This window comes from Bacillus manliponensis (assembly GCF_000712595.1).
Lineage (GTDB): Bacteria > Bacillota > Bacilli > Bacillales > Bacillaceae_G > Bacillus_A > Bacillus_A manliponensis.
Genome location: NZ_JOTN01000002.1, coordinates 342,036 through 399,706, shown reverse-complemented (window position 1 = coordinate 399,706; position 57,671 = coordinate 342,036). Strand labels below are relative to the sequence as shown.

At 37.1% G+C, this 57,671-nt stretch carries 60 protein-coding genes and 1 other annotated feature (2 of these 61 cut by a window edge); of the genes, 49 read left to right on the top strand and 11 right to left on the bottom strand.

Annotated features, from left to right (window positions below; genetic code table 11):
- The 9 genes from xseA to spo0A all read left to right on the top strand — a co-directional run.
- Window positions 1-1,219: the 3' portion of an exodeoxyribonuclease VII large subunit gene (gene xseA / locus BAMA_RS03955; RefSeq protein ID WP_034636192.1), read on the top strand. Its footprint begins 140 nt before the window's first position; only the last 1,219 of its 1,359 coding nucleotides appear in the window; the start codon falls outside the window, past its left edge; its stop codon occupies window positions 1,217-1,219.
- Window positions 1,209-1,439, top strand: a complete 231-nt coding sequence (locus tag BAMA_RS03950; protein WP_034636189.1) for an exodeoxyribonuclease VII small subunit — start codon at window positions 1,209-1,211, stop codon at window positions 1,437-1,439. Before xseA ends, BAMA_RS03950 begins: the two co-directional genes overlap by 11 nt.
- Window positions 1,439-2,329, top strand: a complete 891-nt coding sequence (locus tag BAMA_RS03945; protein WP_034636258.1) for a polyprenyl synthetase family protein — start codon at window positions 1,439-1,441, stop codon at window positions 2,327-2,329. Before BAMA_RS03950 ends, BAMA_RS03945 begins: the two co-directional genes overlap by 1 nt.
- A gap of 266 nt (window positions 2,330-2,595) precedes the next feature.
- The gene (gene dxs / locus BAMA_RS03940; RefSeq protein ID WP_034636187.1) at window positions 2,596-4,488 is read left to right on the top strand and encodes a 1-deoxy-D-xylulose-5-phosphate synthase; all 1,893 of its coding nucleotides are present in this window, start codon (window positions 2,596-2,598) and stop codon (window positions 4,486-4,488) included.
- A gap of 3 nt (window positions 4,489-4,491) precedes the next feature.
- Window positions 4,492-5,325 carry a TlyA family RNA methyltransferase gene (locus BAMA_RS03935; RefSeq protein WP_034636184.1) on the top strand — a complete coding sequence of 278 codons (834 nt, stop codon included), beginning with the start codon at window positions 4,492-4,494 and terminating at the stop codon, window positions 5,323-5,325.
- Between the two features lie 188 nt (window positions 5,326-5,513).
- Window positions 5,514-5,963: an arginine repressor ArgR gene (gene argR / locus BAMA_RS03930; RefSeq protein WP_034636182.1), complete on the top strand. Its 450-nt coding sequence runs from the start codon at window positions 5,514-5,516 to the stop codon at window positions 5,961-5,963.
- Window positions 5,964-6,236: 273 nt separating this feature from the next.
- Window positions 6,237-7,976, top strand: coding sequence for a DNA repair protein RecN (gene recN, locus BAMA_RS03925; RefSeq protein WP_034636178.1), 1,740 nt, complete (start codon window positions 6,237-6,239; stop codon window positions 7,974-7,976).
- Window positions 7,977-8,159: 183 nt separating this feature from the next.
- Window positions 8,160-9,461 (top strand): SpoIVB peptidase, encoded by a 1,302-nt coding sequence (spoIVB, locus tag BAMA_RS03920; RefSeq protein WP_157405948.1) that lies wholly within the window; start codon window positions 8,160-8,162, stop codon window positions 9,459-9,461.
- Window positions 9,462-9,767: 306 nt separating this feature from the next.
- On the top strand, window positions 9,768-10,562 hold the full coding sequence (gene spo0A, locus BAMA_RS03915) for a sporulation transcription factor Spo0A (RefSeq protein WP_034636175.1): 795 nt from the start codon (window positions 9,768-9,770) through the stop codon (window positions 10,560-10,562).
- 333 nt (window positions 10,563-10,895) lie between these two features.
- Here the strand turns inward: spo0A and BAMA_RS25350 are convergent, their stop codons facing one another.
- Complete coding sequence (locus BAMA_RS25350) at window positions 10,896-11,027, bottom strand: hypothetical protein (protein ID WP_265182701.1); 132 nt, start codon at window positions 11,025-11,027, stop codon at window positions 10,896-10,898.
- On the bottom strand, window positions 11,024-12,136 hold the full coding sequence (locus BAMA_RS03910) for a response regulator aspartate phosphatase (protein ID WP_034636174.1): 1,113 nt from the start codon (window positions 12,134-12,136) through the stop codon (window positions 11,024-11,026). Before BAMA_RS03910 ends, BAMA_RS25350 begins: the two co-directional genes overlap by 4 nt.
- Window positions 12,137-12,457: 321 nt before the next feature.
- On the opposite strand from BAMA_RS03910, the gene BAMA_RS03905 reads away from it, so the two are divergent.
- Both BAMA_RS03905 and BAMA_RS03900 read left to right on the top strand, forming a co-directional pair.
- Window positions 12,458-12,760 (top strand): hypothetical protein, encoded by a 303-nt coding sequence (locus tag BAMA_RS03905; protein ID WP_051758861.1) that lies wholly within the window; start codon window positions 12,458-12,460, stop codon window positions 12,758-12,760.
- Between the two features lie 100 nt (window positions 12,761-12,860).
- On the top strand, window positions 12,861-13,580 hold the full coding sequence (locus BAMA_RS03900; protein ID WP_034636172.1) for a YebC/PmpR family DNA-binding transcriptional regulator: 720 nt from the start codon (window positions 12,861-12,863) through the stop codon (window positions 13,578-13,580).
- 48 nt (window positions 13,581-13,628) lie between these two features.
- Here BAMA_RS03900 and BAMA_RS23745 read toward each other — a convergent pair whose 3' ends face one another.
- Entirely contained in the window at window positions 13,629-13,772 is a 144-nt protein-coding gene (locus tag BAMA_RS23745) for a YycC family protein (RefSeq protein WP_084157868.1), read from the bottom strand.
- A gap of 51 nt (window positions 13,773-13,823) precedes the next feature.
- Between BAMA_RS23745 and BAMA_RS03895 the strand changes: the two genes are divergently transcribed.
- The gene (locus BAMA_RS03895) at window positions 13,824-14,558 is read left to right on the top strand and encodes a glycerophosphodiester phosphodiesterase (RefSeq protein ID WP_034636170.1); all 735 of its coding nucleotides are present in this window, start codon (window positions 13,824-13,826) and stop codon (window positions 14,556-14,558) included.
- Window positions 14,559-14,568: 10 nt separating this feature from the next.
- Here BAMA_RS03895 and BAMA_RS03890 read toward each other — a convergent pair whose 3' ends face one another.
- Window positions 14,569-14,820, bottom strand: coding sequence for a DUF2627 domain-containing protein (locus BAMA_RS03890; protein ID WP_034636168.1), 252 nt, complete (start codon window positions 14,818-14,820; stop codon window positions 14,569-14,571).
- A gap of 137 nt (window positions 14,821-14,957) precedes the next feature.
- Between BAMA_RS03890 and BAMA_RS03885 the strand changes: the two genes are divergently transcribed.
- The 17 genes from BAMA_RS03885 (at window position 14,958) to BAMA_RS03805 (ending at window position 32,044) form a co-directional block, all read left to right on the top strand.
- Window positions 14,958-17,030 carry a sigma-54 interaction domain-containing protein gene (locus tag BAMA_RS03885; protein ID WP_034636166.1) on the top strand — a complete coding sequence of 691 codons (2,073 nt, stop codon included), beginning with the start codon at window positions 14,958-14,960 and terminating at the stop codon, window positions 17,028-17,030.
- A gap of 197 nt (window positions 17,031-17,227) precedes the next feature.
- The gene (gene yqiS, locus BAMA_RS03880; protein WP_034636157.1) at window positions 17,228-18,127 is read left to right on the top strand and encodes a phosphate butyryltransferase; all 900 of its coding nucleotides are present in this window, start codon (window positions 17,228-17,230) and stop codon (window positions 18,125-18,127) included.
- Window positions 18,128-18,196: 69 nt separating this feature from the next.
- Window positions 18,197-19,297: a leucine dehydrogenase gene (locus BAMA_RS03875; protein ID WP_034636152.1), complete on the top strand. Its 1,101-nt coding sequence runs from the start codon at window positions 18,197-18,199 to the stop codon at window positions 19,295-19,297.
- An 87-nt stretch (window positions 19,298-19,384) separates the two neighbouring features.
- Complete coding sequence (gene buk, locus BAMA_RS03870) at window positions 19,385-20,488, top strand: butyrate kinase (RefSeq protein WP_034636151.1); 1,104 nt, start codon at window positions 19,385-19,387, stop codon at window positions 20,486-20,488.
- 5 nt (window positions 20,489-20,493) lie between these two features.
- The gene (lpdA, locus tag BAMA_RS03865; protein ID WP_034636150.1) at window positions 20,494-21,915 is read left to right on the top strand and encodes a dihydrolipoyl dehydrogenase; all 1,422 of its coding nucleotides are present in this window, start codon (window positions 20,494-20,496) and stop codon (window positions 21,913-21,915) included.
- A gap of 28 nt (window positions 21,916-21,943) precedes the next feature.
- Window positions 21,944-22,945, top strand: a complete 1,002-nt coding sequence (locus tag BAMA_RS03860) for a thiamine pyrophosphate-dependent dehydrogenase E1 component subunit alpha (protein WP_034636149.1) — start codon at window positions 21,944-21,946, stop codon at window positions 22,943-22,945.
- Between the two features lie 13 nt (window positions 22,946-22,958).
- Window positions 22,959-23,942, top strand: coding sequence for a 3-methyl-2-oxobutanoate dehydrogenase subunit beta (bfmBAB, locus tag BAMA_RS03855; RefSeq protein ID WP_034636148.1), 984 nt, complete (start codon window positions 22,959-22,961; stop codon window positions 23,940-23,942).
- A gap of 15 nt (window positions 23,943-23,957) precedes the next feature.
- Window positions 23,958-25,265: a dihydrolipoamide acetyltransferase family protein gene (locus BAMA_RS03850; RefSeq protein ID WP_034636147.1), complete on the top strand. Its 1,308-nt coding sequence runs from the start codon at window positions 23,958-23,960 to the stop codon at window positions 25,263-25,265.
- A gap of 253 nt (window positions 25,266-25,518) precedes the next feature.
- On the top strand, window positions 25,519-26,223 hold the full coding sequence (locus BAMA_RS03845; RefSeq protein WP_034636146.1) for a DUF421 domain-containing protein: 705 nt from the start codon (window positions 25,519-25,521) through the stop codon (window positions 26,221-26,223).
- A gap of 75 nt (window positions 26,224-26,298) precedes the next feature.
- Window positions 26,299-26,760 (top strand): NUDIX hydrolase, encoded by a 462-nt coding sequence (locus BAMA_RS03840; RefSeq protein ID WP_034636144.1) that lies wholly within the window; start codon window positions 26,299-26,301, stop codon window positions 26,758-26,760.
- A gap of 89 nt (window positions 26,761-26,849) precedes the next feature.
- Window positions 26,850-27,263: a BrxA/BrxB family bacilliredoxin gene (locus BAMA_RS03835; RefSeq protein ID WP_162176053.1), complete on the top strand. Its 414-nt coding sequence runs from the start codon at window positions 26,850-26,852 to the stop codon at window positions 27,261-27,263.
- Window positions 27,264-27,923: 660 nt separating this feature from the next.
- The gene (locus tag BAMA_RS03830) at window positions 27,924-28,700 is read left to right on the top strand and encodes a transporter substrate-binding domain-containing protein (RefSeq protein WP_034636140.1); all 777 of its coding nucleotides are present in this window, start codon (window positions 27,924-27,926) and stop codon (window positions 28,698-28,700) included.
- A gap of 36 nt (window positions 28,701-28,736) precedes the next feature.
- A complete protein-coding gene (locus BAMA_RS03825) occupies window positions 28,737-29,396 on the top strand; it encodes an amino acid ABC transporter permease (protein ID WP_034636138.1) in 660 nt (219 codons plus the stop codon).
- Window positions 29,389-30,111 carry an amino acid ABC transporter ATP-binding protein gene (locus BAMA_RS03820; RefSeq protein WP_034636136.1) on the top strand — a complete coding sequence of 241 codons (723 nt, stop codon included), beginning with the start codon at window positions 29,389-29,391 and terminating at the stop codon, window positions 30,109-30,111. The genes BAMA_RS03825 and BAMA_RS03820 overlap by 8 nt, the downstream gene beginning before the upstream one ends.
- Before the next feature lie 101 nt (window positions 30,112-30,212).
- The gene (locus BAMA_RS03815; protein ID WP_034636133.1) at window positions 30,213-31,184 is read left to right on the top strand and encodes an aromatic acid exporter family protein; all 972 of its coding nucleotides are present in this window, start codon (window positions 30,213-30,215) and stop codon (window positions 31,182-31,184) included.
- Between the two features lie 13 nt (window positions 31,185-31,197).
- Window positions 31,198-31,779: a L,D-transpeptidase gene (locus tag BAMA_RS03810; protein WP_034636129.1), complete on the top strand. Its 582-nt coding sequence runs from the start codon at window positions 31,198-31,200 to the stop codon at window positions 31,777-31,779.
- 28 nt (window positions 31,780-31,807) lie between these two features.
- Window positions 31,808-32,044, top strand: a complete 237-nt coding sequence (locus BAMA_RS03805; RefSeq protein ID WP_034636122.1) for a DUF3894 domain-containing protein — start codon at window positions 31,808-31,810, stop codon at window positions 32,042-32,044.
- Between the two features lie 21 nt (window positions 32,045-32,065).
- Here BAMA_RS03805 and prli42 read toward each other — a convergent pair whose 3' ends face one another.
- Complete coding sequence (gene prli42, locus BAMA_RS25085; RefSeq protein ID WP_265182702.1) at window positions 32,066-32,146, bottom strand: stressosome-associated protein Prli42; 81 nt, start codon at window positions 32,144-32,146, stop codon at window positions 32,066-32,068.
- A 258-nt stretch (window positions 32,147-32,404) separates the two neighbouring features.
- Here prli42 and BAMA_RS03800 point away from each other — a divergent pair, with 258 nt between their 5' ends.
- From BAMA_RS03800 to BAMA_RS03790, 3 genes are all read left to right on the top strand, one after another.
- Window positions 32,405-32,971, top strand: a complete 567-nt coding sequence (locus tag BAMA_RS03800) for a GNAT family N-acetyltransferase (RefSeq protein WP_034636119.1) — start codon at window positions 32,405-32,407, stop codon at window positions 32,969-32,971.
- A 348-nt stretch (window positions 32,972-33,319) separates the two neighbouring features.
- Window positions 33,320-34,438, top strand: coding sequence for a tripeptidase T (locus tag BAMA_RS03795; RefSeq protein ID WP_034636116.1), 1,119 nt, complete (start codon window positions 33,320-33,322; stop codon window positions 34,436-34,438).
- 153 nt (window positions 34,439-34,591) lie between these two features.
- Entirely contained in the window at window positions 34,592-35,830 is a 1,239-nt protein-coding gene (locus BAMA_RS03790) for a DNA polymerase IV (RefSeq protein ID WP_034636113.1), read from the top strand.
- A gap of 16 nt (window positions 35,831-35,846) precedes the next feature.
- Here BAMA_RS03790 and BAMA_RS03785 read toward each other — a convergent pair whose 3' ends face one another.
- Window positions 35,847-36,098, bottom strand: coding sequence for a DUF3932 family protein (locus BAMA_RS03785; protein WP_034636111.1), 252 nt, complete (start codon window positions 36,096-36,098; stop codon window positions 35,847-35,849).
- 189 nt (window positions 36,099-36,287) lie between these two features.
- Here BAMA_RS03785 and rnz point away from each other — a divergent pair, with 189 nt between their 5' ends.
- The 4 genes from rnz to sdaAA all read left to right on the top strand — a co-directional run bounded on the left by rnz (window position 36,288) and on the right by sdaAA (window position 40,381).
- Window positions 36,288-37,211: a ribonuclease Z gene (gene rnz, locus BAMA_RS03780; RefSeq protein ID WP_034636108.1), complete on the top strand. Its 924-nt coding sequence runs from the start codon at window positions 36,288-36,290 to the stop codon at window positions 37,209-37,211.
- A 431-nt stretch (window positions 37,212-37,642) separates the two neighbouring features.
- A complete protein-coding gene (locus BAMA_RS03775; protein WP_034636105.1) occupies window positions 37,643-38,686 on the top strand; it encodes a PTS sugar transporter subunit IIC in 1,044 nt (347 codons plus the stop codon).
- Window positions 38,687-38,827: 141 nt separating this feature from the next.
- Window positions 38,828-39,487 (top strand): L-serine ammonia-lyase, iron-sulfur-dependent subunit beta, encoded by a 660-nt coding sequence (gene sdaAB / locus BAMA_RS03770; protein ID WP_034636102.1) that lies wholly within the window; start codon window positions 38,828-38,830, stop codon window positions 39,485-39,487.
- Between the two features lie 18 nt (window positions 39,488-39,505).
- Window positions 39,506-40,381, top strand: a complete 876-nt coding sequence (sdaAA, locus tag BAMA_RS03765) for an L-serine ammonia-lyase, iron-sulfur-dependent, subunit alpha (protein WP_034636098.1) — start codon at window positions 39,506-39,508, stop codon at window positions 40,379-40,381.
- 34 nt (window positions 40,382-40,415) lie between these two features.
- On the opposite strand, the gene proI is transcribed toward sdaAA, so the two are convergent.
- Window positions 40,416-41,255 (bottom strand): pyrroline-5-carboxylate reductase ProI, encoded by an 840-nt coding sequence (gene proI, locus BAMA_RS03760; RefSeq protein WP_034636251.1) that lies wholly within the window; start codon window positions 41,253-41,255, stop codon window positions 40,416-40,418.
- A gap of 465 nt (window positions 41,256-41,720) precedes the next feature.
- Here proI and BAMA_RS03755 point away from each other — a divergent pair, with 465 nt between their 5' ends.
- Window positions 41,721-42,671 carry an MBL fold metallo-hydrolase gene (locus BAMA_RS03755; protein ID WP_034636095.1) on the top strand — a complete coding sequence of 317 codons (951 nt, stop codon included), beginning with the start codon at window positions 41,721-41,723 and terminating at the stop codon, window positions 42,669-42,671.
- Window positions 42,672-42,680: 9 nt separating this feature from the next.
- Complete coding sequence (locus BAMA_RS03750) at window positions 42,681-43,475, top strand: SDR family oxidoreductase (RefSeq protein WP_034636093.1); 795 nt, start codon at window positions 42,681-42,683, stop codon at window positions 43,473-43,475.
- A 29-nt stretch (window positions 43,476-43,504) separates the two neighbouring features.
- Here BAMA_RS03750 and BAMA_RS03745 read toward each other — a convergent pair whose 3' ends face one another.
- Window positions 43,505-43,690 carry a YqzH family protein gene (locus BAMA_RS03745; RefSeq protein WP_034636090.1) on the bottom strand — a complete coding sequence of 62 codons (186 nt, stop codon included), beginning with the start codon at window positions 43,688-43,690 and terminating at the stop codon, window positions 43,505-43,507.
- 705 nt (window positions 43,691-44,395) lie between these two features.
- Here BAMA_RS03745 and argC point away from each other — a divergent pair.
- From argC to BAMA_RS24855, 6 genes are all read left to right on the top strand, one after another.
- Entirely contained in the window at window positions 44,396-45,433 is a 1,038-nt protein-coding gene (gene argC / locus BAMA_RS03740; RefSeq protein WP_034636087.1) for an N-acetyl-gamma-glutamyl-phosphate reductase, read from the top strand.
- Between the two features lie 17 nt (window positions 45,434-45,450).
- Window positions 45,451-46,674, top strand: coding sequence for a bifunctional glutamate N-acetyltransferase/amino-acid acetyltransferase ArgJ (argJ, locus tag BAMA_RS03735; protein WP_034636084.1), 1,224 nt, complete (start codon window positions 45,451-45,453; stop codon window positions 46,672-46,674).
- 11 nt (window positions 46,675-46,685) lie between these two features.
- Window positions 46,686-47,450: an acetylglutamate kinase gene (argB, locus tag BAMA_RS03730; protein WP_034636081.1), complete on the top strand. Its 765-nt coding sequence runs from the start codon at window positions 46,686-46,688 to the stop codon at window positions 47,448-47,450.
- Window positions 47,447-48,604: an acetylornithine transaminase gene (locus BAMA_RS03725; protein ID WP_034636076.1), complete on the top strand. Its 1,158-nt coding sequence runs from the start codon at window positions 47,447-47,449 to the stop codon at window positions 48,602-48,604. The genes argB and BAMA_RS03725 overlap by 4 nt, the downstream gene beginning before the upstream one ends.
- A 13-nt stretch (window positions 48,605-48,617) precedes the next feature.
- On the top strand, window positions 48,618-49,553 hold the full coding sequence (gene argF / locus BAMA_RS03720; protein ID WP_034636073.1) for an ornithine carbamoyltransferase: 936 nt from the start codon (window positions 48,618-48,620) through the stop codon (window positions 49,551-49,553).
- Between the two features lie 69 nt (window positions 49,554-49,622).
- Window positions 49,623-49,790, top strand: coding sequence for a hypothetical protein (locus BAMA_RS24855; RefSeq protein ID WP_200874659.1), 168 nt, complete (start codon window positions 49,623-49,625; stop codon window positions 49,788-49,790).
- Window positions 49,791-49,814: 24 nt separating this feature from the next.
- On the opposite strand, the gene BAMA_RS03715 is transcribed toward BAMA_RS24855, so the two are convergent.
- The 3 genes from BAMA_RS03715 to nhaC all read right to left on the bottom strand — a co-directional run bounded on the left by BAMA_RS03715 (window position 49,815) and on the right by nhaC (window position 52,784).
- Window positions 49,815-50,261 carry a MarR family winged helix-turn-helix transcriptional regulator gene (locus BAMA_RS03715; RefSeq protein WP_034636070.1) on the bottom strand — a complete coding sequence of 149 codons (447 nt, stop codon included), beginning with the start codon at window positions 50,259-50,261 and terminating at the stop codon, window positions 49,815-49,817.
- A 68-nt stretch (window positions 50,262-50,329) separates the two neighbouring features.
- A complete protein-coding gene (locus tag BAMA_RS03710) occupies window positions 50,330-51,115 on the bottom strand; it encodes a GDSL-type esterase/lipase family protein (RefSeq protein ID WP_034636067.1) in 786 nt (261 codons plus the stop codon).
- Between the two features lie 298 nt (window positions 51,116-51,413).
- Window positions 51,414-52,784, bottom strand: a complete 1,371-nt coding sequence (gene nhaC, locus BAMA_RS03705) for a Na+/H+ antiporter NhaC (RefSeq protein WP_034636063.1) — start codon at window positions 52,782-52,784, stop codon at window positions 51,414-51,416.
- Window positions 52,785-53,072: 288 nt separating this feature from the next.
- Window positions 53,073-53,292: a binding site (T-box leader), on the bottom strand.
- Between the two features lie 150 nt (window positions 53,293-53,442).
- Here nhaC and bioA point away from each other — a divergent pair.
- The 5 genes in view from bioA to bioC are tightly spaced (each overlapping or abutting the next) and all read left to right on the top strand, a layout consistent with a single transcriptional unit that may run on beyond the window.
- On the top strand, window positions 53,443-54,825 hold the full coding sequence (gene bioA, locus BAMA_RS03700) for an adenosylmethionine--8-amino-7-oxononanoate transaminase (RefSeq protein WP_034636060.1): 1,383 nt from the start codon (window positions 53,443-53,445) through the stop codon (window positions 54,823-54,825).
- Window positions 54,822-55,550, top strand: a complete 729-nt coding sequence (gene bioD / locus BAMA_RS03695; RefSeq protein WP_034636055.1) for a dethiobiotin synthase — start codon at window positions 54,822-54,824, stop codon at window positions 55,548-55,550. Before bioA ends, bioD begins: the two co-directional genes overlap by 4 nt.
- The gene (bioF, locus tag BAMA_RS03690) at window positions 55,516-56,703 is read left to right on the top strand and encodes an 8-amino-7-oxononanoate synthase (RefSeq protein WP_034636052.1); all 1,188 of its coding nucleotides are present in this window, start codon (window positions 55,516-55,518) and stop codon (window positions 56,701-56,703) included. Before bioD ends, bioF begins: the two co-directional genes overlap by 35 nt.
- Window positions 56,700-57,449: an alpha/beta fold hydrolase gene (locus BAMA_RS03685; protein WP_034636050.1), complete on the top strand. Its 750-nt coding sequence runs from the start codon at window positions 56,700-56,702 to the stop codon at window positions 57,447-57,449. Before bioF ends, BAMA_RS03685 begins: the two co-directional genes overlap by 4 nt.
- Window positions 57,415-57,671: the beginning of a malonyl-ACP O-methyltransferase BioC gene (bioC, locus tag BAMA_RS03680; protein ID WP_034636048.1), read on the top strand. It continues 601 nt past the right edge of the window; 257 of the gene's 858 nt are visible here — the first part of the coding sequence; its start codon is at window positions 57,415-57,417; the stop codon falls past the right edge of the window. Before BAMA_RS03685 ends, bioC begins: the two co-directional genes overlap by 35 nt.

Genomic DNA, 57,671 nt, shown 5'->3' with positions numbered 1-57,671 from the left:
TACATTAAAAGATGAAAATGCAAGGATTGCTTCGGTTATGTTTGCAAGTCATAACCGAGGTGTAAAGTTTAGACCAGAAGACGGTATGAAAGTGCTTGTGAAAGGAAAGATCTCCGTTTATGAAGCAAGTGGGTCATACCAAATTTATATTCATGATATGCAGCCTGATGGAGTAGGAAACTTACATTTAGCATATGAGCAGTTAAAGGTTCGTTTAGAAGAAGAGGGGTTATTTTCCCAGTTATATAAACAGCCTATTCCTGCTTATCCAACGAAAATTGGAGTAATTACCTCGCCGACAGGAGCGGCCATTCGTGATATTATTACAACGATTACACGCCGTTACCCAATCGGAAAGGTCATTGTGTTTCCGGTGCTTGTACAGGGGGAGTCAGCAGCTCCCTCTATTGTGCAAGCAATTCAAAAGGCAAATGAAATGAACGACATAGATGTTTTAATTGTTGGCCGTGGTGGTGGTTCTATTGAGGAGTTGTGGGCGTTTAATGAGGAAGTAGTAGCACGGGCAATTTCGGAAAGTGCAATTCCAATTATTTCAGCGGTTGGACATGAAACAGATTTCACAATTGCAGATTTTGTTGCAGACTTACGTGCTCCAACACCTACAGCGGCAGCAGAACTTGCGGCACCAAATATACTTGAACTACAAGAAAAGCTGACGCAGCGGACGCTAAGGTTACAAAGAGCGATGATGGCGCTTGTAAAAGGAAAACAAGATCGTTTACAAGCATTACAAACATCGTATGCGTTTCGCTATCCAAAGCAGCTGTATGAGCAAAAAGAAGAACAGTTAGACCGAGCACTTGATGGGTTAGTGCAAGCAAAAGAACGTTATATAGAAAAGAAAATGAATAAGCTTCAGCAGCTTTCTTTTTATTTAGAAAAGCATCATCCTTCAGAGAAGATTATGCAAACAAAAATGACAGTTGAAAGGCTGCAAAAACAATTGCAGCGTGAAATGGGATCTTTATTGAAGGAAAAGGAGTTTGCGTTTGTTACAGCAGCTCAAAAATTAGAAACGTTAAGTCCGTTAAAAGTGATGATGCGTGGATATGGTCTCGTTTACAATGAAGACAAGAAAGTTTTAAAGAGCGTAAAAGAAGTTGGGCTTGGTGATGCTGTACAAATCAGATTACAAGATGGTGTACTAGATTGTAACGTATGGGGCGTAGAGGAGCGTGAACTGAATCATGACAAATAATTTGAGTTTTGAAGAGGCGATTACAAAGCTTGAGCAACTCGTATCAAAGCTTGAGCAAGGTGATGTTCCGTTAGAAGAAGCGATTTCATATTTTAAAGAAGGTATGGAATTATCGAAGCTTTGTGATGAAAAATTAAAAAATGTACAAGAACAAATGGCAGTTATTCTTGGGGAAGATGGAGAGCTCCGTCCATTTACTGCTTTAGGAGAGGACGCATGATGCAGCGCGAAGCGTTTCACACTTTTATCGATGAAAGTAAAGTGTTAATAGAAAAAGAGCTTGTTCGTTATGCAAATGACTTGCAATGCCCAGCGGTGCTGCGCGAAGCGATGGCATACTCATTAGAAGCGGGTGGAAAGCGTCTCCGCCCGTTACTTTTATTTGCCACGTTACATGCATTTGGAAAACAAAAAGAATTAGGTTTAGAAGCAGCTTGTGCACTTGAAATGATTCATACGTATTCTTTAATTCATGATGATTTGCCTTGCATGGACGATGATAATTTAAGACGTGGTAAACCAACGAATCATAAAGTATTTGGTGAGGCGATGGCTGTATTAGCTGGTGATGGATTATTAACATATGCGTTTGAATTGATTGCCAAAGGCCCTGAAAATGTTTCTGCTGAGACAAAGCTTCGCCTCGTGTTAGAGCTTGCAAAAGCAGCTGGACCTGAAGGAATGGTTGGAGGTCAAGTTGCAGACATGGAAGCAGAAGGAAAGCAGCTTAAACTAGAAGAACTTGAATATATTCATAAGCATAAAACAGGACGCTTGTTAGAATATGCAGTATTAGCAGGGGCGTTGCTTTCTGGAGCGACAGTAGTACAACAAGAAAAGTTACTTGTATTTGCAAAACAAGTTGGCCTTGCTTTTCAAATCCGTGATGATATTTTAGATGTAGAAGGAACGGAAGAAGAGATTGGAAAGCCAATTGGAAGTGATGCAAGTAATGAAAAAAGTACATATACAACATTGTTTACAATAGACGAAGCAAAGCGTGTGTTAGATGAAACGATTACGAGCGCGAAAGAAGCAGTGCGCTCTTTAAAGTTACAAGATGAGTATTTACTAGCCGTTTGTGACTTAATTGCAAAGCGTAACCATTAATGTAAGAGCGTTTTCATTTGTTGAGTCATTTTGTGTTTTATGATATAAATGTAGACAAAGGTTTTTTCTGTTCTATGGGCAAGAATATATGGTAAATTACGTTGCCGTTATCACTTTGTGTTAGCGGCTCTTTTTTCATCATATTTCAAGTAAAGCTGTTACAGATTTTTAGAATAGGATAAAATAGTAGATACAAAAATAAAAAGTACGATTGTGTTGGATAAGAATAAAAGTAAAAGATTATGAAACGAAAGTGAGTGATCCATGTGGATCTAACGCAAATTCAAGACCCTAGTTTTTTGAAAGATATGTCCATTCCTGAGTTAGAATCATTGAGTCAAGATATTCGGAAATTTTTAATTGAAGAGTTGTCTCAAACCGGAGGGCATATTGCTCCAAACTTAGGTGTAGTAGAACTCACAATTGCCTTGCATAAAGTTTTTGATAGTCCAAAGGATAAATTTCTATGGGATGTAGGACATCAATCTTATGTACATAAGATTTTAACGGGGCGTGCAAAAGAGTTCGGTACACTAAGGCAGTATAAAGGATTATGTGGTTTTCCAAAATGCTGTGAAAGTGAGCACGATGTATGGGAGACAGGACATAGTTCTACATCATTATCTGCAGCTATGGGGATGGCGCTTGCGCGTGATTTGAAAGGGACGAAAGATTATATTGTTCCGATTATTGGTGATGGTGCATTAACAGGTGGAATGGCTTTAGAGGCATTGAATCATATTGGCCATGAAAAGACAGATATGACAGTCATTTTAAATGATAATGAAATGTCAATTGCTCCAAATGTTGGTGCGTTGCATAATGTCCTTGGTCGTTTACGAACAGCAGGGAAATATCAATGGGTAAAAGACGAATTAGAATATTTACTGAAAAAAATTCCAGCAGTTGGTGGGAAAGTGGCAGCGACTGCGGAGAAAGTAAAAGATAGCTTAAAATATTTACTTGTTTCAGGTGTTTTCTTTGAAGAATTAGGCTTTACATATTTAGGCCCAGTCGATGGGCATGATTATGAAAGTTTATTTGAAACGCTTCAATATGCAAAGAAAACAAAAGGCCCGGTTATTGTCCATGTCATCACGAAAAAAGGTAAGGGCTATAAGCCAGCTGAAAGTGATGTAGTGGGAACCTGGCATGGAACAGGCCCTTATAAAATTGAATCCGGTGATTTCGTTAAACCGAAAGAAGTGGCACCAGCTTGGAGTGCGGTTGTTAGTGAAACGGTTCGTAAATTAGCAAGAGAGGATTCTCGCATTGTAGCAGTTACACCGGCGATGCCAGTTGGATCTAAGCTGGAGAAGTTTCGTGAAGAATTCCCAAATCGCATGTTTGATGTAGGGATTGCGGAGCAGCATGCAACAACAATGGCTGCAGGGTTAGCGACGCAAGGGATGAAGCCGTTTTTAGCGATTTATTCAACGTTCTTACAAAGAGCATATGATCAGGTTGTCCATGACGTGTGTCGTCAAAATTTAAACGTCTTCTTTGGAATCGATCGTTCCGGTCTAGTTGGAGCAGATGGTGAGACGCATCAAGGTGTATTTGATATTGCATTCTTGCGTCACCTACCAAATATCGTTCTGATGATGCCGAAGGATGAAAATGAAGGACAGCACATGGTTTATACAGCAACGCGTTATGAAGAAGGGCCAATTGCACTTCGTTATGCGCGTGGAAATGGCCTTGGTGTTCCGATGGATGATGAATTAAAAGAAATCCCAATTGGTACGTGGGAGACACTTCGAGAAGGCACACAGGCAGCAATTTTAACGTTTGGTACAACAATTCCAATGGCGATGGAAGCAGCGGAACGTCTTGAACAAGCTGGTATTTCTGTAAAAGTCGTTAACGCTCGCTTTATTAAACCAATGGATGAAGCGTATTTACATGATTTACTTGGGAAGAATATCCCGGTTTTAACAATTGAAGAGGCTTGTTTAATAGGTGGTTTTGGTACGGGTGTATTAGAGTTCGCTAGTGAAAATGGTTACCATAGCGCTTTAATTGAAAGAATGGGAATACCAGATCGCTTTATTGAACACGGCAGTGTATCTAAACTGCTTGAGGAAATTGGTTTAACAACTGATGCAGTTGTTGATCGAATTTGTACTATGATTCCATCAAAACAAAAAAGGGCGTAACAAATGAGTGTAAAAAAAGAACGAGTAGATGTACTATTAGTAGAACGCGGGCTTGTAGAAACAAGAGAGAAGGCAAAACGTGCTGTTATGGCTGGACTTGTATATGCAAATGAGATGCGTTTAGATAAACCGGGTGAGAAAATCCCTCAAGATGTAGCACTTACAGTGAAGGGGCAAGTGATGCCGTATGTAAGTCGTGGAGGATATAAATTAGAAAAAGCGTTACAAACATTTAATCTTGACTTACAAGATAAAATTATGATTGATATTGGTTCATCAACTGGTGGCTTTACAGATTGTGCACTGCAAAATGGTGCGAAATTATCGTATGCGTTAGATGTAGGATACAATCAACTTGCGTGGAAACTTCGTCAAGATGAACGTGTTGTTGTAATGGAGCGTACAAACTTCCGTTACGTAACACCTGCTGATTTAGAACGCGGTTTGCCGCAGTTTGCGAGTATTGATGTTTCATTCATTTCATTAAAGTTAATTCTTCCTGTGTTAAAAACGATGCTTATGCCAAACGGTGATGTTGCTGCGTTAATTAAACCACAATTTGAAGCTGGTAGAGAGCAAGTTGGGAAGAAAGGGATTGTACGTGATCGTAAAGTGCATGAAGCTGTTGTGGAGATGATTACTGACTTCGCTTTAGCAGAAGGCTATGACGTTCAAAATATTACGTTTTCTCCAATTACCGGAGGAGATGGAAATATTGAATTTTTAATTCACTTAAAATGGCTTGGAGAGCGTGAAACAGGTGAAAATCATTCGCCTGTTTCTGCAGCGCAAGCTGTAACAGAAGCTCATGAGGCATTAAAGAAGAAAGAGGAATGACATTTGTTATTCCTTTTTTTCTTTAATTATGCAATGATTATGAAAACAATTATGTACAAGTACTGCATTATACGTTAACATAAATAAGTGAAGTATACATATTAAATAACTTGTAGATGTACATTACAGAGACAGTTTTTAATGGATACGTGAAAATGATGATAAGAGATAGTGTGAGGTGCATATAGGTGAATAAGGGGCAGCGCCATATTAAGATTAGAGAAATTATTGCGAGTAAAGAAATTGAAACACAAGATGAATTAGTTGATATTTTGCGTAATGAAGGCTTTAATGTAACGCAGGCAACAGTATCCCGAGACATTAAAGAGCTTCACTTAGTAAAGGTACCACTACATGATGGAAGATATAAGTATAGTCTGCCGGCAGATCAACGCTTTAATCCGCTTCAAAAATTAAAACGAAATCTTGTTGATTCGTTTGTAAAGTTAGATACAGCAGGTCATATGCTTGTTTTAAAGACATTACCAGGTAACGCACATGCACTTGGAGCATTAATCGACCACTTGGAATGGGATCAAATTATTGGAACGATTTGCGGTGATGATACGTGTCTCATTATTTGTCGTACACCTGAAGATACAACGGTTGTATCGGATCGCTTTTTAAATATGTTGTAAAAAATAATCTTGTTTACGAATCCGCTGAAAGAAGCGAGAGGTAAACAAGATATTTTTTTGTTAAGTTTAAATTGGAAAAGTTAACAATATATTCTTATTTTTTCTTAAGTGAATTTACCCTATTGTTACATTGACCATAAAAACGAATGTTTGGTACAATGAAGCGGGTTACATACGTTGTTTTGTATGAATAAAATAAGCACTGAACAGTATTTGTGTTCAGTTGAAACTCTATATTAAGAGTGCTAAGTAGATAACGAGGTGAATGGAGCATTGTTATCGGAATTATCGATTAGAAACTTTGCTATTATTGAATCATTAAATATTACTTTTCAAAAAGGGTTAACAGTTTTAAGTGGTGAAACAGGGGCTGGTAAATCCATTATTATTGATGCGATTAGTCTCCTTGTTGGTGGCCGTGGTTCTGCTGAATTTGTTCGTTATGGAACAGATAAAGCAGAGATAGAAGGATTGTTCTATGTAGAAGATGAGCATCATCCTTGTATCGCAAAAGCTGAAGAACTAGATATTGAAATTGAAGACGGCATGATCATTTTGAAACGAGACATTTCAGCAAGTGGAAAGAGTGTATGCCGTGTTAATGGAAAACTTGTTACGTTAAGTACATTAAAAGAAATCGGAAAAACGATTGTTGATATTCATGGTCAACATGAAACACAAGATTTAATGAATGAAGAACGTCATTTGTTTATGTTAGATCATTTTGAAGGAAACCGAATTACGACGCAGTTAGAAGTATATCAGCATGTATATAGCGAATATGAGCAATTAAAGAAACAATTGCGCGCTTTAACGGAAAATGAGCAACAAATGGCGCACCGTTTAGATTTAATTCAATTTCAGTTAGAAGAAATTCGTAAAGCGGATTTGAAAATTGATGAAGAACAAGAATTAACAGAAGAACGTTTGAAGATCTCAAACTTTGAGAAGATTTATAAGGCGTTAGGCGACGCGTATCGCTCTTTGAGGGACGATAGAGGTGGCCTTGATCAAGTTCGTAATGCGATGAGTCAAATGGAGAGTATCTCTGATTTAGATACGTCGTATCAAGAGAACTATGACACGATAGCAAATAGTTATTACTTGTTAGAGGAAGTGTCATATCAACTTCGTGAAAAGTTGGATATGATGGAGTATGATCCAAATCGTCTAGATGAAATTGAGACACGTTTAAATGAAATTCGTATGTTAAAGCGTAAATATGGAAATACTGTAGAAGAAATTTTAGAGTATGCAGATAAAATTGAAGAAGAAGTATTTACGATTGAAAATAAAGATGTACACGTGGAAACAACAAAGAAAAAATTGAAAGAGTTAGAGCAGATTATAGTAAAAGAAGCAACGGTGTTAAGTGGGTTGCGACGTGATTTAGCTGAAAGGTTAACGAACGCAATTCATCAAGAACTAAAAGAGTTGTACATGGAAAAAACAAAATTTGAAGTGATGATGATGAGAAAAGAAGGAACTGCTGAAGATCCTATTGTGGACGGTCATGCTGTGAAACTTGGACAAGATGGATACGATATAGTTGAATTTTATATTTCTACAAACCCAGGTGAACCATTAAAACCGTTATCAAAAGTCGCTTCTGGTGGGGAATTATCACGTATTATTTTAGCGCTAAAGAGTATCTTTTCAAAACATCAAGGTGTCGCTTCTGTTATTTTTGATGAAGTGGATACAGGAGTAAGTGGTCGTGTTGCACAGGCAATTGCGGAAAAGATTTATCGTGTGTCAGTTAATTCACAAGTATTATGTATTACTCATTTACCACAGGTTGCCTCGATGGCAGATTCTCATTTGTTTATTCGAAAACAAATTGTGAATGATCGAACTGTTACATCTGTTACCGTTCTAAATGAAGAGGAAAAAACGACAGAAATCGCTCGTATGATTTCGGGGGTTGAAATTACAGATTTAACGACAGAACATGCACGCGAATTAATTACGCAAGCACATCGTTTTAAACAGTCAGCAGAAGCTATCCAATAATTGGGTAGCTTCTTTTCAAAAAAACTCTTTCATGAAAAATAGATTGATTATTATGAAATAAATATGAGAACGTTATCATGTGAAACTGATGATTTCTTAATTCTTCCGGTTATAAACAAAGAGAAGCAAGGAGAAATTAAATACTGAAGCCAATTGGCTTAGTGTGGGTTAGGAGCGAGGAGAGTGAAAGGATTGAAGTTAGATCAATTTCGAAAAATAATAGGCATTTGCCTCCTTGTTTCCCTTGTTTTTATCGGATGCTATAAGCCGATACGTACATTTATTACACTTCCAAAACAACTTGTTATATTTGAAGGACAAAACTCTGAATTGTCTTCTTTAGCGGTCTTTCAGCCAAAATCAACGAATCGTAGTGTCTTTACAATCGGGACTCATCCAAATGAAAAACATGCAATTACTGTTGATTCTCATGAGAGTGGAGAAGGGGATGTTGTATTTCAACTTGCCGGATTTCCGTTAAAGAAAGTAAATGTAAAAGTATTAAAAGATTTTAAAGTCGTTCCAGGCGGTCAATCTATTGGTGTGAAATTAAATACAAAAGGTGTTCTTGTTGTTGGGCATCATTTAATTCAAACAGAGAAAGGGAAAGTATCTCCTGGAGAGCTTGCGGGTGTACAAGTAGGAGATATGATTACCGAAATAAATGGGACAACAATTGAACGTATGAGTGACGTTGCGCCGTTTATTCATGAAAGTGGAAAAACAGGTAAACCACTCAACCTTGTATTATTGCGAGATAACAAATATATTCATGCAAAATTAACGCCACAAAAAGATGATGGAGAAGCTTCTTATCGCATCGGCCTATATATTCGGGATTCAGCGGCAGGGATCGGGACGATGACTTTTATCCATCCAGATTCAATGAAATATGGGGCGCTTGGACATGTTATTTCTGATAACGATACAAAAAAGCCAATTCAAGTGGAAAATGGACAAATTGTACGTTCAACTGTCACATCAATTGAAAGAGGAAGTAATGGAGACCCAGGTGAAAAATTAGCAAGATTTTCACCGGATCGCGAAGTAATTGGAAATATTACAACGAATAGCCCATTTGGGATTTTTGGAAAGCTAAATACTGGTGTAAAAAATGGTTTAATGGATAAAGCGATGCCGATTGCGTTGTCCCATCAAGTGAAAGAGGGACCGGCTCAAATTTTAACTGTAATTGAAGAAGATAAAGTTGAAGCATTTGATGTAGAAATTGTAAACGCTGTTCCACAAAAGTTTCCAGCTACAAAAGGTATGGTTGTGAAAATTACCGACAAACGTTTATTAGAAAAAACAGGTGGAATTGTACAAGGAATGAGTGGTAGCCCAATTATTCAAAATGGAAAAGTGATAGGTGCTGTCACACACGTCTTTGTAAATGATCCAACATCTGGATATGGTGTTCATATTGAATGGATGTTACACGAAGCAGGTATTAATATTTATGAGGAACAAAGAAAGGCGAGCTGAGTCAAATTAGCTCGCTTTTCTTTTTGGAATCAATTTTTTGAGAAATTCATTCGAATGTAATAAAAATTCGGCAACAGCTGTTTTTTGTTGTAAAATAAAAAGAAAAGAGCAGATGTTTCGCTGTAATGATATGATGGAATGTGTAAAAGAAAGATAACAAATGAACGATAAGTTCGTTTTTTTGTGATTTTTTCGGAATTTAAGAAAGTTTAAGAGGGAATTTCTATTCAATTGTCGAACAGTTCATGTAATCTAGAAGCTTACACTTCATGTCGGGAGAACTTATTCGGTAGGGGAGGAAAAGTCGTGGAGAAAATTAAGGTGTGTCTTGTGGATGACAATAAAGAATTGGTGTCCATGTTAGAAAGTTTTGTTTCTGCGCAAGATGATATGGAAGTAATTGGGGTTGGTTATAACGGTCAAGAGTGTTTAAATTTATTAAGAGACAAGCAACCAGATGTACTTGTATTAGATATTATTATGCCGCATTTAGATGGACTAGCGGTATTAGAGAAAATGCGCAATATTGAACGATTAAAGCAGCCAAATGTGATTATGCTAACGGCATTTGGTCAAGAAGATGTGACAAAAAAAGCTGTTGACCTTGGGGCATCGTATTTTATTTTAAAACCTTTTGATATGGAGAACTTAACAAGCCATATTCGTCAGGTAAGCGGGAAGACGAGTACAATGGTAAAACGTCCATTACCATCTTTCCGATCTGCAACAACAATTGATGGGAAGCCAAAAAATTTAGATGCGAGTATTACAAGTATTATTCATGAAATTGGTGTACCTGCTCATATTAAAGGGTATATGTATTTACGTGAAGCGATTTCGATGGTGTATAATGATATTGAGTTACTTGGCTCAATTACGAAAGTTTTATATCCAGATATCGCTAAAAAGTATAATACAACAGCCAGTCGCGTAGAGCGTGCTATTCGTCATGCAATTGAAGTGGCATGGAGCCGTGGAAACATCGATTCCATTTCATCTTTATTTGGCTATACTGTTTCCATGTCAAAAGCGAAGCCAACAAATAGTGAATTCATCGCAATGGTTGCGGATAAGCTAAGACTTGAACATAAGGCTTCTTGAAAGTAGACGTGTTGAGGTGTTAAACGTATTTCATAATAAAATGTAATAGCCAACAAATTACGTATGTAGGCAATCAAGTGCATACGTAGGTTGGCGGTTAATTTAAAAACCTTCTATTTATTGGATTGAAAATTTTATTCCAATAGATAGGAGGTTTTTATGTTATATGAACAATTTTCAAATGAATGTTGAAAACTTTTTGCTTCATTTGAAAATTAGTATTCAAGTTTTGAGGTGGGAGGGTGTCTGCTTGTTGGGTGTGGGATAAAAAATAGAAGACAATACGAAAAAGCCATATAAAACTATATGGCTTTTTTATTTACCCATATTAAATTAACCGCCACCGTTTCCATGTTCCACTAACATTTTAACTGGGCCATTACTCTTTTCAACAGGACTATATACGCCAATTGCTAATGTAAAAACTGCAACAAGCCCTAATACTTTAATTGTTATATTCTTCATCTTAACGCCCCCTTATTTAAAGAATTTTGTTTTGATTGTGTACTACCATAAAAATATGAACTTGCCTTTTTGTGGTTATCTTCTTCATAAAATTTAACCGCAAGTTTTTCTTCATATTCTTGTTTATACTCATATAATTCTTCTCTATCGAAGTAGGCAATTCCTTTAATAACGATTTTTTCTAATTCTTCAGCAGGAATATTTTCATTTAACGCCTTTAAAATTTTAAAATGGTGTAGGTATCCTTCATTTTGTAAATCGTTACAAATTGCAAGCCCTTTTTCGATAAGTTCGGTAGCTGCTTCGTGTTCTTTTAATTTGTAATGTTCTTTTGCTTTCACATATATAGCCCTAAATTGTTTCGGTGTTTTCTCTATAACCTCTGATAAATAGCGGATTGCTAATTCAGATAGATTTTGATTAGCGTATAGCCATCCTAAGTTGTGTCGAACTATTAAAATAAAGTTTTCTTCACCAATCTTTTGAAACTTATCCATGGCAGACGTTAGATGTTCTTCGGCTAGTTCCCATTCTTTTAAGTGTATACATGCCAAACCTAGCATATTATCACAGAAAGCAACGTTTGTTTCATAGCCAGCATTATTAGAAAATATATCTTTAGCTTTAGTTACTTCTTTAATGGCTTGTAGCCCTCGCTGATTGTCATAATGAGAGTAGCCCATTTTATAGTAAAATTCAGCCTTTTCTAATTCATCGGGTACGTATCTAAGTAGTTCTTCAGCTTTGTAATAATGTTCTTTTGCCAACATGTAGTTTCCAATTGCGTCACAATGAATCGCTTTAAAGAAATGATAGTAATAGGATAGGAAATTATCCATCGGTACATTAAAGGCTTCAATTTTATCAAAACTATCTTTAGATACGTTTAAATTATCAGCTAAGTAATTAAACCTAAAATCCAACAGTGAGTAATAAAGTAATAGGTTTTGGTCTTGCATAGACTCATCTACTTCTTCTTTTAACCTATTAATTTGAATATCAATTTGTTCTTTTAAACATTGTGCTTCTTGTAACCGCCTTGACCGTATTTCTATATACCATTCATTTAAAAGTTGCGTGATTCTCTCATTTCTAGTGGACGTAAACACGAAACCCCTCCTTATTTCTCTTTATTTATTTATATTTAATAATAACAGAAAATTTAAAAAGTAAACATTTCATGTTGTTTAGTAAATAACTTTCTCAAATATTTACAGATAACTTTAGGAGCTTTGTTAAAAACTATTTTTAAATGGTAAATTTAGTTATCAAGAAGGAGTATCCATCCTTATCAAGAATAGCTAAATGACTACAAAAATTATCTATAACTAGATTCGTTACCAGCTCTCGATAAAAAACCTTTAATTATAAAAAAGGACATTAACGTATATTGGTATTTGCATAAAAGAAACGGGATAGGAGAAATGCATGTGAAAGTATTATATTGGTTTGGAGCAACTCTTGGAGTAGTGGCATTAACAGCTGGGGTGGTATACGCTATCTTAAATTTCTCAGAAGTTCAGTTAGGGACAAAAGGTGATTCTAAGGCGGTAGTGAAAGAAGAAACTGCATCATCAGAAACAATTGAAAATGAGGATACAGCAGAGATTGGTGGTGTAGAGATTATGCTTCCAATTAGTCATGGGGCAACGGAGGATGAAGTCATTCAGACGATGCACAATATGACGCATCAAAAAGTAAGGGCTGAGACTCGTAAAAATAGATGTAATTGATGTATAATATGATGTGGTAAGAATAAAGCTGTTCTTTTATATTTGTTATTATTCCTATGAATAATTGATTTAGATTTAATTTGAAAGAGAGTGAACGAATATGGGTCGTAAGTGGAACAATATTAAGGATAAGAAAGCGTCAAAGGATGCAAATACAAGTCGTGTATATGCGAAGTTTGGGCGTGAAATTTATGTGGCAGCAAAGCAAGGTGAGCCGAATCCAGAATCAAACCAAGCTTTAAAAGTTGTTCTTGAGCGCGCTAAGACGTATAGCGTACCAAAAAATATTATTGATCGTGCAATTGAAAAAGCAAAAGGTGGCGATGAGGAAAGTTACGATGAACTTCGCTACGAAGGCTTTGGTCCAAATGGCTCAATGATCATTGTAGATACATTAACAAACAATGTAAATCGTACAGCTGCTGATGTGCGTTCTGCATTCAATAAAAACGGTGGAAACATGGGTGTAAGTGGTTCTGTAGCTTACATGTTTGATGCAACTGCTGTTATTGGTGTTGAAGGAAAAACAGAGGAAGAAACACTTGAGCTGTTAATGGAAGCTGATGTTGACGTGCGTGACATTTTAGAAGAAGATGAAACAGTTATCGTATATGCGGAGCCTGGGCAATTTCATGCTGTCCAAGACGCATTTAAAAATGCGGGTGTAACAGAGTTTACAGTGGCAGAGTTAACAATGTTAGCGCAAAGTGATGTTACACTTCCTGAAGATGGGCAAGTACAGTTTGAAAAGTTAATTGATGCATTAGAAGATTTAGAAGATGTAAGACAAGTGTATCACAACGTAGATTTAGGTGAATAATGAAAGAAAAACAGACCTTTTGTATGTAGCGAAAGGTCTGTTTTTCAATTATTTTTCTTCTTTATTTTGTTCTAATTGAGCAAGTTTTTGAATTAAAATATGCTGTGGCATGTGCATAAGTTGTTCTAGTGGAACGCCGAGTGCTTTTGCTAATTTCACTGCAGTATCGGGAGAAATTTGTAATGGTCTCATAGAAGCGCCTCCTTTTTCGTATAGTATAGCATAAGAATGGGGGAAGAAGAGATGACACTTATATTTGCTCACCGCGGGGCGGCGGGAACATATCCTGAAAATACAATGATTTCATTTCAGATGGCTGAGAAATATGAGGCGGATGGAATAGAATTAGATGTGCAGTTTACAAAAGACGGAAAGGTTGTTGTGATTCATGATGAAACAGTGAATCGTACAACAAACGGAAAAGGTGCTGTTCGAAATTATACATATGAAGATTTACGAAAGTTGGATGCGAGCTATAAGTTCTCGGAAAAAGTAGGTTTTTGTTCCATACCGTTGTTAGAGGAAGTATTAGAATGGTTGCAATCCAATACACTTCTGTTAAATATAGAATTAAAAAATAATAAAGTACCTTATAGAGGATTAGATGAAGAAGTGATTACGCTTGTAAGGAAATATGAGATGGAAGATAGGACCATTTTGTCCTCATTTAATCATTACAGCATGAAGAAATGTCATATGATGGCTCCTGATATTGAAACGGCAATTTTGTACCGAGAAGGTTTGCATAGTCCGTGGGGGTATGCAAGAAAAATGGGTGCAACCGCAATCCATCCCAATTATCGTTATATAGCAGATGGGATTATAGAAGAAACGATGAGAGAGGGAATAGCAGTTAGACCATATACAGTAAATGATGAAGAAATGATGAAGAAACTTTTTTGTATGCATGTATCAGGAATTGTCACAGATTATCCAGAGAGAGCGAGAGTTATGTCGCAAAAAAATGAGACTTTCTAAATAGAAAGTCTCATTTTTTTGCGATATTTTCTCTTTTGAAGCGCTTTTGTACTTTATCTCGTTTTTGATCACGGTGTAAGACGAAGCCGCCGAATATGTAAAACCCAGTTCCGAAAGCGAGTGCGCCTAAGAAAAATTGTAATGTTAGATTTGGAATTGGTGTGAGAAGAATACCGAAAACAGTATCTCTCATAAGTTTAATGCCAAAAACAGCTAGTGTGATGGGAAGGAGTGCTAGTAAAAGAGCGACATAACGTTGCATATCGAAACCTCTTTTCAGATAATTTTGTATATATTAAATGATGTTACAATTTCAGGTTGTTTGTCAAGTTATCGTTGAACGAGTAAGATAAGGAGTGTGAAAAAACTTGCAGAGTTATTACAAAGGGGGGAGATTCGGTGAAACAAAAGGTTCTTATTATTGGGGCTGGTAAAGGTGGAAGTGCTATTTTAGAACTTCTGCAAAAATCAAATATATTTGAAGTGGTGGCAATCGTGGATATTGATAAAGAGGCGATTGGCTTGCAGATTGCGAAGAAACTTCATATTGAAACAGGAGAGAATTGGGAAAAGTTTTTGACCGAAGATATAGATGTTATTTTTGATATGACCGGAGATTACCATATGTATGAGCATCTATTAAAAAGAAAATTTGAAACGATGCTTCTTGTACCTGGAGAGATTGCAAATATTGTTGCAAAAATGTCTCATGAAAAAGAGTTATTAATTGAGAAATTAAAAGAACAAACGAAACAAAGGGATCTTATTTTAAACTCCACTCATGATGGAATGATTGTAATTGATAAAGAAGGAACAATACTGTTATTTAATAAAAGTGCTCAGCGGGTGACCGGGTATAAAAAAGAGGTAGTTATTGGAAAGTACATTTTGGAAGTAATTCCGATGAGTAAGTTACTTCGTGTTGTTCGTACAGAACAAATAGAAGTGAACCAAGAATTAACGTTAGAAAATGGAAAGAAAATTATTACGACGCGTATTCCTATTTTAAACGAAGAAGGAAATGTACAAGGAGCATTTGCGGTTTTTAAAGATATTACGGAAATTGTTGATTTGGCGGAAGAAGTGACAAACTTAAAGGAAGTACAAACGCTATTAGAAGCGATTATTCATTCCTCTGAGGAAGCAATTTCGGTCGTGGATGAACAAGGGCATGGATTAGTAATTAACCCTGCTTATACAAAATTAACAGGGCTTTCAGAAGATGAAATCATCGGAAAACCGGCAACAACTGATATTGTCGAAGGTGAGAGTATGCATATGAAAGTGCTTCGAACACGTAGAGCTGTGCGTGGTATACATATGAAAATCGGTCAGAAAAAGCGTGATGTGATTGTAAACGTGGCCCCTGTTATTGTTGATGGTATTTTAAAGGGTAGTGTTGGGGTTATTCGTGACGTGTCAGAAATTCGAAAGTTAACAACTGAGTTAGATAGGGCGAGGCAAATCATTCGAACGTTAGAGGCAAAATATGAGTTTGATGATATTGTCGGTACGTCAGAAGGAATCATGGCTGCGATTGAGCAAGCGAAACTAGGGGCAAATACACCAGCAACAGTGCTTTTGCGTGGTGAATCTGGTACCGGGAAAGAGCTGTTCGCTCACGCTATTCATAATGGAAGTGATCGAAAGTACAATAAGTTTGTCCGAGTAAACTGCGCTGCAATTTCTGAAACACTTTTAGAAAGTGAATTGTTCGGATATGAAGAAGGGGCCTTTTCGGGTGCAAGAAGAGGTGGGAAACGTGGTTTTTTTGAAGAAGCGAATAACGGCAGTATTTTTTTAGATGAAATTGGAGAGTTATCCGCAAGTACGCAGGCGAAGTTACTTCGGGTTCTTCAAGAGAAGGAAATTGTAAAAGTTGGCGGAACAAAGCCGATTCCCATTAATGTACGAATTATTGCAGCAACACATGTGAACTTAGAAAAGGCAATTATTGATGGGGGATTCCGAGAAGATTTATACTACAGATTAAATAAAATTCCGATTCAAATCCCTTCGCTTCGTCAGAGAAGAGAAGATATTTCATTGATTGCAGAGCGCCTTATTCAAAAAATTAATCAAGACTATGGCCGAAATGTAGAAGGATTAACTGATGAAGCTGCTCGGTATTTACAGTCATACGATTGGCCAGGAAATGTCCGGGAATTAGAAAATATTTTAGGGCGCGCGATTATTTTTATGAATTATAACGAAACGTACATCGATGTACAGCATTTGCCACCTTTACATAAGGAAGAAAAAATGAAAGTGCAACATCAGCATGCTGTACATGAAGAGGAAGAAAAAACATTAGATGACCTTGTTATAGAATTCGAAGGGAATTTGATTGCAGAGTATTTATCAAAGTTTGATGGTAACAAAACAAAAACGGCAAAAGCGTTAGGTATTTCTGTTCGGAATTTATATTATAAGCTCGAAAAATATGATCGTGCAAAAAATAGCATGCAATAAATTGCATACCATGCAATTTATTGCGTGGTTAAAATAAAACGACAATAATAGACAGAATTTTTTATTTAATGATAAAAGGTTGATTTTTCTACGTTTTGAATGCGTTTTCATAAAAAAATAAACGATATTTAAAAGTTGGCACGCTATTTGCTTTATGTAATAAGTGAGGGACGACGAGAAAGGGTTGAATACAAAATATGAAGTTACAGAACTTAATCGACCAAGTTGCTCAAGCACCGAAAAAAACGGTTGCTGTTGCAGTAGCTGAAGATCATGAAGTAATTGAAGCTGTTGTAAAAGCTGCTCAGTTACAGTTAGCTCAATTTCGTCTATATGGAAATGAAGAAAGTATTACAAACATGCTAAGAGAGCATGATGTGCAGCCTTCAGAAGAGATTGAAGTAATTGGTACTTTATCCTCTAATGAGGCAGCAGAACTTGCTGTAAAAGCTGTTCGAAATGGCGATGCTGATGTATTGATGAAGGGAAATATCCCGACAGCAAACATTTTGAAAGCCGTTTTAAATAAAGAGTGGGGTCTTCGTAAAGGTAGTGTGTTATCACACGTTGCTGTGTTTGAAGTTCCAAACTACGATCGATTTATTGTTGTAACAGACGCAGCGATGAATATCGCTCCTGATTTACAGCAAAAAGTTGCGATTACACAAAACGCAGTCGAAGTTGCACAAGCAATTGGGGTAGAATTGCCAAAGGTTGCACCGATTGCAGCTGTAGAAGTTGTTAATCCAGCGATGCAAGCAACGATTGACGCAGCGATGCTTACGCAAATGAATCGACGTGGACAAATTAAAGGTTGCGTAATCGATGGACCACTTGCATTAGATATTGCTGTTTCGCAAATTGCAGCGGAACATAAAGGTATCGTTAGTGATGTAGCAGGTAAGTCAGATATTTTACTCGTCCCAACAATTGAAGCTGGAAATGTCTTATATAAGTCGCTTGTTTACTTTGCAAATGCAAATGTAGGTGCGATTATTGCAGGCGCAAAAGCACCAATTGTATTAACATCACGTGCAGATTCTGCTGAAACAAAAGTATATTCGTTAGCATTAGCAGTTGCAACTGCTTCTAAATAATAAGGTAAGAGTGATTTAGTTTATAGGGATAAAAATGAATGGGTACACATATACAAGGGGGAAATAACAATGACATTAGAAATTTTTAAATACTTAGAAACTTACGATTATGAGCAAGTAGTACTATGCCAAGATAAAGAATCGGGCTTAAAAGCGATTATTGCAATTCATGATACAACTCTTGGACCAGCTCTTGGTGGAACAAGAATGTGGACATACGATTCTGAAGCAGATGCAATTGAAGATGCACTTCGTCTTGCAAAAGGAATGACTTATAAAAACGCAGCAGCTGGCCTAAACTTAGGCGGTGCAAAAACAGTTATTATCGGCGATCCACGTAAAGATAAAAGTGAAGCAATGTTCCGTGCATTAGGTCGTTACATTCAAGGCTTAAATGGTCGTTACATTACAGCAGAAGATGTTGGTACAACAGTAGATGATATGGACATCATCCATGAAGAAACAGATTATGTAACTGGTATCTCACCTTCATTTGGTTCTTCTGGTAACCCATCTCCAGTAACAGCATTTGGTGTATACCGTGGTATGAAAGCAGCTGCGAAAGAAGCATTTGGAACAGATAGCCTAGAAGGAAAAGTAATTGCGGTTCAAGGTGTTGGTAACGTAGCATACCACTTATGTAAACATTTGCATGCAGAAGGTGCAAAATTAATCGTAACGGATATTAATAAAGAAGCGGTACAACGTGCAGTAGAAGAGTTTGGTGCAACAGCTGTTGAGCCAAATGAAATTTACGGTGTAGAGTGTGACATTTATGCACCATGTGCATTAGGTGCAACTGTAAATGACGAAACAATTCCACAATTAAAAGCAAAAGTTATTGCTGGTTCAGCAAATAACCAATTAAAAGAAGATCGTCACGGTGACGTAATTCATGAAATGGGAATTGTATATGCACCAGATTATGTTATCAACGCAGGTGGCGTAATTAACGTAGCGGATGAACTATATGGATATAATAGAGAGCGTGCGTTAAAACGTGTAGAAGCAATTTATGACACAATTGAAAAAGTAATTGAAATTTCAAAACGTGATGGTATTCCGACATATGTGGCAGCAGATCGTTTAGCAGAAGAGCGTATTGCAAGCTTGAAAAATACGCGTAGCACATTTTTACGAAATGGCCACAACATTTTAAGCCGTCGTTAATTGATAAGTAACAGTAAACTAAGAAAGGGACGGTCTTTCCAACGTGGAAATGACCGTTACCTTTTAACAAAAGTGGAGGGAGCAACAGTGTCCGGAAATCGAATCCTTGTTATAAATCCTGGTAGTACATCTACCAAAATTGGTGTTTTTGATAATGAAAGAGCAGTATTAGAAGAAACAATTCGTCATGACGAAGAACAGATTGGAAAATATAAACGTATTATTGATCAATATGAGTTTCGTAAAGAAACAATTCTAGAAGTTCTTCATTCTCATGGCATCAACATTTCAAAGCTAAGTGCTGTTTGTGGCCGCGGTGGGTTACTTCGTCCGATTGAAGGTGGCACTTATACTGTAAACGAAGCAATGCTAGAGGATTTGAAGAATGGATACAGTGGTCACCACGCTTCTAATTTAGGCGGTATTTTAGCATATGAAATCGCATCGGGATTAAATATTCCAGCATTTATCGTTGATCCAGTTGTTGTTGATGAAATGGCAGATATTGCACGCATTAGCGGTATTAAAGGTATGGAGCGTAAAAGTATTTTCCATGCGCTTAACCAAAAAGCAGTTGCTCGTAAAGTAGCAAAACAACTAGATCGTAAATATGAAGAGTTAAACCTATTAATTGCACATATGGGCGGTGGTATTACAGTTGGTGCTCATAAGCAAGGAAAAGTTATTGATGTAAATAACGGTTTAAATGGTGAAGGCCCATTTAGCCCAGAGCGTGCAGGGACAGTACCAGTTGGACAACTTGTTGAAATGTGCTTCTCAGGTGACTATTACCGAGATGAAATGCTGAAAAAACTTGTTGGTCAAGGTGGTCTTGTAAGTCTACTTGGGACAAATGATGCAATTAAAGTAGAAAACATGGTAGAAGATGGCGATCCAGAAGCGACGCTTGTATATACAGCAATGGCATACCAAGTTGCAAAAGAGATTGGTGCAGCGAGTGCAGTGCTTCACGGGAAAGTTGATGCAATTGTATTAACTGGTGGACTTGCATACAGCAAAATTCTTGTTGATGAAATTAAAGAACGTGTTCATTGGATTGCAGATGTAATCGTACATCCAGGAGAAGATGAATTACAAGCATTAGCAGAAGGTGCACTTCGTGTATTACGTGAAGAAGAAGAACCGAAAGAATATGTGGCATTTGAAAAAGAAACAGTAGCTAGGGGTTGAGAGATATGGCAAAAGAATACGATTTAGTCATCGTTGGCGGCGGTACAGGTGGTTATGTTGCTGCAATTCGTGCTTCGCAATTAGGATTGAAAACAGCACTTGTTGAAAAAGATAACCTAGGCGGAACTTGTCTTCATAAAGGTTGTATCCCAAGTAAAGCATTACTTCGTAGTGCTGAAGTATTTGCAACAGCGAAAAAAGGTGAAGAATTTGGTGTTGTTGCAAGCAATGTAGAATTAAACTTTGCAAAAGTACAAGAGCGCAAAGAAAAAATTGTAACGCAGCTTCATAAAGGTGTACAGCATTTAATGAAACAAGGGAAAATTGATGTATATGAAGGAATCGGTCGTATTCTTGGACCATCTATTTTCTCACCAATGCCAGGAACGATTTCAGTGGAACTTACAAGCGGCGAAGAAAATGAAATGTTAATCCCGAAAAACGTAATTGTTGCAACGGGTTCTCGTCCAAACTCTTTACCAGGTTTAGAATTAGACGGTGAGTACGTCATGTCATCAGATCATGCACTAGCTATGGAAGCGCTTCCGGAGTCTATTATTATTGTAGGTGGCGGTGTTATTGGTATCGAGTGGGCATCTATGCTTGCTGACTTTGGTGTAGACGTAACGGTACTTGAGTATGCAAAACATGTATTACCACTAGAAGATCAAGATGTTTCAAAAGAAATGCAACGTCTGCTTAAGAAAAAAGGAATTAAAGTTGTAACAGGTGCAAAAGTATTACCTGAAACATTAGTGAAAGACAATGGCGTAACAATTCAAGCAGAACTAAATGGTGAAAATAAAGAATTTAAAGCTGAAAAAATGTTAGTGTCTGTTGGTAGACAAGCAAACACACAAAATATCGGCTTAGAAAATACAGATATTGTCGTTGAAAAAGGTTATATCCAAACAAACGAATATTATCAAACGAAAGAATCACACATTTATGCAATCGGTGATGTAATTGGTGGATTGCAACTTGCACATGTGGCTTCTCACGAAGGAATTGTCGCAGTTGAGCACATTGCTGGAAAAGAAACGATGCCAATCGATTACACAATGGTATCAAAATGTGTATACAGTAACCCGGAAGTTGCTTCTGTTGGTTTAACTGAACAAGAAGCAAAAGAGAAAGGTTATAAATTAAAGGTTGGTAAATTTTCATTCCGTGCAATCGGAAAAGCACTTGTATATGGAGAATCTGACGGCTTTGTAAAACTTGTTGTGGACGAAGAAACAAATGATATTTTAGGCGTTCACATGATTGGTCCACATGTAACGGATATGATTTCAGAAGCAGGTCTTGCAAGAGTACTTGATGCAACACCGTGGGAAGTTGCACATACAATTCATCCGCATCCATCATTATCAGAGGCAATCGGTGAAGCTGCATTAGCAGTTGATGGAAAAGCGATACACGCATAAAGGAAAATGGATTTAGGAGGGTGTTAAAATGGCTGAAGTAAAAGAAAAACGCCATGTCGAGCTTGGCTTAAGCGACGAGCAAGTATTAGAAATGTACCGTACGATGTTACTCGCACGTAAAATTGATGAGCGTATGTGGTTATTAAACCGTGCAGGAAAAATTCCTTTCGTAATTTCTTGTCAAGGTCAAGAAGCTGCACAAGTTGGAGCGGCATTCGCACTAGATCGTGAAAAAGACTATGTACTTCCATATTACCGTGATATGGGTGTTGTATTAACATTTGGAATGACAGCGAAAGAATTAATGCTATCAGGTTTTGCAAAAGCAGAAGATCCAAACTCTGGTGGTCGTCAAATGCCAGGACATTTTGGACAGAAGAAAAATCGCATCGTAACAGGTTCTTCACCAGTTACAACACAAGTACCGCATGCGGTAGGAATCGCACTTGCTGGTCGTATGGAAAATAAAGATTTAGTAACGTTTGTTACATTTGGTGAAGGTTCTTCTAACCAAGGTGATTTCCATGAAGGTGCGAACTTTGCTGGTGTTCACAAATTACCTGTTATCTTCATGTGTGAAAATAACAAATATGCAATCTCTATCCCAGTTGAAAAACAACTAGGTTGTAAAAATGTATCAGACCGTGCAATTGGTTACGGTATGCCAGGATACACAATCGATGGAAATGATCCACTTGAAGTATATAAAGCAGTAAAAGAAGCGGCAGATCGCGGTCGCCGTGGTGAAGGTCCAACATTAATTGAAACAATTTCTTACCGCTTAACGGCGCACTCTAGTGATGATGATGATCGTGTATATCGTGACCGTGAAGAAGTAGAAGAAGCGAAGAAAAATGATCCAATCTTTACATTTGCAAACTACTTAAAAGAAACAGGTGTGTTAACAGAGGAATCTGAAAAACAAATGTTAGATGAGATTATGCATCTTGTAAACGAAGCAACAGACTATGCAGAAAATGCTCCGTATGCAGAAGCGGAAACAGCATTAAAGCACGTATACGCAGAATAAGGGGGAACGTTTCATGGCTGTAATGTCTTATATTGACGCAATTACATTAGCAATGCGTGAGGAAATGGAACGCGATGAAAAAGTATTTGTATTAGGAGAAGATGTTGGTAGAAAAGGTGGCGTATTTAAAGCGACAAATGGTTTATACGATCAGTTTGGCGAAATGCGTGCGCTTGACACACCACTTGCAGAATCAGCAATTGCTGGGGTTGCAATCGGTGCAGCGATGTATGGCATGCGTCCAATCGCAGAAATGCAGTTCGCGGACTTTATTATGCCAGCTGTAAACCAAATTGTTTCAGAGGCTGCAAAAATTCGTTACCGTTCAAATAACGACTGGACTTGTCCAATTACAGTTCGTGCACCATTTGGTGGCGGTGTACACGGTGCTTTATACCACTCTCAATCTGTAGAAGCGTTATTTGCGAATCAACCAGGTTTAAAAATTGTTATTCCTTCTACACCATACGATGCAAAAGGGTTATTAAAAGCAGCGATTCGTGATGAAGATCCAGTATTATTCTTTGAACATAAGCGCGCATATCGCTTAATTAAAGGCGAAGTGCCAGAAGATGATTATGTATTGCCAATTGGAAAAGCAGATGTAAAACGTGAAGGTGATGATATTACAGTTATCACATACGGCTTATGCGTTCACTTTGCACTACAAGCGGCTGAAAAATTAGCACAAGATGGTATTTCAGCTCACGTTCTAGACTTACGTACTGTATATCCATTAGATAAAGAAGCAATTATTGAAGCGGCTCAAAAGACAGGTAAAGTTCTTCTTGTAACGGAAGATAATAAAGAAGGAAGCATCATGAGTGAAGTATCTGCGATTATTGCAGAGCATTGCTTATTCGACCTTGACGCACCAATCGCGCGTTTAGCAGGTCCGGATGTACCAGCAATGCCATATGCACCAACAATGGAGAAATTCTTTATGGTAAATCCAGATAAAGTTGAAAAAGCAATGCGTGAACTTGCTGAATTTTAATCGGGGGGACTATACATGGCTGTAGAAAAAATTACAATGCCTCAACTTGGGGAGAGTGTAACAGAAGGTACAATTAGTAAATGGCTTGTGTCGGTTGGCGATCATGTTAACAAATACGATCCACTTGCAGAAGTTATGACAGATAAAGTAAACGCAGAAGTACCATCTTCTTTCACAGGAATTGTGAAAGAGTTAATCGCGGGTGAAGGTGATACGCTTGCTGTTGGAGAAGTTGTTTGTACAATTCAAGTTGAAGGTGCAGATGAAGTTGCAGCAACAACTGCTGAAGAAAAAACAGAAGAAGCAGCAAAAGAACCAGCAGCACCAGTAGCTGGGAAAGCACCAAAAGCGAAGCAACCAACGGACGGAAAACCACGTTTCTCACCAGCAGTATTAAAGCTTGCAGGTGAGCATAACATTGATTTAGATCAAGTAGTTGGAACGGGAGCAAACGGCCGTATTACACGTAAAGATATCTTAAAGGTAGTCGAATCTGGAAATATTCCACAAGCAGGTGCAAAGAAAGAGGTAGCAGTTGTATCAACGCCAGCGCCTCAAGAAGCACCAAAAGCAGCACCAAAGGTAGAGGCAGCAAAACCTGTTTCTGTACCGACAGTACCTGGCGATATCGAAATTCCAGTAACAGGTGTGCGTAAAGCAATTGCTGCAAACATGTTACGTAGTAAACATGAAGCACCGCATGCTTGGATGATGATTGAAGTTGACGTAACAGAGCTTGTTTCTTACCGCAACTCAATTAAAGGTGAATTTAAAAAGCGCGAAGGCTTTAATTTAACGTTCTTTGCTTTCTTCGTAAAAGCAGTAGCACAAGCATTAAAAGAATACCCACAAATTAATTCGATGTGGGCTGGCGATAAAATTGTTCAAAAGAAAGATATTAACCTTTCGATCGCAGTTGCAACAGAAGACGAGTTATTCGTTCCAGTTATTAAACATGCTGATGAGAAAACAATTAAAGGAATCGCTCGTGAAATTACAGAGCTTGCAGGAAAAGTACGTACGAAGTCATTAAAAGCGGACGAAATGCAAGGTGGTACATTCACAATTAACAACACAGGATCATTTGGTTCTGTTCAGTCTATGGGTATCATTAACTACCCTCAAGCTGCTATTTTACAAGTTGAATCTATCGTGAAACGTCCAGTAATTATGGATAACGGTATGTTTGGTGCACGTGACATGGTAAACTTATGTTTATCTCTTGATCACCGTGTATTAGATGGATTAATTTGCGGTAAATTCTTAGGACGCGTAAAGGAAATTCTTGAAAATACATCAGCAGATAATACATCTGTATATTAAAAAAAAGCTCGCCAATTGGCGGGCTTTTTTTGTTGTTTTTACATAAAGTGAAACTTCACTCAGTGGGGTGTTCTTCATCCCCCACTGAGTGTTAGTTGAACCAATCGGGCTTTTACGGGCTGTTAATCTCCCACCTAAACTTCTTCGCTTTTTCTTAAGTTTTGAGGTGGGAGTTTTACAGCCCGTTAATGCGGGATAAACATTCCTCCAATAAACAAACACTATTTATGCAGTTAAAAGAGGGGGATTATGTATGAATTTTCATTTACTTGAAGGAGCGCATCATCTTTCAAATATCGAATGGGTACTACGCGCAGTGTTAGCCTATATATTTTTAATGATTATTGGAAAAGCAATGGGGCAACGTTCTATTGCTCAGTTTCGCGTTTTAGATGTTGTACTTGTTTTATTGTTAGGGGGAAATGTATCAAATGCATTGTCTGATGAAAAAGTTGGACTGCTCGGTTCTATGATTACAACATTTGTTATTGTTATGCTTCATATTGCAAATTCGATTGTTGCGTTAAAATGGGACATGTGGAGACGTTTTTTAGAGCCTGCCCCTATCATTCTTATTCATAATGGCCATATTTATTTTAATAATTTAAAGAAAGCACGTATTACAGTAGAATATTTATTTGCTGAACTACGTGTACAAAATATTGCAGATGTCAAAATGGTGAAAATGGCATTATGGGAATCAAGTGGTCTCGTTTCCGCTTTTTTATATGCAGAGCATGAACCTGCTACAAGAAAGGATATGAAGATAGAAAGTAGCGCTCAAACTGTTCCATTTGTTGTGATAAAGGAAGGGAACATTCAGCAGGATAGCTTAGCTTTGTTAGGAAAGACGGAAGGATGGATAAAAGAAGCGATGCAAAGCATCTCACCTATAGAAGACGTAAAGTTAGCAACATTAGATGCAAGTGGAGAAATAAAAGTTATTGAGAAGGAATAAAGCCGTTACGCGCATTACAATCTTATACATATGATAAAATGATATGGACAATCATTAGGAGAAAGGTATGTTACGATGGGATATGTAGAGGAATTACGAAAAGAGGTTGGCCATCGTCCTTTAATTTTAGTTGGTTCAGCTGTTCTTGTTTTAAATGAGAAAGAAGAAGTATTACTTCAGCAAAGACAAGAACCATATGGAAAATGGGGACTGCCTGGAGGGTTGATGGAGCTTGGAGAATCACCGACAGAAACTGCAAGGCGCGAAGTGTACGAAGAAACGGGTATTGTAGTGAACGATTTACAGTTAATCGATGTATTTTCTGGAGCGGGTTATTTGATCAAGCTCGCAAATGGTGATGAATTTCAAAGTGTAACAGTTGCATACTATACAAAGCATTATGAAGGAACGATTCGTGTGAATACAGAGGAAGCGATAGAACTTAAATTCTTTCCTATTACAGAACTACCTGAGTATATTGTAGGATCGCATAAAAAAATGATGGAAGCGTATCAAAAAATGAATCAGAGTAAGTAAGTTTACTTGTATTTATAAAAGGCTTACTGGTAAGATACGAATAGATATATATTTGAGGGGGTAACGTTTTGATTAACTTTAACTTTTTTATGAATGATGTTGTTCGTCAAGCGCGCGAAGAAATCGTTGCAGCTGGCTATACAGAGCTAACAACACCAGAAGCTGTAGATGAGGCATTACAAAAGAAAGGTACGACACTTGTAATGGTTAATTCTGTATGTGGTTGTGCAGGTGGGATCGCTCGTCCAGCAGCAGGACACGCTGTTCATTATGATAAGCGTCCGGATCACCTTGTAACAGTATTTGCTGGACAAGATAAAGAAGCGACGGCACGTGCACGTGAATATTTCGAAGGATATCCGCCATCATCTCCATCTTTCGCTCTTTTAAAAGATGGTAAAATTGTAACGATGGTAGAACGTCATGAAGTTGAAGGTCACGATCCAATGCAAGTTATTGAGAAGCTACAATCGTCTTTCGAGCAATATTGTGACGAAGTATAAAATAGTATGTAAAAGCCGCTGAGTGGTTATGCTCAGTGGCTTTTTTATTTATACATATTGTGTAAAAATGTAAGCGTCAAACTGTTCCTACTTGCTGTAACTAGAAGACTGTTATGTTGGCTACTTGGTGGGTTACCTTTTAACCAAAAACAAGGACATCAAGAAGTTCGTGCTTAAACAATCATATAACAGTGAAATTTTTGTCTAATGGTGAAGGGTTTTGGTTAGATATTACGAATATATATAATCATGAATACGACTATGAACACTAACAATAGAAAGTTATTTATTACCCACTAAAGTATGAATAATTATTATGAATAGTCATTATGGTTGAAAGGAATGTTATAGCAATGAATGATAACAATCAAACAATTGTAATAAGAGGAACTCATTATACTAGAAATAGGAATTAAGACTAATCGTAAATAGATTTTAAAATTACAAAAGATGTTAAATCTCCGCAATTACATAAATACTTGAAGGAGATTATTTCGTTATTAATTTAAAATATGGGGACAATTTGAAGATTAAATAAAAATACCAATATATGAATTTTTATTTTATTTATTGCATAAAAATAAAAGTGCTGGTACAATGCATATAACGAATAAAAATTCTATATAACTTATAAAAATTCATTTATCAGGGGGAAGAAAGATGAAGAAAGTATTTAGTAGTATCGTTGCACTTATCATGATTATTTCTATGTTTACAGCATGTAGTAAAAGTGAAACAACTAGTAGTAATGAAGAAAAAACATTAGTCATGGGGACGTCAGCTGACTATAAACCTTATGAATATATAGATGCAAAAAAGAGTGAAGAGATTATTGGATTTGATATTGATGTAATGAATTACATTGCAAAAGAATTGGGTTATAAAGTGCAAGTGAAAGACATGGAATTTAGTGGATTATTAACAGCTTTAGAGGCAGAAAAAGTAGATTTCGTTATGGCTGGTCTTACACCAACGAAAGAACGTGAAAAAAATGCGGATTTTACGGATGCATATTTTGTCGCAAAAAATGTTGTGATCACAAAGAAAGATGCTAATATTCAAACACTGCAAGATTTACAAGGGAAAAATGTAGGTGTACAAACTGGATCAACGCAAGAGGAAAGGGCGAAAAAGTTACAAAAAGAAGTAAAGTTCCAGCTTGAAGGGCGTGACCGTATTCCAGAACTGATACAGGAAGTACGAGCAGGACGTGTGGAAGCAATTATTTTAGAAGAAACTGTTGCGAAAGGGTATTTACAAAAAGAAAAAGAGTTAAAGAAAATTGAAATTTCAGAAGTAGCAGAAGAACCAGGTACAGTTATTGCGTTGCCAAAGGGAAGTGAATTAACAGAAGAATTTAATACAGTTATTAAAAAGATGCAAGAAAATGGAGAAATGGAGAAATTAGTGAATAAGTGGTTTGGCGGCGAGCAATAGGCCGCTTTTCCACTTTCAGAGGGGACTGAATATGAAATGAACTTAGACTTTTCGCAAATTATGCCATCCGTACCATACATTCTAAAAGGGTTAGAAGTAACGTTAAAAATTGTCCTTGCTTCAGCTGTGTTAGGTTTTATTCTTGGTACGTTATTAGCGCTTTGTAAAATTACAAGAATAAAAGTTTTAAATGTTCTTGCTGATTTTTATACTTCAATTTTTCGCGGGACACCACTTGTATTGCAATTAATTATGATTTATTACGGAGTACCACAGTTAATTGGATATGAAATTCAGCCGTTTGTAGCTGCTGTATTAGCATTTAGTTTAAACTCAGGTGCATATATGTCGGAAGTTATTCGGGCAGGCATTCAAGCAGTTGATAAAGGACAAACAGAAGCAGCGATGGCACTTGGCATTCCTTATCATAAAATGATGCGCCAAATTATTTTACCGCAGGCGATGAAAAATATTTTACCAGCACTTATTAATGAATTTGCAACGTTAACGAAAGAATCAGCAGTTGTGACAGTCATTGGCGCAACAGATTTAATGCGCCGCGCTTATATTGTTGGTGGTGAAACATTATCATATCTTGAGCCACTCTTATTTGTTGGGATGATCTACTACATTCTTGTTATGATTCTTACATTTATTGGGAAAGTAGTGGAAAGGAGAATGAAGCAAAGTGATTAAAATTAACAACCTTCATAAGTCATATGGAAATAATGAAGTATTGCAGGGGATTACGACAACAATTGAAAAAGGAGAGGTTGTTGCGATTGTTGGACCGTCTGGATCTGGAAAATCGACATTGCTTCGCTGCATGAATTTATTAGAAACACCAACAAGCGGTGACGTTTGGATTAATGAAGATGAAGTGACAAGTCCAAAGGTTAATATTATGAAAGTACGTGAGCACGTTGGGATGGTCTTTCAACATTTTCATTTATTTCCGCATATGAACGTATTAGAAAATGTTACGTATGCTCCTATTACAGTAAAGGGTGTTCCAAAAGAAGAGGCTATAAAAAAAGCAGAGCAACTGTTAGACAAAGTAGGATTGCTTCAGAAAAAAGATGCATACCCAAATCGCCTTTCTGGTGGACAAAAGCAGCGTGTGGCTATTGCAAGAGCACTTGCAATGGAACCAAATGTAATGTTATTTGATGAACCAACATCAGCATTAGATCCTGAGATGGTAAAAGAAGTATTAGATGTCATGAAGTCTCTTGTAACAACAGGAATGACGATGGCGATTGTGACGCATGAAATGGGATTTGCAAAAGAAGTGGCGGATCGAATTTTATTTTTAGATGGTGGAAAGCTTGTAGAGGATACAAACCCAGAACAATTTTTTTCAGCACCGAGCAGTGAGCGTGCACAGCAATTTTTACAAAAGGTGTTGTAACATGTAAAGATTACGTGAATAATAAGGCGGAAAGGATGACATGGTGTCATCCTTTTTTTATACTGTAAGTATATAGCTTATACATATAGAGAGGTACATACATGTTTAAAATTGGATATCGTACAGTGAAAACAGCTGCCGGCGCGGCATTAGCAGTTTTAATCGCGCAGCTTTTTGATTTGCAATTTTATAGTTCAGCAGGTATTCTCGTTATTTTATGCGTTCAAAATACGAAGAAAAAATCATTGGAAGTTTCTGTGCATCGTTTTTTAGCATGCGTACTTTCGATGGCATTTTCGTTTGCAATATTTGAAACGATTGGTTATACACCAATCGCAATTGGATTGTTATTACTGCTCTTTATTCCAACGGCAGTGATGTTTAAAATTCAAGAAGGGATTGTAACGAGTTCAGTTATTGTGATGCATATCTATTCACTGCAAGACATTACGTGGGGAATTGTTTGGAATGAAATTGCAATTTTAACAATTGGGATTAGTGTAGCATTACTTATTAATTTATATATGCCAAGTGTCGAAAAGGATTTAAAAGAATATCAGCAAAAAGTAGAACGTAATTTTAAAACGATTTTATTTGAGATGGCTGTCTTTGTTCGAAATGGTGAAAGTAATTGGGATGGAAAAGAGCTTTTGCAAACAGAGGAGTTACTCATAAAAGCGAAAGAAGTTTCATTTCAAAAGCTTGAAAATCAATTTATGCGTGAAGATGATTATTACTACCGTTATTTCACGATGAGGATGCAACAGTTTGCAATTTTAGAGAGAATTATGCCTCTTGCTGCATCAGTATCGTGGGCGTATGAACATTCTCATATGGTTGCCGATATTATTGAAAGTGTCGGTAATGCAATCCGTCCCGAAAGTACTGGAGTTATATCATTACGTCAATTACAAGAAATGCGAGAAGTTTTCCGAGAAATGCCTCTTCCAAAAACACGTGAGGAGTTTGAGATGCGCGCGAAGCTTGTACAACTTGTCTATGAAATTGAACAATATTTACTCATTAAAAGTGAGTTTAGAGGGAAGTATAACTTACAAGAACTTATTGAGTAGGAAGGGATGAACATTGCCATATCTTCTTTCATTTTTATTGTTTATTTCTATATCCCCGATTTGGCCACTTGGTAATAATCCGCGTGTTGGGGATCCGTTTATTATTGTCAATAAGCAAACGAATCAGCTTGCTTATATTGATGATGGGAAAATTCAACGTATTTTCCCAGTGGCAACAGGAAAAACAAATGATTTAACGCCAGAAGGAACATTTGATGTTGTGGTGAAAGCAAAGGATCCTTATTATATTGCGAAAAATATCCCAGGAGGTTCTCCATTAAATCCACTTGGTTCAAGGTGGATTGGCTTTAATGCGCGAGGAACAGATGGGCGTAAATACGGAATACATGGTACAAATATGCCAAGCTCTATTGGAAAATACATTTCGCAAGGGTGTATTCGCATGCATAAACAAGATGTAGAATATTTATTTGATCAAATTCCGCTTGGAACAAAAGTATCGATTGTAAGATCGAGTAAATCATTTTTACAACTTGCAAAAGAAAAAGGGGCAATCGCATACGAAAAAGCGTCAACATTGGATGTTGGCGCTTTTTCTTGTCTTGACATGTGTATATATAAATGTGTAATTTAAATATATACTTAAAAAGGAGGTTGCTTATATGCACATGATAAAGAAACTACCATATATTCAGTTCATTATAGGGCTTTTGTCAATTGTCACATTTATATTAGCAACTTTCCATGTGTTACCGTTTGTATTAACAGTTTTTTTCATTGCGTTTTTAAATTTTACATTTGCATTTGGTGCGTTTTATAAACGGCTTTATCATAGTTTTGTACTAGGGATTATGTTGGGGTTTGCATTTTTGATTGTAGGAATGGTTTTAATAAAATAACAAGGGCTACGTAGCCCTTGTTTATGAAAACATATATATGCCAGTAAACAATGTTGTAACAAGCATTGAAATTAGCATGATGTATACCATAATTTTTTGCATTTTTTTATTCATAAGTAGTTGATCCTCCTTGTGAATCTTTACTATTTTATTTTATCGGGAAATGAAAGTGAGGACAAGGGTGGATATTGGAATTGAGAAAAAATCGTTTTTTCAAATACGACAGGATTTTTCATAAAGAATAGAGAAAAGAGAAGGATACACTACTCGTGGTTTTTATTTAAGTATGTTAAAGAATAAAAAGTAGGATAAATAGTTTGTGACTATTTATCCTACTTTTTCTATCAGGGGGCGCTACATATGATGGATACATATGAAACGAAAAGGTTAGTATTAAAGAAATTAGATGAAACATATGCCAAGCAAGTACTTTCTTATTATGAACGAAATCGAGAATTTTTACGAATATGGGAAGAATATAGACCGGACGAATTTTTTGCGTTAGACCATCAAAAGGAACGTTTGCAAAGAGATGAAAAAGATTTTGCAGCAGGGACTAAAATAAGATTGTGGGTTTTTAAAAAAGGCGATGAACAAAACATCATCGGTTGTATTTCATTTAATCTTATTGTACGGGGAATCTATCAATCATGTACGCTTCAGTATAAGTTAGATAAAAATGAATTAAATAAAGGTTATACGACAGAAGCGCTCCAAGAAGCAATTCATCTTGCATTTCATGAATTTGATTTACATCGCATTGAAGCTCCGATTATGCCTCGTAACGAAGCGTCAATTCAAGTGGTGACAAAGTTAGGTTTTCAATATGAAGGTGTATCACGAAAAATGCTAATGATTAATGGTATTTGGGAAGATCATATGAGATGGGTATTGTTAAATGACGAAGTAACAAACAAAGTCATATGACTCTGTTAAATAGAAACAAGAGCTTACTTTAGCTACTACTATGTATATATATCCAGTTTGACCATGTAACACAATAGTAGCTGCTACGTATATAAGAATGACAAACGTACTCATTTCATCCATTTGTTGTAACATAGCGCGCGGTAGGAAAAGGCCCTGACCGCTACTGCAAATGGAGGAACCCACTTTTCTACCGAAAAAGAAGAGGGTTTGTTAGTTTTTTAACTTGCATTCATATATATAGGATAATCGTTCTTATTAAAAAAGAAAGATTGCACTCTTTCGAAACTTTTGAGAAATTCTGTTATAATAGGTATGTTACATACATAATGCAGGAGGACTGTTCTCATGATTAATCAAGAGCGTTTAGTAAATGAATTTATGGAACTTGTGCAAGTGGACTCTGAAACGAAATTTGAAGCGGAAATTTGCAAAGTATTAAAAGAAAAGTTCACTTCCTTAGGTGTTGATGTATTTGAAGATGACACGATGGATGTGACTGGTCATGGTGCTGGTAACTTAATTTGTACATTACCAGCTACAAAAGAAGGGGTAGATACAATTTACTTCACTTCTCACATGGATACAGTTGTTCCGGGGAAAGGAATTAAGCCTTCTATTGAAGATGGTTATATTGTAACTGACGGTACAACAATTTTAGGTGCAGACGACAAAGCAGGATTAGCTGCAATGTTTGAAGCAATTCGTATTTTAAAAGAAAACAATATTCCGCACGGTAAAGTTGAATTTATCATTACAGTTGGAGAAGAATCAGGCCTTGTTGGTGCAAAGGCACTAGAGCGTGAACGTATCACAGCTCAGTACGGTTATGCATTAGACAGTGATGGAAAAGTTGGAGAAATTGTTGTTGCAGCTCCAACACAAGCGAAAGTCAATGCGATTGTTCGCGGGAAAACAGCTCACGCTGGTGTAGCACCAGAAAAAGGTATATCAGCAATTACAATTGCAGCGAAAGCAATTGCAAAAATGCCATTAGGTCGTATTGATTCTGAAACAACAGCAAACATTGGCCGCTTCGCAGGTGGTACACAAACAAATATCGTTTGTGATCATGTAGAAATTTTTGCTGAAGCACGATCTTTAGTAGAAGAAAAAATGTTAGCGCAAGTAGAAAAAATGAAAGATGCGTTTGAAACAGTGGCAAAAGAGATGGGCGGACAAGCTGATGTTGATGTACAAGTAATGTACCCAGGATTCAAGTTCCAAGATGGCGATCACGTTGTAGAAGTCGCAAAACGTGCAGCTGAGAAAATTGGTCGTACACCATCCCTTCACCAAAGTGGTGGTGGCAGTGATGCAAACGTAATCGCAGGTCATGGTATTCCAACAGTAAACTTAGCGGTTGGATATGAAGAAATTCATACAACAAACGAAAGAATGCCTGTTGAAGAATTAGTAAAAACAGCAGAAATGGTTGTTGCTATTATTGAAGAAGTAGCGAAATAATATGATGAAACCGCATGGATATTCCATGCGGTTTTTTTATTGTGTAAATTTTTTATATGAGATATGTAGCTCACGAATTTCCAGGGAATATTGCTTTTTCAAAATCCTCTTGATAAAATAAGAACAAACGTTCTTGTGTTAGGGGTGGTAAACTTGCGTGAAATGTATCCGAAAAATGGACGTGTTATTTTACATGTGGACATGAATTGTTTTTATGCATCTGTTGAAATTGCACACGATTCATCATTAAAAGGTAAGCCACTTGCAATTGCTGGGAAAGCAAAAGAGCGAAAAGGAATTATCGTCACATGTAGCTATGAAGCGAGGGAGAGGGGAGTCAGGGCAACGATGCCGGTTTGGGAAGCAAAACGGCTTTGTCCAGAACTCATTGTGAAGCATCCAAACTTTGATTTATATCGCGAAACTTCGTTTTCATTATTTCAAGTACTTGCAAGGTTTACAGAGAAAATCCAACCAGTGTCAATAGATGAAGGGTATTTAGACATTACAGATTGCTATGGTCTCGGTTCTCCGCTTGAAATTGCACAAATGATTCAACATGCTTTATTAACAGAGTTACAACTCCCTTGTAGCATCGGCATTGCACCAAATTTATTTTTAGCAAAAACAGCTTCAGACATGAAGAAACCACTAGGAATTACAGTGCTACGGAAACGGGACATTGAAGTGTTACTGTGGCCTCTTCCTGTTGAAAAAATGCATGGTGTTGGGAAGAAGACGGCAGAGAAATTACATGCAGTCGACATTTTGACCATTGGTGATTTAGCAAAAGGAAACGAGTATAGTATTCGGTCTACTATCGGCAATCATGGGTTAGATTTAAAAAAGCGTGCGAATGGAATAGACGATAGAGTTGTCGATCCATCGCAAATTGGTCAATATAAGACGATTGGAAACTCAACGACACTTCAGAAAGATACTGATGAAGAAACGGAATTGTTACATATAGTAGAGAAGTTAGCAAAGTCTGTTAGTAGGCGTTTACAAAAACGGTCATTCGTTACATATAATGTACAAATTACGATTAAATACTATAATCGGCGTACAACTACGAGAAGTCAACAGCTTCAAAACTCTATTTCTGAAGCTGCGCATATATTTCAAGCAGCAGTACGATTATGGAAGAAACACTGGGATGGTGACCCAGTTCGTTTACTTGGGATTACAGCTTGTGAGTTGCAATCAAAAACAGAGGCAGTGAAACAACTTGATCTTTTTTCATTTGAAGAAGATGCAAAACAAGAACCCTTGCTTGCGATTATGGAAAAAATGAATGAAAAATATAATGCTCCTGTCATTCAACGAGGAAGTGAGCTAGTACAGAAGAAAGAATCATCATTTCAAGAACGATTAGAAAAGAAATGGTTATGAAAACTCCCATGGTTCATTAAGAAACATGGGAGTTTTCATAAAAGATAATCTCTGTATTTGATGGTGAAGAAACACGCTGTGCATAATATGTGATGGAGGAAGAGATACGTTCTGGTACAGGTTGAAGCGTGTGTAATGCTGTATATTCATGAATTAATTCTTTTAATGTAGACCAGTGCAAATGAGTTGGTGTCTCAGAAACGAATGAGCTTGCCCAAACATCAAATGAAGAAGAAAAATCAGTTTGTAAGCGAAATACCTCTTTCATATTTTTAGCCCCTTTTATATATGATAGTATCATTCTACTATAAAACACGAACAAATGTGAAGAATTTTATAGTTAATGTTCGTGTAATATAGTTGTCTAGATGGATAGCCTTTTGAAAACCATTTGCTATTTTGAAAAACATTTCTTAAGATGAAGGATAGAGACTATGAAATGGTTGGAGGAAACAACGTGGAATTTGTGTTTTTAGGGACGGGAGCTGGTGTTCCTTCAAAAGGAAGAAATGTATCAGCTATCGCTTTACAATTATTAGAAGAACGAGGAGCAACGTGGTTATTTGATTGTGGTGAAGCAACGCAACACCAAATTTTACATACAGCAGTGCGTCCGCGTCGCATTGAGAAAATATTTATTACTCATTTACACGGTGATCACATTTTTGGGTTACCAGGATTACTAGGTAGCCGATCGTTTCAAGGTGGGACAACACCTCTTACTGTGTATGGTCCGAAGGGGATTCGTGAATTTATTGAAGTCGCATTATCGGTAAGTACAACGCATGTTAAATATCCACTTGAAATTGTTGAGATTACAGACGAAGGAGTTATATTTGAAGATAAACAATTTTATGTTGAAACAAAACGCTTGTCCCATGGAATTGAATGCTTTGGGTATCGTATTGTAGAAAAAGATATACAAGGTGAACTTCTTGTAGAAAAATTACTAGAGGTAGGGGTAACACCAGGACCAATCTTCAAACGATTAAAAAATGGAGAGACGGTAGAACTTGAAGATGGACGCGTACTACACGGTGAGCAATTTATTGGACCGAAAAAGAAGGGACGGATTATTACAATTTTAGGGGATACGCGCTATTGTGAAGCAGCAATAGAGTTAGCAAAAGATGCGGATGTACTTGTGCACGAAGCAACGTTTTCAGCAGAAGATACGAAGCAGGCGCACGACTATTACCATTCTACAACGGAGCAAGCAGCAAATGTTGCATTGCAGGCAAATGTGAAACGATTGATTTTAACGCACATTAGCTCACGTTATCAAGGGGATACGTATAAAGTTTTATTAGAAGAGGCGAAGCAGTTATTTTCAAATACCGAAATTGCTTCAGATTTGAAAATTTTCACAGTAGGACGTTAAAAGTGAAAAACAATGGCAGGGGATAGAGAAAAACTTGCCATTGTTTTTATAAGTAAGGATAGAAAATTTCCACTATCAAGATAGGGGAAACTGTTATAGTAAAATCTTTTAGATGAATAATACAGAGATAGCAGGTGTTTTCTCTGTATTGTTAAATACAAGAAGAATGACAAGGTTTATGCACAAAGAATAAGTAAAATAATGGTTAAAATGAATGAATATGAGAAAACTGTTATATTTAATATTCCAATTATAATATAACAATTATAAATGGCCTGTAATTATTTTTGAAAGTTTCGAATTTAAAAAAAATAAATAGTTTGCAAAAATCAAGCTATAATGAGGGCGCATTATATTTATTCATAAGTTACAACTGTCTGTTTTAGCCATGTTTCGTAACAACATGAAATTGACTAAAAGGAGAGAGAACCATGGAAATCATTAAAGGAACGATACTACTATTATTCGTACTCAGTCTGTTTTCACTTTTTAGTTTTAAAGCTCCAAACGGTATGAAAGCTATGGGAGCTTTAGCAAGTGCAGCTGTTGCTAGTTTCCTAGTGGAAGCTTTCCATCTATACGTTGGTGGAGATTTACTAGGATTTGAATTTTTGAAAGAAGTTGGTGTATCTTCAGGTAGCTTAGGCGGGGTTGCTGGGGCAACACTTGTAGCACTTGCAATGGGAGTTTCACCTGTGTATGCTATGCTTGTAGGGGCATCTGTTTTAAAATTCGGATTGCTGCCAGGTTTTTTTGCAGGTTATTTAATATCGTTTTTAGTTAAGCAAATCGAAAAGCGTGTACCAGAAGGTTTAGATTTAATTGTTTGTATTATAGTGGCAGCACCTTTAACAAGATTCATTGCTCAAACGATGGATCCAATTGTAACCGCTACCCTACAACAAATTGGTGGTGTTATTACATCTGCGACAGATACAAGCCCAATTGTTATGGGAATCGTTTTAGGTGGTGTAATTACAGTTGTAGCAACAGCACCGTTAAGTTCAATGGCATTAACAGCACTTCTTGGTTTAACAGGTTTACCAATGGCAATTGGTGCATTAGCTGTAACAAGTTCATCGTTCATGAACTACGTCTTCTTTAAAAGAATGAAATTTGGAGATAAGCGTACTGTAATTGCTGTATCAATTGAACCGTTAACACAAGCTGACTTAATATCGGCAAATCCAATTCCTGTGTATGTAACAAACTTTATTGGTGGTGCAACAGCGGGGATTATCATTTCGATGTTTGATTTAGTAAATAATGCAACAGGGACAGCAACACCAATTGCTGGACTTATGGTCATGTATGGATTTAATGACCCGATGAAAGTAACGTTATGCTTCTTATGCATCATGGTATCTGGTTTGATTTCAGGATATATTGGTTCGTTACTGTTTAAAAATTACCCAATTCGCACAGCTGAAGAAATTCGTGGTAAAAATGGGAAAACAACAGAAGCGGCAGCTTAATAGATTAATAATAGGGGAGCTTCTTAATTAAGAAGAGAAAACCTTTTTTCTGTACAGACCTAGTGCTCGGTGAGAATATACAAGTTCTTACCGGGCATTAGCTACGCTTAAAATAAAAAATCTCTATAGGGGGAAGTAGTGATGAAATATCGCTCAGTATTTGATATTATCGGTCCAGTTATGATTGGTCCATCTAGTTCACATACAGCTGGAGCAGCACGAATGGGGCAAGTTGCTCGTCAATTATTTCGTAAGCAACCAGAGAAAATAGTGATTTCTCTATATGAATCTTTTGCAAAAACATATCGTGGTCACGGTACAGATGTAGCACTTGTTGGAGGGATAATGGGGTTTGAAACAGATGATCCTCGCATTCCAAGTGCGCTTGAAATTGCAAAGGAAAAAGGTATTGAAGTGACATTTATTGAAGAAGAAGCACAAGCACCACATCCAAATACAGCAAGAATTCGTTTATATAAAGATGAAGAAGAAATCGAAGTTGTTGCAAGTTCAATTGGGGGCGGTAAAATTGAAGTGATTGAATTAAATGGCTTTGATTTACAGCTTACAGGGACAAGTCCAGCGCTTCTAATTGTAAATAATGACCGCTACGGAGCAATCGCATCGGTTGCAAATATATTAGCAAAGCATAAAATTAATATTAGTACAATGAGTGTGTCACGTAAAGAAAAGGGAAGAAAAGCCCTTATGGTTATTGAAACCGATGAGCTATTAGCTGATGAAGTTATTAATGAAATTACAGAGCAATCTAATATTTGTCAAGTAACAATTATGGATTAATCGCAGGGGGGACACAACATGTTTCGAAATGTAGCGGAACTAGTTGAACAAGCAAACGCACAAAATGTAAAAATTTCAGAAATTATGATTCAATGTGAAATGGAGACAAGAAATCTTTCACGTGAACAAGTAATTGCTGGTATGGAAAAAAATTTAGTCGTTATGGAGCAAGCGGTTGAACGTGGTCTTCGAGGAGTAAAATCTCCAACAGGTTTAACAGGCGGAGACGCTGTGAAAGTGCAAGCATATATGAAGAGCGGCAAAGGATTATCTGGTGATACAATTTTAGACGCAGTAAGTAAAGCGGTTGCAACAAATGAAGTGAACGCAGCAATGGGTATCATTTGTGCAACGCCAACAGCTGGTTCGGCTGGAACAGTACCAGGTGTTCTATTCGCATTAAAAGAAAAGTTAAATCCGACACGTGAAGAAATGATTGAGTTTTTATTTACAGCTGGAGCGTTTGGAATGGTTGTAGCAAATAATGCATGTATCGCTGGTGCAGCTGGTGGATGTCAAGCTGAGGTTGGATCGGCAAGTGGAATGGCAGCGGCAGCAGCTGTTGAAATGGCTGGAGGTACACCAGAGCAAGCGGCAACTGCAATGAGTATTTCCTTGAAAAATATGCTTGGATTAGTATGTGATCCTGTTGCAGGGCTTGTCGAAGTTCCTTGTGTAAAACGTAATGCGGCAGGCGCGTCCAATGCAATGATTTCAGCAGATTTATCATTAGCTGGTGTAACAAGTGCGATTCCTTGTGACGAAGTAATTGAAGCGATGTATCGTATTGGGCAAACAATGCCTTCTGCACTTCGAGAAACGGCAGAAGGTGGCTTAGCAGCAACACCAACAGGAAGACGTTTACAAGAACAAATTTTTGGGAAAAAGAAATAAAGTGAAACCCTTGCTCATTGTGAGCGAGGGTTTTTTAAGGTTTATTTACAAACCTCTCTAATGTTTCACCGAGTTCGTGTGAACGTTTTGTAGCTTTTGTAATACAGGAAATAAGAGCGTTTTGAAATTCAAAGCTCTGCAATACTTCAATGCCAGCTTCTGTTGTTCCACCTGGTGAAGTGATTTCCTTACGTAAGACGGAAGGATGTTTTGTATTTGCTTTTAACATCTCAGCAGCACCAATTACTGTTTGTAAAATAAGAGATTTTGCTACATCTTCTTCTAGACCAAGTTGTTTTGCTGCTTCTTCCATCGCTTCTACAACATAATACACATATGCAGGCCCACTACCTGATAATGCTGTGACTGCATGCATTTGTTCTTCTTCTACAATTGATACAACGCCAACTGTTTGAAAGAGAGAAGTCGCAATTTGAATATGCTCCTCTGTAGCATGAGAAGACGGTGAGATTGCAGTAGCTGATTTTAAAATAGATGCAGATGTATTCGGCATCGCACGAATAATTGGGACATTTTTATTAAGTAATTTTGCAATAGAAGATGTTGAAACTCCTGCTAGTAAGGAAATAATTAATTGATTGTTGTTGATATATGGCTCTAAAGGTGTGATGGCTTCTACAATATCTTTTGGTTTCATAGCAAGAATCACAATGTCTGCATCTGTGATGAGTTCTTCTTTATTATGTGTTCCTGTCACACCATAGAGATTGTGTAACTCTGTTAACCGATTCGTATTAGATCGGTTGCTCACCATCATTTGTTCTTCAGTTACAACTTTTGAATGTAGCAAACCAGCAATTACAGCTTCGGCAATTGAACCAGCACCAACGAAAGCGATTTTTTGAATATTCATCATCATATTGTTACTGAAAGTATATATCTTTTATCCCGCATTAACAGCCAGTTAAAGCCCGATTAGTTTAACTAGCACTTAGTGGGAGAGGAAGAACCCCCCACTGAGTGAAGTTTTCACTTTATGAGTCCCCATCTCGTTTCAGTAACAGTCTCCTTTCTTATTTTCTTAAATACATATGAACATATTACTTTATAAAGCAATAGATTCATATGTACTAGGTGGTTTGTCCTATATACGTTTATCCCGCATTAACAGCCAATAAAAGCCCGATTGGTCGGGCTAGCACTCAGTGGGGGTGAAGAAAGCCCCACTGAGTGCAGTTTCACTTTATAAATTTACATACATTCGTTTTTTGATGGGAAACACCTTCTTTTTATCTGAAAATAATGACAAATTTTTAAGGAAGAGGTAAACTGAAGAGAGATTCATTTTTGAAATGGGATGGCGAAGGGGGTTATAAACATGACAGTAATTCATCGAATGGAAATACCCGTTCCATTTGCAGTTGAGACAGTCAATGTTTTTTTAGTGGAAGGAGATACATTAACGCTAATTGATACGGGAACGAATACAGAAGCGGCGAAACAAGCGTTAGAAGAACAATTACAAAAGTTAGGTTATACAATAAGTGACATTGAAACAGTTGTAATTACACATCATCATGCGGATCATTGTGGGCTTTTAAATGTATTTTCTGAAGGAGTAAAGATTATTGGACATCCGTGGAATGAACCGTGGATTACACAAGATCCTCAGTTTTTAAAAGGTTATGAAACGTTTTTGTTTGAAATGGCGCTGCAATTTGGTGTACCAGAAGCGTTTTTGAAATACGGTTCATCGCTAATGCAGACATTGACGTATTCTTGTAAGCGTTCATTAACACATACTGTTCGAGAAGGCGATCACATTGATGCTTTGCCAGAGTTTACAGTTATTGAAACGCCAGGTCACGCTTCAACTCATATCTCATTATATCGTGAAAGCGATGGATTATTAATTGGCGGAGATGTACTAATTGGACATATTTCTTCAAATCCATTACTGGAACCCCCATATGAAAGAGAAACAGAACGAGCAAAGCCATTATTACAATATAATAAAACATTAGAACGCCTCGCGTCGATGAACATTTCACGTGTTTTGTCAGGGCATGGAGAAGATGTAGTGAACGTGAAAGAGCTTGTTCATGAACGATTGCAAAAGCAAGAAACAAGAGCTTTAAAAGTATTGAGCTTATTAAAAGAAAAACCAATGACAGTATTTGAGGTTTGTGTAAAGCTATTTCCAGTCTTATATAAGAAGGAATTGTCACTTACATTATCTGAAACAGTTGGACAACTAGACTTTTTAGCATATAATGGGCAAGTAATGATTGACAAATCATCACAGCAATGGATTTACTATGCAAAGTAGGTGGCAACAATGAAAAAGAGTTTACAAGATAAAGTAGTCGTTATTACTGGAGCTTCAAGTGGAATTGGAGAAGAGGTGGCGATGCAAGTAGCAAAAGAAGGGGCCGTTCCTGTACTTATTGCACGAACAGAAGCAAAGCTACAAACATTGCAGCAGAAAATTAAAACGACATATAGCGTATCCTGTTATTACTATGTGTTAGATGTCAGTAAAGAAGTTGAAGTACAAAATGTATTTACAAACATTCTGCGTGATATCGGACATATTGATATATTAGTAAATAACGCCGGATTCGGTATTTTTAAAACGTTTGATGATGCGTCTTTAGACGAAGTGAAAAATATGTTTGATGTAAATGTATTTGGTTTGGTTGCTTGTACAAAAGCGGCTTTACCTTATATGTTAAAAAAGAATGCAGGACATATTATTAACATTGCTTCGTTAGCTGGTAAAATTGCAACACCAAAATCAAGTGCATATGCAGCAACAAAACATGCTGTGTTAGGATTTACAAATAGTTTACGTATGGAGCTCGTGAATAAAAATATTCATGTAACAGCTGTTAATCCTGGACCAATCGATACAAACTTTTTTGATATTGCGGATGAATCTGGTACGTATGTAAAAAGTGTGGGACGTTACATGTTAAAGCCAAACTACGTAGCAGAGCAAATTGTAAAAGCTATGAAAACAAAAAAAAGAGAAGTGAATTTACCGAAATGGATGGGAATGGGACCTGTTATTTTTGCGCTATTCCCAAAGTTATTTGAACGTGTCGCAGGTAAATCGTTAAGTAAAAAATAGGAGATTTCCATTCGGAAATCTCCTATTTTTTATGTTTGTGTTACATATTCATACACAATATCTTCAATTGCTTCGTGTACATCAATGTTTGCAGTCGTAAGAAGTATTTCTTGAATACGTGTAATGAGCATATGATAATCTTCTTCGGAGCTAGGTGCACACTGATATTGGCGGAAGCTTTTCTTAAGCATCTTTTGAATTAATTTTTCATCCATCTTTTTCACCTAATCATATATGTATATTGTTTGTGTTTTATCCCGCTATTTGCGGGCTGTAAGACTCCCGCCTCAAAATTTAGAGGATTCAGAGAAGTTTAGGTGGGAGATTAACAGCCCGAATCTAGCTACGACTCCTAAGCACTCGAGCCACAAGCTAATCCTTTCTGTGGCAAACTTCGCCATGCCAAGGCTTATCTTGTGCTTGTCGTGCTTGAACAGTCGTCTTCGCTTTTGAATGTAAAAGCCCGATTGGTCGGGCTAACACTCAGTGGGCGATAAAGAAAACCCCCACTGAGTGAAGTTTCACTTTATTGTACTTGAAATGAATAGGAAATACTATGAAGTTTCACTTTATAAAGAACAGATAGGATAGTGTGTACTTGAGGACTCTTTTTTCTTGAAATTGCATATGGTAAAAAAGGACATAATTATTATAAAACAATGTAGATTGAAATGTATAAAAACTCATGTTGTAGTTTGGGAAACGAAGTGGATAGTTGTTTGTTTTCTATGTTTAGAAAGTTGTATGAAAGAAGAAAAGTATAGATTTATTTTGCATAAGGCTTGATAAACTCTTTTGTGATAAAATATTTATTCTTTTTATTTTTTATAATCAAAAATTTATAAATATTTAGTTGACTCTATAAATATACAATACTATAATCATATGTAAATTTAAAGAAATCATATAAGGGGGGCAATATGAAAGTTGCAATTATTGGAGCGACAGGTTATGGAGGGATTGAATTATTACGGTTGTTAACACAACATCCCCAGTTTACAATCACCTCTGTTCATTCATTTTCTGGAACTGGCGAGGAAATTACGGCGCTTTATCCTCATGTAACAAATCATATATCACATACGCTAGAAGAAATTGATTCGGAAAAAATTGCGAAAGATGCAGATCTTGTTTTTTTAGCAACACCTGCGGGAGTATCAACGACTCTTACACCAAACCTTCTTGTAGGTGGTGTAAAGGTTATTGATTTATCAGGCGATTTTCGGATGAAGAGTTGTGAAGTATATGAAGCTTGGTATAAAAAGAAAGCTGCAGCGGCCGAATTATTACAAAAATCAGTATATGGGCTGACAGAGTGGAAGCGAGAGCAAATTGCAAGTGCACAGCTTATTGCAAATCCAGGTTGTTATGCAACAGCGACGTTACTTGCTGCAGCACCTCTTGTTCTTCATGACATTATTGAAGAAGATTCCATTGTCATCGATGCGAAATCAGGTGTTTCAGGAGCAGGAAAAACACCAACAAATATGACACATTTTCCAGAGCTATATGATAATTTGCATATTTATAAAGTGAATGAACATCAGCATATTCCGGAAATAGAGCAAATGTTAACAGAATGGAATCAAAGTATGAAACCAATTACATTCAGTACACATTTAATGCCAATTTCAAGAGGAATCATGGTGACGCTTTATGGAAAAGCAAAGCGGGAGATAAGTTCGTTACAGCTTCAAAAATTATATGAAGATTGTTATCATCATTCTCCGTTTGTTAGAAATCGTGCACCTGGAACATTTCCAAGTCCAAAAGAAGTACGTGGGTCTAATTATTGTGATATCGGCACTGCTTATGATGAGCGAACTGGAAGAGTGACAGTTGTTTCTGTTATCGACAATATGATGAAGGGAGCTGCGGGGCAGGCGGTGCAAAATGCCAATATTTTAGCTGGATTAGATGAGCGAGAGAGCTTACAGTTTATGCCGCTCTATTTATAAGGAGGAAGGGAAGAAAGATGATTCAGACGACCTTTGTTACAAAGATAGAAAATGGTTCAATTGTAACGCCAAAAGGATTCTCAGCAATTGGAGTTCATGCGGGGCTAAGAAAAGAAAGAAAAGATATTGGCGCAATTTTATGTGATGTACCAGCAAGTAGCGCAGCTGTTTATACAACAAATAAGTTACAAGCGGCTCCGCTTCAAGTGACAAAAGAAAGCATTGCGGGAAGAGGAGAATTACAGGCGATTATTGTAAATAGTGCAAATGCAAATGCGTGTACAGGTATGCAAGGTTTATATGATGCATATGAAATGCGAGCATTAACAGCAGCGACATTTCATATAAAAGAAGAGCTTGTAGCGGTAGCTTCAACAGGGGTTATTGGAGTACCCTTGGAGATGGATAAAATAAGAAGTGGGATTCAAATGTTAGTTCCAACAAAAGAAAAAGAGCAAGCAGCAACTTTCTATGAAGCCATTTTAACAACAGACCTTGTGACGAAACATTCCTGCTATCAATGTGTGGTAGAAGGAAAAACAATTACAATTGCTGGGGCAGCTAAAGGATCGGGGATGATTCACCCAAACATGGCAACGATGCTTAGTTTTATTACAACGGATGCAAATATTGAACATATTGCATTGCAAGAAGCTCTAGCAAATGTTACAGCAAATACATTTAATCAAATTACAGTAGATGGAGATACATCGACGAACGATATGGTAATTGTTATGGCAAGTAGGTTAGCCGAAACGTCTTCATTGAATTGTAATCATCCAGATTGGGATTATTTTATTAACGCACTGAAAAGTGTATGTGAAGATTTAGCAAAGCAAATTGCGAAAGATGGGGAAGGAGCGACAAAGCTTGTAGAAGTGAACGTATTTGGAGTACAAACAAAAGAAGAAGGCAATATAGTTGCGAAGAAAATTGTTAGTTCAAACCTTGTGAAAGCAGCTTTATATGGAGAAGATGCAAACTGGGGACGAATTATAAGTGCGATTGGCCAAAGTGGCGTTACAGTGCAGCAACATATGATTGACATTGCAATCCAAACTATTGTTGTTTTACAAGATGGTGAACCTCGTGTTTTTTCAGAAGAGAAAATGAAACAGAAATTAAAAGAAGATAAGGTTGTGATTGATGTTCATTTACATTTAGGACAAGAAAAGGGAAGGGCCTGGGGTTGCGATTTAAGTTATGAATATGTGAAAATCAATGCCTGTTATCGGACGTAAGGAGCGATGGGATGAAAGAATGCATTGTAGTAAAATGTGGTGGAAGTATGCTAGAGCGTTTAGATGAGCTTTTTTTTCAATCAATGAAACAACTTGTAAAAGCGTACGATGTCATTGTTGTACATGGCGGTGGGCCAGCGATAGATGACATGTTACTAAAACTTCATATCTCTAGCATGAAGCGGGATGGTTTACGTGTAACGAGTAAGGAGGTAATGAAAGTTGTTCAAATGGTGTTAGGCGGAAGTGCAAATAAACAGATGGTGATGCAACTTCAATCATATGGAATCGATGCGTTCGGTATGACGGGTTGTGATGGGGGACTGTTAACAGTTAAACCATTAGAAAATCTCGGTTATGTTGGAGAAATTCAAAATGTAAACATAGCGTTATTACAGAATTTATTAGAGCATGGTTGTATTCCAGTTGTTGCTCCAATTGGAGTATATCAAGGTGAAGCATATAACATAAATGGAGATACTGCAGCTGCTAGTATCGCAGTAGCGGTAGGCGCAAAGAAATTATTTTTCGTTACAGATGTAGATGGGGTGATGTGCGAGAAGCAATTGCTCCGGCAAACGGATGAATTTCAGATTGCTACATTAATAGAAAAAGGAATTATTACTGGGGGGATGATTCCGAAAGTTCGGGCAGCACTTACTTCCATTGAAATGGGAGTAAAGGAAGTTGCAATTGTAAATGGTACAAAATTATTTGTTGCAAACGACGGAGAATGGATCGGTACAACAGTTTCTAAAGGAGTGAATATATCGTGAACACTCACCTGTTCCAAACTTATAGTAGGCGTGGGGTAGAAATTGTAAAAGGTGATGGAACGAAGGTAATGGACCGAAATGGAAAGGAATATCTTGATTTTACTTCAGGTATTGCGGTGTGTAATCTAGGACACTGCCATCCAAAACTTGTCGAGGCTGTTACAAGGCAGATGAAAGAAATGTGGCACATATCTAATTTATTTCCAAGTAAACTACAAGAAGAAGTAGCTGCAAAGCTAACAAAAAATGAAGGACTTGATTATGTGTTCTTTTGTAATAGCGGTGCAGAAGCAAATGAAGCCGCACTTAAGCTTGCTCGTAAGCATACGGGGAAATCAGTTTTTATTACATTCCAGCAATCATTTCATGGAAGGACGTTTGCGACAATGAGTGCAACGGGCCAACCAAAAGTGCATGACGGATTTGGACCACTTCTTCCAACATTTCTTCACCTTCCGTTTAATGATATAAAAGCATTGCAAGAAGCGATGAATGAAGAAGTAGCTGGAGTTATGGTTGAAGTTGTGCAAGGAGAAGGAGGCGTCAGCCTTGCAAACTATGAATTTTTAAAAGAAATTGAACGATTATGTAACCAATATGGTGCGCTTTATATTGTAGATGAAGTACAAACAGGAATAGGAAGAACGGGAACAATGTTTTCTTATGAACAGACAGGAACTTTACCTCATATTGTAACAGTTGCAAAAGCTCTTGGAAATGGCATACCTATCGGAGCGATGATAGGTAAGAGTGAATTAGCAAATACGTTTACTGCTGGTACACACGGTTCAACATTTGGTGGGAATTTTCTTTCGATGACAGCGGCAAAAGAAGTATTACATATTATAGATGATTCTTCCTTTTTAAAAGAAGTAATGCATAAAGGTGAATATCTTCACAATTTGTTACAACAAGAGCTACAATCTGTTGATTCTATTTATGAAGTACGAGGAAAAGGGCTTTTAATTGGTGTTCAGTTTACATGTGATGTCACACCGATTGTTTTGAAATTGGAAGAGAAGGGGCTTTTGGTTTTACAAGCCGGTACAAATGTACTGCGTATTTTACCACCGCTTACTGTAACTGAAGAAGAAATGAATCAAGCAGTTCAAATAATAAAATCCGTGTGTAATGAATTGCTATTTATAAAATAAAGGAGGAGTTTTCATGACGACGATGCACATTCCAAAATTACAAACGAAAGATATTTTAACGTTAGAAGAGCTAACGAAAGAAGAAATTATTTCTTTAATTGAGTTTGCGATCCAGTTAAAGAAGGATAAACAAGTACCGTTATTAGTAGGGAAAATATTAGGACTTATTTTTGATAAACATTCTACTCGTACACGTGTTTCGTTTGAGGCTGGGATGGTGCAGTTAGGCGGACATGGTATGTTTTTAAGTGGAAAGGATATGCAGCTTGGCAGAGGTGAAAGTATGGCTGATACGGCGAAAGTATTATCTCAATACATTGATGGTATTATGATTCGTACGTTTTCACATAAAGACGTGGAAGAACTTGCGAAAGAATCCAATATCCCTGTTATTAATGGTTTAACAGATGAACATCACCCTTGCCAAGCATTAGCCGATCTTATGACTATTTATGAGGAAGTTCGTACATTTGAAAATGTGAAGTTATGCTACGTAGGGGATGGAAATAATGTATGTCATTCATTGTTGTTAGCGAGTGCGATAGTTGGCATGCATATGACTGTAGCAACCCCAGCTGGATATGAACCAAATGAAGAAATCGTGAAGCGAGCACGAAAAATTGCAGCCGAAACAGGAGCGGATATTAGAGTTATGGAGAACCCAACAGAGGCCATGCAAGAGGCTGACTTCATTTATACAGACGTTTGGATGAGTATGGGGCAAGAAGAGGATGAAGAGAAATATCGATTATTTCATCCTTATCAAGTGAATGAAACTCTTGTTCAACATGCAAAAGAAACGTATCGCTTTTTACATTGCTTACCTGCACATAGAGGAGAAGAAGTAACAGCGGCTGTTATTGATGGACCACAATCTATCGTATTTGAGCAAGCTGGGAATCGCTTGCATGTGCAAAAAGCGTTGTTAGTAAGTTTATTGCAGAAATAGTATGTTGGAGTAGGAAGAGCACATTCGCTTCTTATATTGAATATGCTTCTAAAAAGGAGTGAAATAAGAATGTGGTATACGTATTATATTCCGCAGTTTTATCCACGGATGGTGTACTATCCGAATCCGTATGTAAGGCAACAGTCCGTTCAGCCGATGATGGAGCAAGAACAAAAGCCATATTTAACAACATGGCCATATTCAAATATATACTATGGAAACTATTTTGAATCATAAAGCTGCTTCCAAGAGGGAGCAGCTTTATACGTTTGCTTTCATAATTAAATGTTGAATCGTTTGAAGTGAATGAATAAGTTGTATACGTTCATTCTCTGATAATGTTTGGAAATGTTCTTGCAGTTTGTTTAAAATGAACTGCTGATATTGACTTACTAATGACTTTCCATCTTCTGTCAGTGAGATTAAAATAACGCGTCGATCTTTTTCACTATAATGACGTTCGACAAGCTCTTCTTGTATAAGTTTATTAAGTAGCGGTGTCATATTTGGCCTTGAAATCGCTAGATGCTTGCCGATTTCGGAGACCGCTAATGTGCCATTTTCGTGCAATAATAATAGCACCTGTGTTTGCGATGGTGGCATATGTCTTTGTGAAGAAAATTCTCCAGGTAACATAAACTTACGATAAAAAAGAGGCACTACAGAAAGAAGATGATCAACAATACGTTCCCATTCGTGTGATGCCATTATAACGGCCCCCTTCCATATAGTATTGTAACAAAAAATATAGTTTGTAAAAATAGCATTATTTGTTTTTAAGATGAGTATTTATAGGATAATATTTGCTTCATAAATGAAGCAGCGATCTTTTCATAACCTTTATTATTTGGATGAACTTGATCATATAATAAATCCGCATCTTCAATTGTTAATAAGTCACGAACAGGTAATACGATAGATGGTTCGTTTTCTTTTGAGGTAGAATGAATTGTCGTATTCCAACTGTCGAGAAATATATCGGCATAAGAAGTAAGGGAATCATCTAATTTTAAAGGATTATATAACTCAGTTAAAACGATAAGAGCATCAGGATTTAAAGAGCGGATTGTTACTACAATTTCCAATAAGTCTTCTTCGAATAAGTCTTTCTCCTTGTTTAACATTTTAATTTTATCCATCATACTGCCTTTATTAATCGATTTTTTGAGTCGGAGAACATTGTTCCCTCCAATGCTAATTGTAATGAGATTTGCTTGTTGTATTTTTTGTTTCACTTCTTCTTTTTCCATTATTTTCAACAATTGGTCAGTTGTTGAGCCGTTGACGGCAAGGTTATCTACAATGACTTCTTTTTGAAGATTTTTGCTTAATTGTTCTGAAGCGACTTGGGCATAGCCCCCATTTGTAGATCCATGTCCTTTTGCAAATGAATCACCAAGGACAAGGTGATGAAGAGGAGTAGCTGTTTGTTCATCGATCCAAATAGGTGTGGATACGATTTGTTTTTCTTTGTGTAGGTTTGTCTCCTCCTTCTTCTTATAATACATAAATGAAATGATGAGAAGGAGGAGACAAAGTGAACAGATGATGATTTTTTTCATATATTTATCCTCCTTGTAATTGGTTATTTTATCATATTCTGCATGAGAAGCAATGGGACATTGTTTCATAAAAAGAAGGTACCTATAAACAACCAAATTTCCGGTTGTAACAGGTACCTTCTTTTTTATATTTTGTAAGTTTTTTTATCCCGCATTAACGGGCTGTAAGACTCCCCCCTCAAAACTTGAGAAAAAACGAAGAAGTTTAGGTGGGAGATAAACAGCCCGTAAAAGCCCGATTGGTTCAACTAACACTCAGTGGGGGATGAAGAAAACCCCCACTGAGTGAAGTTTCACTTTATAAAGAAGCTGATTTGCTTTTCTTCCATGAAAGGCCAAATCCAGTGAAGCCAACAATTACAGTAATGATCGGACAAACTAGGCAAAAGATTGCGTATGGAACATATTCAATTGTAGGGACGTTTAATACAGTCGCTAAGAATACCCCACTTACACCCCATGGTACAAGTGGATTCACAACTGTACCAGCATCTTCTAACACACGTGATAAATTTTTACGTTCTAAGCCAACTTCATCGTATTTATTAGCAAATGCTTGACCAGTTAATACGATGGATAAGTACTGCTCTCCAAGTAAAAAGTTGACACCGATTGCAGTTGTTGCAGTCGATAAAATTAAACGTGTACTTGTTTTTACAAAGTTTGCAATCATATTCATAAGCTGTGTAATAATTCCCATACCTTGTAGTATGCCACCCATACAAAGAGCAAGAAAAATGAGAGCGATGGACATAAGCATACTTTGTAAACCACCACGTGATAGTAAGCTGTCAATGCTTTCTACACCCGTTTTTGATACGTAACCGTCTTGCATAATTTTAATTAACTCATTTACAGACGTACTTGGATTGAAAATGAATACTAAGATTATGCCAACGACAATTCCTGCAAGTAAAGTTGGAACGGCAGGGACCTTTTTGAATGCAAAAATAAATAATAATAGAACGGGTAGCAATGTAAAGATAGAGATCGTTGCATTTTCCTCTAGTGTTTTTGTAAAGGATGCTAACTCTATTTCTCCACCATTGTTACTTCCAAGGATGAAAAAGGCAATCAGTGCTATGATGAAAGCAGGGACGGTTGTCCAAAGCATATTTCGGATATGTTCAAACATATCTACCCCAGTAACTGCAGGAGCTAAATTTGTTGTGTCAGATAACGGAGACATTTTATCTCCAAAGAATGCGCCAGAAATGATAGCACCAGCAATAAGAGCTGGATCATATCCAAGAGCACTCCCCATTCCCATAAAAGCAAGGCCAACTGTAGCGGCTGTTGTAAAGGCACTACCGATACTTGTACCAACAATTGCACAAACAATAAAGGCAGTTGGTATGAAGAACTGCGGAGAGACAAGTTCAAATCCGTAAACCATTAATGTTGGAATTGTTCCAGCGGCAATCCAAACACTAATTAATACGCCTACAAGTAGGAAGATGAAAATAGATGGAATACCAGCTGAAATACTACTTCGTATTCCTGCCTCCATAGTTGACCAAGAAATCCTTTTCGCAAACCCAAATGCAATTAAGATGATAATTCCAAATAAAATTGGAATATGTGGTCCTACTTTTAGTTCAATAACGCTAAATCCAATAAAGAAAAAAATGATAACAGTTAATAAAATCGATTCTAACTTTGTAACCATCGCGTGTGACCCCCTCATAACAAAAAATTTTCTTTTTATATAAAATACGACAATATTACGTAATTCCTTCTAATTTTTTAGAATTTTATGACAACTTACCGGTAAAAGTTGAACATCAAAAAATGAATCTCTCTTTACTTTCCGCAATTTGAGAAATAAAAAACGCCCCTGCAATATATGCAGGGACGAAAAAATCGCGGTACCACCCTCGCTTGTGAAATGAAGGATGCACAAAATAAAGGGGAGTAAAAAATAGATCCGAGAAAATAAAAACGTCCCTGCAATATATGCAGGGACGAAAAAAATCGCGGTACCACCCTAAATTGTGAAACAGTTTCATTTCACCACTCGAAAAAATAACGGTTATAACCGTCTTTCACTACTCCGATTGTTTCGCAAAAGAAGCTCAAGGGGGTAATTCATATTTCGCACTGTACTGATTCGCACCGACCATCAGCTCTCTGTAAGCAAGAAACGAAATACTACTAAATCCTATCATTGCCGATTCATTATGATGTTAGTTAAATTTTTATCACACATGTATAGAGGATGTCAACAAGTATATTAAAAAAATAATAATTATTTCATGAATTGACAGTATAAAGTGTAAATGTTAACTTTTAAGTAGTTTAGGTTAACATTAAGAGGGGGGACTGTTGTGGTAGTAAAGAGTAGTAACGAGAAATTTACATACGAAGAGTTAGTAAAGAAAAATAAAGACTACGTATGGCATCCATTTACGCAAATGAAAGATTATATAGAAGAGGATCCCGTCATTATTGAACGGGGAGAAGGGCGAAAGTTATACGATGTAAATGGAAATGGGTATTGGGATGGTGTTTCATCTATTTGGCTAAATGTTCACGGTCATCAAGTTCCAGAGTTAGATGAGGCGATTCGTGAGCAATTAAATAAAGTTGCCCATTCTACTTTACTTGGTTTAGCAAATGTCCCTTCAATTTTGCTTGCAGAAAAATTAGTTGAAATTGTTCCAGATGGATTAAAGAAAGTGTTTTACTCTGATTCCGGGGCAACTTCGGTTGAGATTGCGATTAAAATGGCATTTCAGTATTGGCAGCACAAAGGAAAGCCTGAAAAGCAAAAGTTCATTACGATGAAAGAAGCGTATCATGGGGATACGATTGGTGCAGTGTCTGTTGGAGCGATTGATATGTTCCATCAAGTGTATAGCACACTGTTATTCAATACGTTAAAAGTACCATATCCTTATACATATCGTTCTCCATATGGAAAAAACGAAAAAATTATCGTAGAAAAACATTTGGAAGAAATGGAGAAAATGCTTCAGGAGCATCATAAAGAAGTAGCAGCTATTATTGTGGAGCCAATGGTACAAGGAGCGAGTGGAATTATTACGATGCCAGATGGGTATTTAAAAGGGCTTCGAGAATTATGTACAACTTATGATGTACTTTTAATTACAGATGAAGTGGCGACAGGATTTGGAAGAACGGGAAAAATGTTTGCGTGTGAGCACGACGGTATTACACCAGATATTTTAACGGCAGGAAAAGGTTTAACGGGAGGATATTTACCAGTTGCTGTTACAGTGACGACAGATGAAATTTATAATGCATTTTTAGGAGATTACGAGGAACAAAAAACGTTTTTTCATGGACATAGTTATACAGGAAATCCGCTTGGCTGTGCAGTTGCATTAGCAAATTTACAACTGTTTGAAACGACGAAACTTGTAGAGCAAGTAGCACATAAAGCAGAATATGTTGCGAAACGTTTAAAAGCAATAAGTGAGCTAGAACATGTCGGTGATGTTCGTCAAAGAGGTCTTATGATTGGTATAGAACTTGTGGAAAATAAGGAAGCAGAAAAAGCGTATTCGTGGAGAGAACGAGTGGGTGTGAAAGTTTGTAAGCGAGCACGAGAGTTGGGAATGATTATTCGCCCGCTCGGTCATGTCGTTGTCTTTATGCCACCGCTTGCTTCGACAATCGAAGAATTAGATGCAATGATTGATATTTTACAACAGTCTATTCAAGAAATAACGGGGGACGAAGCATGAAAGGTTTCTTTGTAACAGCAACCGATACGGAAGTAGGAAAAACGGTTGTAACAGGTGCTTTAGCAGGTATACTTCGAAAACGTGGTTATCATACAGGTGTATATAAACCAATTCAAAGCGGTCACCTTTCTTTTCATCCAGAAGGGGATGCGGCACGCTTAAAAGAAGTAGCAGGAGTATCTTCTTCGTATGAAGAGATTTGTCCATATTCATTTGAAGAACCGCTAGCGCCTCGTTTAGCGATGAAACGAGCGGGTAAAGATGTGTTTATAGCGGATATTTTAAAGCATTACAAAAAAATATCGAAACAGTTTGACTCTTTATTTATAGAAGGGGCTGGGGGGCTAGTCGTTCCTTATACAAGTGATGCACTTGTTGCTGATTTTGCGAAGGAGTTACAGTTACCGTTGCTCATTGTAGCACGTCCAACTCTTGGTACTGTAAATCATACTATTTTAACAATTTCGTATGCGAAAGCGTATGGATTGTCAATAGCAGGTGTTATCTTTTCCGGATGTCAGTCATCTGAAAAAGAGAGAGTACTAGAAAACAAAAAAATGATAGAGGAATTAACTGATGTACCAGTTATTGGATTATTACCTTTGCTTCGTGAAGGAGTTACGCAAAAGGAGCTATTGCAAGCTGCAGAAGAGAACATCGATATTTCAAGGTTAGAGGAGTTTTTACGGTATGAATCAAATGTGGAAAGCTCACTTTCAATCTAAATTGACGAGTTTACTAGACGCATCTCAGCATAGAGAGGTATTTGTAACGGGGGGAGCAGAACAACCGTGGCTTGTTCGAAACGGGAAAAGATTATTAAATTTAGCATCAAATAATTACTTAGGATTAGCTGGGGATGAAAGATTAAAAGAAGCTATGGTAGAAGCAACCGAAAAGTATGGGACAGGAGCAACGGCATCGCGTCTTGTTGTAGGGAACTATCCGTTATATGACGAGGTTGAACAGTATGTAAGCGACTGGAAAGGTACTGAAAAAGCATTAATTGTAAATAGCGGATACACAGCGAATGTAGGTGCCATTTCTGCGCTTGTTGGTCGTCACGATATTGTATTTAGCGACAAACTAAATCATGCCAGTATCGTAGATGGTATTTTGTTAAGTGGCGCAGAGCATAAGCGGTATCGGCATAATGATATGGAACATTTAGAGAAGTTACTACAATCTTCTCCTAAGGATAAACGCAAGTTAATTGTCACCGATACTGTTTTTAGTATGGATGGTGACATCGTTCAGCTAGAAGCTTTAATAAAGTTGAAAGAAAAATATAAAGCACTTCTTATGGTTGACGAAGCTCATGCTAGTGGAATATATGGTGTGCAAGGAGCTGGGATTGCTCATAAAGATCCAGAACTAGCAAAACGAGTGGATATTCATATGGGTACATGTAGCAAAGCGCTCGGCTGTTATGGTGCTTACATAGCAGGGCGTGCTCTTTCTATCGACTACCTCCTTAATACGATGCGTAGTTTTATTTTTACAACTGCTTTACCTCCAGGAGTGCTTGGTGCTATGAAACGGGCGATTGAAATTGTTAGGGAAGAAGAAACAGCTCGTCAAAGATTAATAGAGAATGGTATATATTTTCGTACGAATTTGCAAGAGGCTGGTTTTCATACAGGAGATAGTATGACCCATATTGTACCTGTTATTGTCGGTTCTAATGAAAAGACACTTCGCTTTAGTATGAAATTACAAGAAGTAGGAATAGCAGCAATTGCTATTCGTCCCCCTACTGTTCCGCAGCATAGTTCACGTATTAGATTCGCAGTTACGTCGCACCATACGCATGATGATTTACGGTGGGCAGTGGAACAAATTGTGCAAATTGGAAAAGAGGAGGGGGTCATTTCATGAAGAAGTCTCGTATCATCCTTATTTCTGGCTGGGGTATGGGAGAACAAGTATGGGATTTATTCCTTCCGTATTTACAAGGTGTTCCGGTATCTATTGTTCATTGGCGGAATGTAGAAAATGATGAGGACTTTAAAAGGAGAATTGTAGAGGAAGCAAGAGATGAAGAAGTGATTTTAGTTGGCTGGTCACTTGGTGCGTTAGCAGCTATTAATGTATACCATTCTATACAAACAAAAGGGATTGTTTTATTAGGCGGAACCGCGAAATTTATAACAGATCGAGAGTATAAGCATGGCTGGAAATCTGTTTTCGTTGAGCGTATGAAGAGAAATCTATTAAAACAACAAGAAATTATACTAAAAAAATTTTATGCAAGTATGTTTTCAATAGCAGAGCAGGAAGCGGGAGAGAGTCATGCATTCCAACGAATAGCAGATCAGTTTCAAAATGATTCTCCTCAATCTTTACAATGCGGGCTACAGTACTTAATAGAAAGTGATGTTAGAAAGCAATTAGGGAAAATTGAAGCTCCTTTACTTCTTCTCCATGGAGAAGAGGATGCAATTTGTCCGCTATCAGCAGCTCAGTATATACAAGAGAAAACAAATGCACAACTCAGACTCATAAAACAAGCAGGACATGCCCTTTGTTTTACACACCCAAAACAATGTGCAGAAGAAATTTTATCGTTTATAAAGGAGAGCGAGCGCAATGATCAACAAAGCGTTGTTACAAAAAAGATTTAACGCTGCGGCTGTATCCTATAATCAATATGCAAATGTACAACAAAAGATGGCAGATTGTTTACTTGAGCGTTTGCAAGAATATTATAGTGCGGTGGACTGTATCCGTATTTTGGAGCTAGGCTGTGGTACAGGGTACGTTACAGAACAACTAGTTGCAGCTTTTCCGAATGCAAAAATTACAGCAGTTGATTTTGCTGAGAGCATGATTGAACAAGCAAAAAA

What these genes read in the sequence shown, in the direction of transcription:
- BAMA_RS03890 (WP_034636168.1), bottom strand. Translation starts at nt 14,820, where the DNA reads ATGCAACGTTATGTCGCTCTTTTACTAGCACTCCTTCCCATCACACTA.
- bfmBAB (WP_034636148.1), top strand. Translation starts at nt 22,959, where the DNA reads ATGGCTGTAATGTCTTATATTGACGCAATTACATTAGCAATGCGTGAG.
- BAMA_RS23745 (WP_084157868.1), bottom strand. Translation starts at nt 13,772, where the DNA reads ATGAGACCATTACAAATTTCTCCCGATACTGCAGTGAAATTAGCAAAA.
- BAMA_RS03750 (WP_034636093.1), top strand. Translation starts at nt 42,681, where the DNA reads ATGAAAAAGAGTTTACAAGATAAAGTAGTCGTTATTACTGGAGCTTCA.
- BAMA_RS03845 (WP_034636146.1), top strand. Translation starts at nt 25,519, where the DNA reads ATGAATTTTCATTTACTTGAAGGAGCGCATCATCTTTCAAATATCGAA.
- BAMA_RS03795 (WP_034636116.1), top strand. Translation starts at nt 33,320, where the DNA reads ATGATTAATCAAGAGCGTTTAGTAAATGAATTTATGGAACTTGTGCAA.
- BAMA_RS03710 (WP_034636067.1), bottom strand. Translation starts at nt 51,115, where the DNA reads ATGAAAAAAATCATCATCTGTTCACTTTGTCTCCTCCTTCTCATCATT.
- sdaAA (WP_034636098.1), top strand. Translation starts at nt 39,506, where the DNA reads ATGTTTCGAAATGTAGCGGAACTAGTTGAACAAGCAAACGCACAAAAT.
- BAMA_RS03800 (WP_034636119.1), top strand. Translation starts at nt 32,405, where the DNA reads ATGATGGATACATATGAAACGAAAAGGTTAGTATTAAAGAAATTAGAT.
- BAMA_RS03860 (WP_034636149.1), top strand. Translation starts at nt 21,944, where the DNA reads ATGGCTGAAGTAAAAGAAAAACGCCATGTCGAGCTTGGCTTAAGCGAC.
- BAMA_RS03900 (WP_034636172.1), top strand. Translation starts at nt 12,861, where the DNA reads ATGGGTCGTAAGTGGAACAATATTAAGGATAAGAAAGCGTCAAAGGAT.
- proI (WP_034636251.1), bottom strand. Translation starts at nt 41,255, where the DNA reads ATGAATATTCAAAAAATCGCTTTCGTTGGTGCTGGTTCAATTGCCGAA.
- BAMA_RS03825 (WP_034636138.1), top strand. Translation starts at nt 28,737, where the DNA reads ATGAACTTAGACTTTTCGCAAATTATGCCATCCGTACCATACATTCTA.
- prli42 (WP_265182702.1), bottom strand. Translation starts at nt 32,146, where the DNA reads ATGCAAAAAATTATGGTATACATCATGCTAATTTCAATGCTTGTTACA.
- BAMA_RS03715 (WP_034636070.1), bottom strand. Translation starts at nt 50,261, where the DNA reads ATGGCATCACACGAATGGGAACGTATTGTTGATCATCTTCTTTCTGTA.
- BAMA_RS03835 (WP_162176053.1), top strand. Translation starts at nt 26,850, where the DNA reads ATGAATGATGTTGTTCGTCAAGCGCGCGAAGAAATCGTTGCAGCTGGC.
- BAMA_RS03815 (WP_034636133.1), top strand. Translation starts at nt 30,213, where the DNA reads ATGTTTAAAATTGGATATCGTACAGTGAAAACAGCTGCCGGCGCGGCA.
- BAMA_RS03875 (WP_034636152.1), top strand. Translation starts at nt 18,197, where the DNA reads ATGACATTAGAAATTTTTAAATACTTAGAAACTTACGATTATGAGCAA.
- BAMA_RS03935 (WP_034636184.1), top strand. Translation starts at nt 4,492, where the DNA reads ATGAGTGTAAAAAAAGAACGAGTAGATGTACTATTAGTAGAACGCGGG.
- BAMA_RS03775 (WP_034636105.1), top strand. Translation starts at nt 37,643, where the DNA reads ATGGAAATCATTAAAGGAACGATACTACTATTATTCGTACTCAGTCTG.
- yqiS (WP_034636157.1), top strand. Translation starts at nt 17,228, where the DNA reads ATGAAGTTACAGAACTTAATCGACCAAGTTGCTCAAGCACCGAAAAAA.
- BAMA_RS03745 (WP_034636090.1), bottom strand. Translation starts at nt 43,690, where the DNA reads ATGGATGAAAAATTAATTCAAAAGATGCTTAAGAAAAGCTTCCGCCAA.
- BAMA_RS03895 (WP_034636170.1), top strand. Translation starts at nt 13,824, where the DNA reads ATGACACTTATATTTGCTCACCGCGGGGCGGCGGGAACATATCCTGAA.
- BAMA_RS24855 (WP_200874659.1), top strand. Translation starts at nt 49,623, where the DNA reads ATGTGGTATACGTATTATATTCCGCAGTTTTATCCACGGATGGTGTAC.
- BAMA_RS03685 (WP_034636050.1), top strand. Translation starts at nt 56,700, where the DNA reads ATGAAGAAGTCTCGTATCATCCTTATTTCTGGCTGGGGTATGGGAGAA.
- BAMA_RS25350 (WP_265182701.1), bottom strand. Translation starts at nt 11,027, where the DNA reads ATGAAGAATATAACAATTAAAGTATTAGGGCTTGTTGCAGTTTTTACA.
- BAMA_RS03945 (WP_034636258.1), top strand. Translation starts at nt 1,439, where the DNA reads ATGCAGCGCGAAGCGTTTCACACTTTTATCGATGAAAGTAAAGTGTTA.
- BAMA_RS03805 (WP_034636122.1), top strand. Translation starts at nt 31,808, where the DNA reads ATGCACATGATAAAGAAACTACCATATATTCAGTTCATTATAGGGCTT.
- lpdA (WP_034636150.1), top strand. Translation starts at nt 20,494, where the DNA reads ATGGCAAAAGAATACGATTTAGTCATCGTTGGCGGCGGTACAGGTGGT.
- BAMA_RS03785 (WP_034636111.1), bottom strand. Translation starts at nt 36,098, where the DNA reads ATGAAAGAGGTATTTCGCTTACAAACTGATTTTTCTTCTTCATTTGAT.
- argJ (WP_034636084.1), top strand. Translation starts at nt 45,451, where the DNA reads ATGATTCAGACGACCTTTGTTACAAAGATAGAAAATGGTTCAATTGTA.
- nhaC (WP_034636063.1), bottom strand. Translation starts at nt 52,784, where the DNA reads ATGGTTACAAAGTTAGAATCGATTTTATTAACTGTTATCATTTTTTTC.
- bioD (WP_034636055.1), top strand. Translation starts at nt 54,822, where the DNA reads ATGAAAGGTTTCTTTGTAACAGCAACCGATACGGAAGTAGGAAAAACG.
- argF (WP_034636073.1), top strand. Translation starts at nt 48,618, where the DNA reads ATGACGACGATGCACATTCCAAAATTACAAACGAAAGATATTTTAACG.
- bioF (WP_034636052.1), top strand. Translation starts at nt 55,516, where the DNA reads ATGAATCAAATGTGGAAAGCTCACTTTCAATCTAAATTGACGAGTTTA.
- BAMA_RS03830 (WP_034636140.1), top strand. Translation starts at nt 27,924, where the DNA reads ATGAAGAAAGTATTTAGTAGTATCGTTGCACTTATCATGATTATTTCT.
- argC (WP_034636087.1), top strand. Translation starts at nt 44,396, where the DNA reads ATGAAAGTTGCAATTATTGGAGCGACAGGTTATGGAGGGATTGAATTA.
- BAMA_RS03755 (WP_034636095.1), top strand. Translation starts at nt 41,721, where the DNA reads ATGACAGTAATTCATCGAATGGAAATACCCGTTCCATTTGCAGTTGAG.
- sdaAB (WP_034636102.1), top strand. Translation starts at nt 38,828, where the DNA reads ATGAAATATCGCTCAGTATTTGATATTATCGGTCCAGTTATGATTGGT.
- BAMA_RS03840 (WP_034636144.1), top strand. Translation starts at nt 26,299, where the DNA reads ATGGGATATGTAGAGGAATTACGAAAAGAGGTTGGCCATCGTCCTTTA.
- argB (WP_034636081.1), top strand. Translation starts at nt 46,686, where the DNA reads ATGAAAGAATGCATTGTAGTAAAATGTGGTGGAAGTATGCTAGAGCGT.
- BAMA_RS03850 (WP_034636147.1), top strand. Translation starts at nt 23,958, where the DNA reads ATGGCTGTAGAAAAAATTACAATGCCTCAACTTGGGGAGAGTGTAACA.
- BAMA_RS03950 (WP_034636189.1), top strand. Translation starts at nt 1,209, where the DNA reads ATGACAAATAATTTGAGTTTTGAAGAGGCGATTACAAAGCTTGAGCAA.